Source organism: Streptomyces yunnanensis (assembly GCF_029011865.1).
Lineage (GTDB): Bacteria > Actinomycetota > Actinomycetes > Streptomycetales > Streptomycetaceae > Streptomyces > Streptomyces yunnanensis.
Genome location: NZ_CP095749.1, coordinates 9,478,211 through 9,533,840, shown reverse-complemented (window position 1 = coordinate 9,533,840; position 55,630 = coordinate 9,478,211). Strand labels below are relative to the sequence as shown.

At 70.4% G+C, this 55,630-nt stretch carries 57 protein-coding genes and 3 pseudogenes (2 of these 60 cut by a window edge); 43 read left to right on the top strand and 17 right to left on the bottom strand.

Going from position 1 to position 55,630, the window contains the following annotated elements:
* The 7 genes from MOV08_RS42000 to MOV08_RS41970 all read left to right on the top strand — a co-directional run.
* Positions 1 to 1,930 carry the 3' portion of a class I tRNA ligase family protein gene (locus MOV08_RS42000; protein ID WP_275311435.1) on the top strand. 305 nt of this gene lie to the left of the window's left edge, so only the last 1,930 of its 2,235 coding nucleotides appear in the window; its start codon lies off the left edge, out of view; the stop codon is at positions 1,928 to 1,930.
* A complete protein-coding gene (locus tag MOV08_RS41995) occupies positions 1,927 to 5,229 on the top strand; it encodes a non-ribosomal peptide synthetase (protein WP_275311434.1) in 3,303 nt (1,100 codons plus the stop codon). Before MOV08_RS42000 ends, MOV08_RS41995 begins: the two co-directional genes overlap by 4 nt.
* Positions 5,226 to 6,725 carry an AMP-binding protein gene (locus MOV08_RS41990; RefSeq protein WP_275311433.1) on the top strand — a complete coding sequence of 500 codons (1,500 nt, stop codon included), beginning with the start codon at positions 5,226 to 5,228 and terminating at the stop codon, positions 6,723 to 6,725. Before MOV08_RS41995 ends, MOV08_RS41990 begins: the two co-directional genes overlap by 4 nt.
* A complete protein-coding gene (locus MOV08_RS41985; RefSeq protein ID WP_039639508.1) occupies positions 6,718 to 6,975 on the top strand; it encodes an acyl carrier protein in 258 nt (85 codons plus the stop codon). Before MOV08_RS41990 ends, MOV08_RS41985 begins: the two co-directional genes overlap by 8 nt.
* Positions 6,976 to 7,214: 239 nt before the next feature.
* Positions 7,215 to 7,811 (top strand): GNAT family N-acetyltransferase, encoded by a 597-nt coding sequence (locus MOV08_RS41980; RefSeq protein WP_275311432.1) that lies wholly within the window; start codon positions 7,215 to 7,217, stop codon positions 7,809 to 7,811.
* Positions 7,808 to 8,836, top strand: a complete 1,029-nt coding sequence (locus MOV08_RS41975; protein ID WP_275311431.1) for a C45 family autoproteolytic acyltransferase/hydrolase — start codon at positions 7,808 to 7,810, stop codon at positions 8,834 to 8,836. The genes MOV08_RS41980 and MOV08_RS41975 overlap by 4 nt, the downstream gene beginning before the upstream one ends.
* Before the next feature lie 34 nt (positions 8,837 to 8,870).
* Positions 8,871 to 10,127 (top strand): cytochrome P450, encoded by a 1,257-nt coding sequence (locus MOV08_RS41970; RefSeq protein WP_275311430.1) that lies wholly within the window; start codon positions 8,871 to 8,873, stop codon positions 10,125 to 10,127.
* A 55-nt stretch (positions 10,128 to 10,182) separates the two neighbouring features.
* Here MOV08_RS41970 and MOV08_RS41965 read toward each other — a convergent pair whose 3' ends face one another.
* Both MOV08_RS41965 and MOV08_RS41960 read right to left on the bottom strand, forming a co-directional pair.
* The gene (locus tag MOV08_RS41965) at positions 10,183 to 10,353 is read right to left on the bottom strand and encodes a hypothetical protein (RefSeq protein ID WP_275311429.1); all 171 of its coding nucleotides are present in this window, start codon (positions 10,351 to 10,353) and stop codon (positions 10,183 to 10,185) included.
* Between the two features lie 37 nt (positions 10,354 to 10,390).
* Positions 10,391 to 11,152 (bottom strand): sulfite exporter TauE/SafE family protein, encoded by a 762-nt coding sequence (locus tag MOV08_RS41960; protein ID WP_107080504.1) that lies wholly within the window; start codon positions 11,150 to 11,152, stop codon positions 10,391 to 10,393.
* Between the two features lie 84 nt (positions 11,153 to 11,236).
* Here MOV08_RS41960 and MOV08_RS41955 point away from each other — a divergent pair, with 84 nt between their 5' ends.
* Positions 11,237 to 12,187 (top strand): LysR family transcriptional regulator, encoded by a 951-nt coding sequence (locus MOV08_RS41955; RefSeq protein WP_275311428.1) that lies wholly within the window; start codon positions 11,237 to 11,239, stop codon positions 12,185 to 12,187.
* Between the two features lie 376 nt (positions 12,188 to 12,563).
* Here the strand turns inward: MOV08_RS41955 and MOV08_RS41950 are convergent, their stop codons facing one another.
* Positions 12,564 to 12,977 carry a DUF4345 domain-containing protein gene (locus MOV08_RS41950; protein WP_039639500.1) on the bottom strand — a complete coding sequence of 138 codons (414 nt, stop codon included), beginning with the start codon at positions 12,975 to 12,977 and terminating at the stop codon, positions 12,564 to 12,566.
* 92 nt (positions 12,978 to 13,069) lie between these two features.
* Here MOV08_RS41950 and MOV08_RS41945 point away from each other — a divergent pair, with 92 nt between their 5' ends.
* The 3 genes from MOV08_RS41945 to MOV08_RS41935 all read left to right on the top strand — a co-directional run bounded on the left by MOV08_RS41945 (position 13,070) and on the right by MOV08_RS41935 (position 15,380).
* Complete coding sequence (locus MOV08_RS41945; protein WP_275311427.1) at positions 13,070 to 13,699, top strand: TetR/AcrR family transcriptional regulator; 630 nt, start codon at positions 13,070 to 13,072, stop codon at positions 13,697 to 13,699.
* Between the two features lie 159 nt (positions 13,700 to 13,858).
* Entirely contained in the window at positions 13,859 to 14,815 is a 957-nt protein-coding gene (locus tag MOV08_RS41940) for a serine hydrolase domain-containing protein (RefSeq protein ID WP_275311426.1), read from the top strand.
* Positions 14,816 to 14,966: 151 nt separating this feature from the next.
* Positions 14,967 to 15,380, top strand: a complete 414-nt coding sequence (locus MOV08_RS41935) for a hypothetical protein (protein WP_275311425.1) — start codon at positions 14,967 to 14,969, stop codon at positions 15,378 to 15,380.
* Positions 15,381 to 15,423: 43 nt separating this feature from the next.
* Here the strand turns inward: MOV08_RS41935 and MOV08_RS41930 are convergent, their stop codons facing one another.
* The 5 genes from MOV08_RS41930 to MOV08_RS41910 are packed head-to-tail and all read right to left on the bottom strand — an operon-like array spanning position 15,424 to position 20,350.
* The gene (locus MOV08_RS41930; protein ID WP_052287260.1) at positions 15,424 to 16,866 is read right to left on the bottom strand and encodes an MFS transporter; all 1,443 of its coding nucleotides are present in this window, start codon (positions 16,864 to 16,866) and stop codon (positions 15,424 to 15,426) included.
* Positions 16,863 to 18,158, bottom strand: coding sequence for an ATP-grasp domain-containing protein (locus MOV08_RS41925; RefSeq protein ID WP_275311424.1), 1,296 nt, complete (start codon positions 18,156 to 18,158; stop codon positions 16,863 to 16,865). The genes MOV08_RS41930 and MOV08_RS41925 overlap by 4 nt, the downstream gene beginning before the upstream one ends.
* Positions 18,155 to 18,937: a creatininase family protein gene (locus MOV08_RS41920; protein WP_275311423.1), complete on the bottom strand. Its 783-nt coding sequence runs from the start codon at positions 18,935 to 18,937 to the stop codon at positions 18,155 to 18,157. Before MOV08_RS41920 ends, MOV08_RS41925 begins: the two co-directional genes overlap by 4 nt.
* Positions 18,934 to 19,833, bottom strand: coding sequence for a beta/alpha barrel domain-containing protein (locus MOV08_RS41915; RefSeq protein WP_039639491.1), 900 nt, complete (start codon positions 19,831 to 19,833; stop codon positions 18,934 to 18,936). The genes MOV08_RS41920 and MOV08_RS41915 overlap by 4 nt, the downstream gene beginning before the upstream one ends.
* A 1-nt stretch (position 19,834) precedes the next feature.
* Positions 19,835 to 20,350, bottom strand: a complete 516-nt coding sequence (locus tag MOV08_RS41910; RefSeq protein ID WP_052287259.1) for a TIR domain-containing protein — start codon at positions 20,348 to 20,350, stop codon at positions 19,835 to 19,837.
* A gap of 692 nt (positions 20,351 to 21,042) precedes the next feature.
* Between MOV08_RS41910 and MOV08_RS41905 the strand changes: the two genes are divergently transcribed.
* From MOV08_RS41905 to MOV08_RS41850, 12 genes and pseudogenes are all read left to right on the top strand, one after another.
* On the top strand, positions 21,043 to 21,312 hold the full coding sequence (locus MOV08_RS41905) for an acyl carrier protein (protein ID WP_039639489.1): 270 nt from the start codon (positions 21,043 to 21,045) through the stop codon (positions 21,310 to 21,312).
* Positions 21,309 to 22,694 (top strand): aminotransferase class III-fold pyridoxal phosphate-dependent enzyme, encoded by a 1,386-nt coding sequence (locus MOV08_RS41900; RefSeq protein ID WP_275311422.1) that lies wholly within the window; start codon positions 21,309 to 21,311, stop codon positions 22,692 to 22,694. The genes MOV08_RS41905 and MOV08_RS41900 overlap by 4 nt, the downstream gene beginning before the upstream one ends.
* A complete protein-coding gene (locus MOV08_RS41895) occupies positions 22,691 to 23,239 on the top strand; it encodes an acyl-CoA thioesterase (protein ID WP_275311421.1) in 549 nt (182 codons plus the stop codon). Before MOV08_RS41900 ends, MOV08_RS41895 begins: the two co-directional genes overlap by 4 nt.
* Positions 23,190 to 23,630: a 3-hydroxyacyl-ACP dehydratase FabZ family protein gene (locus MOV08_RS41890; RefSeq protein ID WP_275311420.1), complete on the top strand. Its 441-nt coding sequence runs from the start codon at positions 23,190 to 23,192 to the stop codon at positions 23,628 to 23,630. The genes MOV08_RS41895 and MOV08_RS41890 overlap by 50 nt, the downstream gene beginning before the upstream one ends.
* Entirely contained in the window at positions 23,624 to 24,733 is a 1,110-nt protein-coding gene (locus MOV08_RS41885) for a beta-ketoacyl-[acyl-carrier-protein] synthase family protein (protein ID WP_275311419.1), read from the top strand. Before MOV08_RS41890 ends, MOV08_RS41885 begins: the two co-directional genes overlap by 7 nt.
* Complete coding sequence (locus MOV08_RS41880) at positions 24,730 to 25,248, top strand: beta-ketoacyl synthase N-terminal-like domain-containing protein (protein ID WP_039639483.1); 519 nt, start codon at positions 24,730 to 24,732, stop codon at positions 25,246 to 25,248. Before MOV08_RS41885 ends, MOV08_RS41880 begins: the two co-directional genes overlap by 4 nt.
* Complete coding sequence (locus MOV08_RS41875) at positions 25,245 to 26,603, top strand: class I adenylate-forming enzyme family protein (RefSeq protein ID WP_275311418.1); 1,359 nt, start codon at positions 25,245 to 25,247, stop codon at positions 26,601 to 26,603. Before MOV08_RS41880 ends, MOV08_RS41875 begins: the two co-directional genes overlap by 4 nt.
* Positions 26,600 to 27,412: a TIGR03619 family F420-dependent LLM class oxidoreductase gene (locus MOV08_RS41870; RefSeq protein WP_039639480.1), complete on the top strand. Its 813-nt coding sequence runs from the start codon at positions 26,600 to 26,602 to the stop codon at positions 27,410 to 27,412. The genes MOV08_RS41875 and MOV08_RS41870 overlap by 4 nt, the downstream gene beginning before the upstream one ends.
* Before the next feature lie 110 nt (positions 27,413 to 27,522).
* Positions 27,523 to 28,266 carry an SAM-dependent methyltransferase gene (locus MOV08_RS41865; RefSeq protein ID WP_275311417.1) on the top strand — a complete coding sequence of 248 codons (744 nt, stop codon included), beginning with the start codon at positions 27,523 to 27,525 and terminating at the stop codon, positions 28,264 to 28,266.
* 293 nt (positions 28,267 to 28,559) lie between these two features.
* Positions 28,560 to 30,608: an alkyl/aryl-sulfatase gene (locus MOV08_RS41860; protein WP_275311416.1), complete on the top strand. Its 2,049-nt coding sequence runs from the start codon at positions 28,560 to 28,562 to the stop codon at positions 30,606 to 30,608.
* 318 nt (positions 30,609 to 30,926) lie between these two features.
* Positions 30,927 to 31,091 (top strand): hypothetical protein, encoded by a 165-nt coding sequence (locus MOV08_RS41855; protein WP_205360551.1) that lies wholly within the window; start codon positions 30,927 to 30,929, stop codon positions 31,089 to 31,091.
* 203 nt (positions 31,092 to 31,294) lie between these two features.
* A pseudogene (locus MOV08_RS41850) lies at positions 31,295 to 31,489 on the top strand (beta/gamma crystallin domain-containing protein); the annotation flags it as partial.
* 215 nt (positions 31,490 to 31,704) lie between these two features.
* Here MOV08_RS41850 and MOV08_RS41845 read toward each other — a convergent pair.
* The gene (locus MOV08_RS41845; protein WP_275311415.1) at positions 31,705 to 33,252 is read right to left on the bottom strand and encodes a carboxylesterase/lipase family protein; all 1,548 of its coding nucleotides are present in this window, start codon (positions 33,250 to 33,252) and stop codon (positions 31,705 to 31,707) included.
* Positions 33,253 to 33,461: 209 nt separating this feature from the next.
* Here MOV08_RS41845 and MOV08_RS41840 point away from each other — a divergent pair, with 209 nt between their 5' ends.
* The 5 genes from MOV08_RS41840 to MOV08_RS41820 all read left to right on the top strand — a co-directional run bounded on the left by MOV08_RS41840 (position 33,462) and on the right by MOV08_RS41820 (position 38,552).
* A complete protein-coding gene (locus tag MOV08_RS41840) occupies positions 33,462 to 34,022 on the top strand; it encodes a DinB family protein (RefSeq protein ID WP_275311414.1) in 561 nt (186 codons plus the stop codon).
* Positions 34,023 to 34,684: 662 nt separating this feature from the next.
* A complete protein-coding gene (locus tag MOV08_RS41835) occupies positions 34,685 to 36,049 on the top strand; it encodes an ISNCY-like element ISStsp10 family transposase (protein ID WP_275311413.1) in 1,365 nt (454 codons plus the stop codon).
* Positions 36,050 to 36,365: 316 nt separating this feature from the next.
* A complete protein-coding gene (locus tag MOV08_RS41830) occupies positions 36,366 to 36,743 on the top strand; it encodes a contact-dependent growth inhibition system immunity protein (RefSeq protein ID WP_275311412.1) in 378 nt (125 codons plus the stop codon).
* Between the two features lie 205 nt (positions 36,744 to 36,948).
* Positions 36,949 to 37,302: a YciI family protein gene (locus MOV08_RS41825; protein WP_275311411.1), complete on the top strand. Its 354-nt coding sequence runs from the start codon at positions 36,949 to 36,951 to the stop codon at positions 37,300 to 37,302.
* Positions 37,299 to 38,552, top strand: a complete 1,254-nt coding sequence (locus MOV08_RS41820) for an RNA polymerase sigma factor (protein ID WP_275311410.1) — start codon at positions 37,299 to 37,301, stop codon at positions 38,550 to 38,552. Before MOV08_RS41825 ends, MOV08_RS41820 begins: the two co-directional genes overlap by 4 nt.
* A gap of 53 nt (positions 38,553 to 38,605) precedes the next feature.
* Here MOV08_RS41820 and MOV08_RS41815 read toward each other — a convergent pair whose 3' ends face one another.
* The 3 genes and pseudogenes from MOV08_RS41815 to MOV08_RS41805 form a co-directional block, all read right to left on the bottom strand.
* Positions 38,606 to 39,295 carry an SDR family NAD(P)-dependent oxidoreductase gene (locus MOV08_RS41815; RefSeq protein WP_275311409.1) on the bottom strand — a complete coding sequence of 230 codons (690 nt, stop codon included), beginning with the start codon at positions 39,293 to 39,295 and terminating at the stop codon, positions 38,606 to 38,608.
* A complete protein-coding gene (locus MOV08_RS41810; protein WP_275311408.1) occupies positions 39,292 to 40,188 on the bottom strand; it encodes an NAD(P)H-binding protein in 897 nt (298 codons plus the stop codon). Before MOV08_RS41810 ends, MOV08_RS41815 begins: the two co-directional genes overlap by 4 nt.
* A 72-nt stretch (positions 40,189 to 40,260) precedes the next feature.
* Positions 40,261 to 40,581: pseudogene (locus tag MOV08_RS41805) on the bottom strand (CatB-related O-acetyltransferase); the annotation flags it as partial.
* Between the two features lie 311 nt (positions 40,582 to 40,892).
* Between MOV08_RS41805 and MOV08_RS41800 the strand changes: the two are divergent.
* The 14 genes from MOV08_RS41800 (at position 40,893) to MOV08_RS41735 (ending at position 53,524) form a co-directional block, all read left to right on the top strand.
* Entirely contained in the window at positions 40,893 to 41,252 is a 360-nt protein-coding gene (locus MOV08_RS41800; protein WP_275311407.1) for a zinc ribbon domain-containing protein YjdM, read from the top strand.
* A 225-nt stretch (positions 41,253 to 41,477) separates the two neighbouring features.
* The gene (locus tag MOV08_RS41795; protein WP_039639463.1) at positions 41,478 to 41,819 is read left to right on the top strand and encodes an ArsR/SmtB family transcription factor; all 342 of its coding nucleotides are present in this window, start codon (positions 41,478 to 41,480) and stop codon (positions 41,817 to 41,819) included.
* Positions 41,816 to 43,540, top strand: coding sequence for a SulP family inorganic anion transporter (locus MOV08_RS41790; protein ID WP_275311406.1), 1,725 nt, complete (start codon positions 41,816 to 41,818; stop codon positions 43,538 to 43,540). Before MOV08_RS41795 ends, MOV08_RS41790 begins: the two co-directional genes overlap by 4 nt.
* Positions 43,537 to 43,944, top strand: a complete 408-nt coding sequence (locus tag MOV08_RS41785) for a pyridoxamine 5'-phosphate oxidase family protein (protein ID WP_275311405.1) — start codon at positions 43,537 to 43,539, stop codon at positions 43,942 to 43,944. Before MOV08_RS41790 ends, MOV08_RS41785 begins: the two co-directional genes overlap by 4 nt.
* Positions 43,944 to 44,378 carry an ATP-binding protein gene (locus MOV08_RS41780; RefSeq protein ID WP_275311404.1) on the top strand — a complete coding sequence of 145 codons (435 nt, stop codon included), beginning with the start codon at positions 43,944 to 43,946 and terminating at the stop codon, positions 44,376 to 44,378. The genes MOV08_RS41785 and MOV08_RS41780 overlap by 1 nt, the downstream gene beginning before the upstream one ends.
* Before the next feature lie 30 nt (positions 44,379 to 44,408).
* Positions 44,409 to 44,801 carry an STAS domain-containing protein gene (locus MOV08_RS41775; protein WP_039639459.1) on the top strand — a complete coding sequence of 131 codons (393 nt, stop codon included), beginning with the start codon at positions 44,409 to 44,411 and terminating at the stop codon, positions 44,799 to 44,801.
* An 86-nt stretch (positions 44,802 to 44,887) separates the two neighbouring features.
* On the top strand, positions 44,888 to 45,091 hold the full coding sequence (locus MOV08_RS41770) for a YunG family protein (RefSeq protein WP_052287256.1): 204 nt from the start codon (positions 44,888 to 44,890) through the stop codon (positions 45,089 to 45,091).
* Between the two features lie 599 nt (positions 45,092 to 45,690).
* Positions 45,691 to 46,038 (top strand): ArsR/SmtB family transcription factor, encoded by a 348-nt coding sequence (locus MOV08_RS41765; RefSeq protein ID WP_275311403.1) that lies wholly within the window; start codon positions 45,691 to 45,693, stop codon positions 46,036 to 46,038.
* A gap of 227 nt (positions 46,039 to 46,265) precedes the next feature.
* Complete coding sequence (locus MOV08_RS41760; RefSeq protein WP_039639457.1) at positions 46,266 to 46,748, top strand: NADH-quinone oxidoreductase subunit B family protein; 483 nt, start codon at positions 46,266 to 46,268, stop codon at positions 46,746 to 46,748.
* A 2-nt stretch (positions 46,749 to 46,750) separates the two neighbouring features.
* The gene (locus MOV08_RS41755; RefSeq protein ID WP_275312041.1) at positions 46,751 to 48,781 is read left to right on the top strand and encodes a proton-conducting transporter transmembrane domain-containing protein; all 2,031 of its coding nucleotides are present in this window, start codon (positions 46,751 to 46,753) and stop codon (positions 48,779 to 48,781) included.
* 8 nt (positions 48,782 to 48,789) lie between these two features.
* On the top strand, positions 48,790 to 49,734 hold the full coding sequence (locus MOV08_RS41750) for a respiratory chain complex I subunit 1 family protein (protein ID WP_039639455.1): 945 nt from the start codon (positions 48,790 to 48,792) through the stop codon (positions 49,732 to 49,734).
* Entirely contained in the window at positions 49,734 to 50,414 is a 681-nt protein-coding gene (locus tag MOV08_RS41745) for a hypothetical protein (RefSeq protein WP_275311402.1), read from the top strand. Before MOV08_RS41750 ends, MOV08_RS41745 begins: the two co-directional genes overlap by 1 nt.
* Positions 50,414 to 52,042: a proton-conducting transporter transmembrane domain-containing protein gene (locus MOV08_RS41740; protein WP_275311401.1), complete on the top strand. Its 1,629-nt coding sequence runs from the start codon at positions 50,414 to 50,416 to the stop codon at positions 52,040 to 52,042. Before MOV08_RS41745 ends, MOV08_RS41740 begins: the two co-directional genes overlap by 1 nt.
* A 3-nt stretch (positions 52,043 to 52,045) precedes the next feature.
* Positions 52,046 to 53,524: a hydrogenase large subunit gene (locus tag MOV08_RS41735; protein ID WP_275311400.1), complete on the top strand. Its 1,479-nt coding sequence runs from the start codon at positions 52,046 to 52,048 to the stop codon at positions 53,522 to 53,524.
* Positions 53,525 to 53,528: 4 nt separating this feature from the next.
* Here MOV08_RS41735 and MOV08_RS41730 read toward each other — a convergent pair whose 3' ends face one another.
* The 5 genes from MOV08_RS41730 to MOV08_RS41710 all read right to left on the bottom strand — a co-directional run bounded on the left by MOV08_RS41730 (position 53,529) and on the right by MOV08_RS41710 (position 55,443).
* Positions 53,529 to 53,963: a pyridoxamine 5'-phosphate oxidase family protein gene (locus tag MOV08_RS41730; RefSeq protein ID WP_275311399.1), complete on the bottom strand. Its 435-nt coding sequence runs from the start codon at positions 53,961 to 53,963 to the stop codon at positions 53,529 to 53,531.
* Entirely contained in the window at positions 53,960 to 54,274 is a 315-nt protein-coding gene (locus tag MOV08_RS41725) for a hypothetical protein (RefSeq protein ID WP_275311398.1), read from the bottom strand. The genes MOV08_RS41730 and MOV08_RS41725 overlap by 4 nt, the downstream gene beginning before the upstream one ends.
* Positions 54,275 to 54,368: 94 nt before the next feature.
* Entirely contained in the window at positions 54,369 to 54,845 is a 477-nt protein-coding gene (locus tag MOV08_RS41720; protein WP_275311397.1) for an ATP-binding protein, read from the bottom strand.
* Between the two features lie 47 nt (positions 54,846 to 54,892).
* Positions 54,893 to 55,231 (bottom strand): ArsR/SmtB family transcription factor, encoded by a 339-nt coding sequence (locus tag MOV08_RS41715; protein WP_275312040.1) that lies wholly within the window; start codon positions 55,229 to 55,231, stop codon positions 54,893 to 54,895.
* A gap of 5 nt (positions 55,232 to 55,236) precedes the next feature.
* Positions 55,237 to 55,443, bottom strand: a complete 207-nt coding sequence (locus MOV08_RS41710; protein WP_275311396.1) for a hypothetical protein — start codon at positions 55,441 to 55,443, stop codon at positions 55,237 to 55,239.
* 176 nt (positions 55,444 to 55,619) lie between these two features.
* On the opposite strand from MOV08_RS41710, the pseudogene MOV08_RS43900 reads away from it, so the two are divergent.
* Positions 55,620 to 55,630: pseudogene (locus MOV08_RS43900) on the top strand (transposase); its annotated part runs 91 nt beyond the window's last position; the annotation flags it as partial.

The following is a 55,630-nucleotide window of genomic DNA, read 5'->3' as shown; positions in this document are numbered from 1 at the left end:
CTGGCGCGAGCCCCGGCACGCCGGCGAGGTGGCCGCGCGTCCCGACCGGCGGCGTTTCGGGGAGCGTCCGGTGTTCGTCTTCTCCACCCCGCCGACCCCCAACGGCGACCTGCACCTGGGGCACCTGTCCGGGCCGTACCTCGGCGCGGACGCGTTCGTCCGGTTCCAGCGCATGAACGGGGTGCGGGCCTGGCATCTGACCGGCAGCGACGACCACCAGAGCTATGTGGTTGCCAAGGCGGCGCAGGAGGGGAGCACTCCCGAGCAGGTCGCCGCGCACTACGGCGCCGAGATCGCCAGGACGCTGGAGTCGATGGACATCCGGCCCGACCAGTTCACGGTGACCCGCACGGACGCCGGATACCGTCAGGGCCTGCGCGACTTCTTCGCCGCGTTGGAGACGTCCGGCCAGGTGGCCCGGCGCGAACTGCCGGCGCTGTTCGACGGGAAGACCGGCCGCTACCTCTACGAGGTCGATGTGTCCGGTACCTGCCCGTCCTGCGAGGCCGGCACCAACGGCAACATCTGCGAGGAGTGCGGCGAGCCCAACACCGTCGCCGACCTCGTCGAGGCACGGAGCCGGCACTCGGACACGGTGCGGGCCGAGGGTCTGGCCCGGCACGCGCTGGCGCTGCACGAGTTCCGCGAGGACGTCGCCCGGCACCACCAACTCGGCCGGGTCCCCGCCCGGCTGCGCGAACTGGCCCAACGGGTCTTCGCCCGGGAGACCTTCGATCTGCCGCTGACCCACCCCGCGCAGTGGGGCGTCCCCCCGCGGGACGCCGATGACCAGGTGATCTGGGTGTGGCCGGAGATGTCGTACGGCTTCCTGCACGGCATCGGACAGCTCGGCGCCCGGATCGGCGAGCAGTGGCAGGCGCACAAGCCGGAGCAGGACTGGAAGATCGTCCACTTCTTCGGCTACGACAACAGCTTCTACCACGCGATCCTCTACCCGGTGCTGTACCAGCTGGCGTTCCCGCACTGGCAGCCGGACATCGACTACCACGTCAACGAGTTCTATCTGCTGGACGACCAGAAGTTCTCCACCAGCCGGCGGCACGCGGTGTGGGGCAAGGACCTGCTGTGCCCGGAGACGGTGGACGCGGTGCGGTTCTACCTCTCCCGTACGCGCCCGGAGGGCGAGCGCACCAACTTCGAGCGGGACGCCTACACCGCGACCGTGCGCGAGGTGCTGATCGAGGGCTGGCAGGGCTGGCTCGACGACCTCGACCGGCGGCTGAAGGCGCGCTACGGCGGTGTGGTGCCGGACGCCGGGACCTGGACGCCCGAGCACACCGCGTTCTACGCCCGGCTCGGCAGGCGCCTGGCGGCCGTGACGGCGCACCTGGGCCAGGACGGGTTCTCCCTGCGGGCGGCCACCGCCGAGCTGGAGGGCATCGTCACCGACGCGCGGGCGTTCGCCGGGCGTGAGGCGGGGCTCGCCGACGCGGCCGGCTGGCAGTCGGAGAACCGTACGGCGATGGCGTTGGAAGTCGCCGCGGCCCGGCTGCTGTCCAGGGTCGCCACACCGGTCATGCCGCGCTTCGCCGGGCGCCTCGCCGCGCTGCTCGGCGAGCGCGAGCCGGCCTGGCCCACCACCGTGGACCTGGTTCCGGCCGGGACCGAAGTGGACCTGAGCGGGCAGGTGTTCTTCGCCGCCGAGCCGACCTCCGCGCAGCCGGCGGAGGTGGCACCGGACCCGCTGCCCTGGCTCGCCGACCTGGTCCGCACGACGCTCGGCCTGCCCGCGGAGGCCGTGGTGGCCGACAAGACCCTGCTCGAACTCGGCGCGTCCTCGTTGCAGGCGGTCGCGGTGCAGTACCAGATCCTGGAACGACTGGACCTCGACATACCGATGGCGGAGCTGCTCTCCGAGCGGAACATCGGCACGCTCGGCCGCGACCTGGCCCAGGAGGTGGCCCGATGAGCGACTACCTGGCGGTGTTGGAGGAGGTCGGCGCCCGCGGTCTGAACCTCGTCGCGGCCGGCCAGGACCTGCGGCTGCAGGGGCCGCGCGAGCGCGTGGACGCCGATCTCGTCGGCCGGATCAAGGCCGTCAAGGCCGAGCTGTTGGCCCATCTCACCCCGGACCCCGGGTTCGCGCTGACGCCGTTGCAACGGGGCTATCTCGCCGGCCGTGACGAGGTGTTCGAGCTGGGCAACGTGGCCAGTTACGTCTACCACGAGATCGAGGGGCGCTGGGACGTCGACCGGCTCCAGGACGCGCTCGACGCCGTGGTCACGCGGCACGACTGCCTGCGCTCCCGGTTCACCCCGGCACAGACCCAGGTCCGGCAGCCGCCGGTGCGGGTCCGCATCGACCAGGTCGACCTGCGGGACGACGACGGGACCGGACTGGCCGCGCAACGCGCGCGCTGGACCCACCGGATGCTGCCGACCGTCCAGGCCCCGCTGCTGGCGGCCGAGGTGTCGCTGCTGGCCGGGGACCGCATGCTGCTGCATGTCGGGCACGACGGCCTGGTCATGGACGGGATCAGCATGTTCCTGTTCTTCCGCGAGTGGTGGGCGCACTACCGGCAGGAGCGGCCACCGGTCGACGAGGAAGCCTCCTTCGAGTCCTATGTGACCGCGCTGGAGGCCGCCCGTACCCGCAGGCCCTACGCCCGGGCCAAGGCGTACTGGCTGGAGCGGCTGGAGAGCGGCACCTTGTACGGGCACCCGGAACTCCCGCTGGCCAAGAGCCCCTCCGCGATCACCACACCGCGCTTCACCCAGCGGGTCGTGCGGGTGCCGGCGCCCCGCTGGACGGTCCTCAAGGAACACGCCGCCGCGGCCGGTGTCACCCCGTCCGGGCTGTTGTTCGCCGCCTATGCCGAGACGCTGGCGTGCTGGGGCGCCGGCCCGCGGTTCACGCTGACCACCACGGTGGCCAACCGGCCGCCGATCCACCCCCGCATCCTGGAGTCGATCGGGCAGTACAGCGACCCGGTCCTCGTCTCGGCCGAGCTGGACCGCGGCGTGCCGTTCGCCGAGCGGGCCAAGGCACTCCAGGAGCGGCTGCGCACCGACGTGGACAACCGCCACTTCTCCGGCGTCGAGGTGCTGCGGGAACTGGGCCTGCGCAGCGGCGGGCAGCCACGCATGCCGTTCACCTTCAACAGCGCCATCGGCTATCCGCTCGCGGACGTGGACGGTTCCGCGCTGGAGCTGTTCGGGCCCGAGGTGCACACCGTCAGCCAGACACCGCAGACCTGGCTGAACGTGTTCGCCATGGAGCAGCACGGCGGCGTGGTCGTCCAACTCGACGGCGTCGACGAGCTGTTCCCACCGGGCCTGCTGGACGATCTGGCGCAGGGGTACCAGCGCCTGCTCGACCGGCTCGCCGACGGCGGTGAGTGGCACAACCACTGGTTCGACCTGCTCCCCGCCGACCAGCGGGCGCGCCGAGGCGCCGCCAACGACACCGAGCGGCCACGGCCGCTGGAGCTGCTGCACGCGCCGTTCGCCGCCCAGGTGCGCCGCGCTCCCCGGGCGCCGGCGGTGATCACCTCGACCGGTGAGCTCAGCTACGCCGAGCTGTATCGGCGGGCCTGTGCCGTGGCGACCTGGCTGCGCGACCACGGCGTGGGCCGTGAGGAGCTCGTCGGCCTGGTCATGACGCGGGGCCCCGAGCAGATCGTCGGCATCATGGGCACCCTCCTGGCGGGCGCGGCCTATCTGCCCGTCGACGCCGATCTGCCCGCGCGCCGGCAGCAGGAGCTGCTCGACGGCGGCGAGGTGCGGTGCGTGCTCACCAACGCCGGCTGGAGCGACCCGGCCGACCGCCGCCCGGTGCTGGCGCTGGACCGCGACACCGCACCCGGCGACGGGCCGGCCCCCTCCCCCCTCCCCGGGGCGAACCCCGACGACCTCGCCTACGTACTGCCGACATCGGGCACGGCCGGCACGCCCAAGGGCGTCATGGTCAGCCACCGCAGCGTGGCCAACGTCGTCGCGGACTGCAGCCGCCGTTTCGGCGTCGGTCCGCACGACCGGCTGTTCGCGATCAGCGCGTTCAGCTTCGACCTCTCCGTCTACGACGTGTTCGGGGCGCTCTCCGTCGGTGCCGCGCTGGTCATGCCCGACCACGACCGGGCCGCCGACCCCGCGCACTGGCTGGCGATGTGCGAGCGCGGAAGGGTCACGGTGTGGAACTCGGTGCCGCAGATCGTGACGCTGCTGCACGACCAGGCACGCGCGGACGGCCTCGCGCCCCTCGCCGACCTGCGGTTGGTGATGATGAGCGGCGACCGGATCCCGGCGGAACTCCCGGCGGCGCTGCGCGCGAGCCTGCCGGATCTCGACGTGGTCGCGCTCGGCGGTCCGACCGAGACGACGATCTGGAACGTCGTCCACCCGATCGGTCCGGACGACGACGGCTCGCAGCCGATTCCCTACGGGCGGCCCAACGACAACAACACGGCGTACGTACTCGACGAGGACGGCCTGGACCTGCCGGACTGGGTACCCGGCGAGATCTTCGCCGCGGGCACCGGCCTGGCCCGCGGGTACTGGAAGGACGAGCGGGCGACCGGCGAGAAGTTCCACCACGACCGGCGTCGGGGGGTGCGGCTGTACCGCACCGGCGACCGCGGTCGCTATCTGCCGTCCGGGGAGATCGACATCCTCGGCCGCGCGGACTTCCAGATCAAGCTCAACGGCTACCGCATCGAACCGGGCGAGATCGAGACGCGCCTGGTCGCGCTGCCCGGCGTCCGGCAGGCGGTGGTGGTCCGCCGGCCCGGCAGCCACGGCGACCAGTTGGTCGCGCACCTGGTGCCGGGCGAGGGGGATCATCCGGTGCCCGACGGCGAGCGGCGACGCCTGGAGGACGCGCTGCGCGCGGCGCTGCACGAGCAACTGCCCGCGTACATGGTGCCGTCCGCCGTGGTGTGGCACGAGCACCTGCCACTGACCGCGAACGGCAAGGTCGACCGGTCGCAGCTGGCCACGGCCGAGGCGCTCCCCGCCGAGCCCGCCCCGTCCGGCGACACCGCACTGGCGGAGGGCGTCGAACAGGAACTGGCCGAGCTGTGGGCGGGCGTGCTCAAGCTGCCCGAGGTGGACGCGCTGACCCCGCTGACCGAACTCGGCGCCGACTCGCTCGCCGCGGCACGCATCCTGGCCGGGGTGCGCAAGCGGTACAAGGTCACCATTCCCCTCTCGGAGCTGGTCCGGCTCAACACGGTGCGGGCCATGGCCGCGCGGATCGGACGGGCCGCATGAGCGTCGTCAACCAGGTGATCAGCGGTCCCCCTAAGCCGGGCAACCGCCTTTCCGTGGCCCGGCTCGGTGCCCTGGAGTCATGGGACCTGACCGAGGTCTGGGAGATGTCGGGCCGGGTCGCCGGGCACCTGCTCGACCTGGGCGTCCGGCCGGGCGACCGGATCGGCGTCCTCGCGGCGAACTCGCTGGAGTGGGTGCTGCTCGATCTGGCCGCACTGCGGATCAAGGCGGTGACCGCCGGATTCGACCCGGGCAAGTTCGACTCGACCGGGGCCGAACTCGCCGCCCGCTACGGCCTCGCGGTGCTCTTCACCGACCAGCACGAGACGGCCGAGCGGGTGCGCCCGATCACCGAGCTGCGCGGGCTCGCCCCCGTGAAGGCGGAGCTGCCGACGGTGCCGTGGGAACCCGGCGAGGCCCCGGCGCTGAAGTTCACCTCCGGCAGCAGCGGCCCCGCCAAGTCGCTGCTGGCCAGTGCGGGAAGCATCGACAGCTCGCTCGCCGCGGTGCAGGAGATCTTCGCCCACGGCCCCGGCGACGACCTCTTCGTCTTCCTCCCGCTCTCCCTGCTCCAGCAGCGCTACTGGGTGTACTCGGCGCTCGTGTTCGGCCACGACTTGACGATCAGCACCTACGAAGCGGCGTTCGCCACCCTGCGCACGACGCGGCCGACGGTGGTGATGGGCGTGCCCGGCTTCTACGAGACGGTGCGCACCCACATGCAGGCCGGCACCGCCCGCACCGGGGCCCCGCCCGCCGACCTGGCCACCGAGGTCTTCGGCGACCGGATCCGCTACCTCTGGACCGGCTCGGCGCCCGCGAACCCGGCCACCCTGCGGTACTTCACCGAAGCCGGGTTGCCGATCTTCGAGGGCTACGGGCTCAACGAAACCTGCATCGTGACCAAGAACCATCCCGGCGGGCACCGGCCGGGCAGTGTCGGCCGGGTGCTGCCGGGAAAGGAGGTCCTCATCGACGCGGACGGCGTGATCCACGTCCGCAGCGAACATCCGGTGGCCACCCGCTACGAGCACGCGGAAGCGGGCGACTCGGAGAAGATGTTCCGGCCCGGCGGGGTCGTGCGCACAGGTGACGTCGGCCATCTCGACGAGGACGGCTATCTGTTCGTGCACGGCCGGGCCGACGACGTGATCGTGCTGGAGAACGGCAAGAAGATCGTCGTGCGGCGGATCGAGGAACGCCTCAAGACCCATCCGGCGATCGAGGACTGCGTGGTGACCAACCCGTCCCAGCGGCAGCTCGTCGCCATCGTCTCCCCCAGCACGTACCCGATGGACACCGCGCTGGTCGCGGCGGCGCTGCAGGAGGCCAACGCCGCCCTCGACCACGACGAACAGCTCGCCAAGGCCGTTCTGGCGGAGCGGTTCACCATCGACAACGGGCTGCTCAGCTCCCAGTTCAAGCCCCGTCGCAAGGAGATCGAGGCGCGGTACCGCGGCCTCGTCGTCGACCCCGAGGAGGGAATTCGTGCCTGACGCGATCGAAACGGCGGCCCGCTCCGCGTTGGCCCAGGTCCTGCCGCAGGACCTGCCGCCCGAGGCCATCGACCCCGACGCGGATCTCGAACACCTCGGCCTCACCTCGCTGAACAAGGTGCTGTTCCTGACCTCGGTGTGCGACCGGGTCCAGGTCGGGCTGCACCACTTCACCGAACACGACCTCGCCGCGATGCGCACCCTCGGGCAGGTCGTCACCGCACTGTCCCGGCACGCCGAGGTGCACTGAGCCGCACCGCGGCGATGTCCGCACCCCGGTGAACCACCGAACGCGACGTCACCTGCCCCCTCACCACCATCCACCCGCACGTCAACTTGTATTTTTCTGTGGGCAGTTGGCAGTGGACACCGTTCCGCCTCGACGGCGGAACGGCTGTCCCTGCCCTGCTCCGCGCGAGTCCCTCTCCCCCGCGAGCGGGAGGCACCCCACTCCGCCCCGAGCGGCGGAGCGACCACGGAGGCATCCAGATGAACTGGCACGAACGCGCCGCGACCGTCCTGGACGACGGCGTCGTCCGCCTGCGGCCGATCACCACCACCGACCGGGAGGGCATCCGGTCGGTGGCCATGGACCCGGCCATTTGGCGCTACTTCGTCGCGCTGGTCACCGATGAGGCGTCCTTCGAGACCTTCTTCGACACCATGATCGCCGACCATGCCGCCGGCCGGCGCGTCGTCTTCCACATCACCGACCTGACCACCGGCCGCACCGCCGGGTCGATGAGCTACGGAAACCTGTCGGAAGCCGACCGCCGGCTGGAGATCGGCTGGTCCTGGCTCGGCCGGGACTTCCGCGGCGCGGGAATCAACCGCCACGCCAAACTCCTGCTGCTGCACAACGCCTTCGAACGGCTGGGCGCCGAGCGGGTGGAGTTCAAGACCGACCAGCGCAACGAGCAGGCCCGCCGCGCCCTGCGGAACATCGGCGCCACCGAGGAAGGCATCCTGCGCAGCTTCAACCCGATGCCGGACGGTACCCGCCGCGACGCCGTCTACTACAGCGTCCTGCGCGGCGAATGGCCCTCGGTGCGCGAGCGGCTGACCGCCCGGGTGGCCGCGCGGTGACAACGCCCCTGCCGGTGGCGCACGTCATCGCCCACGGCGAGCCGTACGCCGCCGGCTTCGCGCACGGCGCCGCCCTCAAGGAGCAGCTGCGCGACTTCCTCGACGACGGCGTCGCCCGGCTCAACCACCTGCTGCCCACCGCCGTGTCGGTCGCCGGGCTGTCCGGCACCCTCGCCGCCCACCGGGCGGAGATCGCCCGTGCGACGCCCCACCTGGCCGACGAGATCACCGGACTCGCGGCCGGCGCGGGGCTGACCCTGGACGAGGCCACCCTGCTGCAACTGCGGCGCGAGATCATGGGCTACCAGCGGATCCCCGCCCGAGGCGACTGCACCACCTACGCCCGGCCGGGGGTGCTGGCGCAGACCGTGGACCTCAACGGGAATCTCGACGACCGGATCGCGGTGCTCGAAGTCGGCCACGGCGACCGCCGGGCCCTGGTGCTGAGCTTCGCCGGGCTGCTCGGCTACCTCGGCGTCAACTCCCATGGCCTGGCCGTGGGTTTGAACCTGGTCCTCGGCGGGCGCTGGGGTCCGGGCGTCCCGCCGTACCTGGCCATCCGCCACCTCCTCGACACCGCGACGTCGGTGGAGTCGGCCATCGCGGTACTGCGTGCGCTTCCCCTGGCCAGCTCCCGCACCCTCGTCCTCGCCGACGCCGCCACCACCGCCTGGGTGGAGGTCATCGGCGACGAGTACCGGGTGACGACGGGGCAGGAGTCGGTGCACACCAACCACTTCCTCGCCCCGGACTTCACCACCCGGGACGAGCTGAACGTCTTCGCCCGCAACTCCTCGCTCCGCCGGCTCCGGGCAGCCGAGACCGGCCTGCGGGCCCTGCCCGCGAACGCGCATCCCGAGGAGCACTTCGCGCTGCTCTCCCAACCACCGATCTGCGTCGGCGACGACGGCAACATCCGTCGGGAGCGCACCGTCTGCGCCGTCGTCCTCGACACGAAGAACCGCGCGCTGTTCCTGCGGCCGGGCGACCCCCGGCTGTCACGAACCCGGTCCTTCGCCCTCTGATCCGCCCCACCGGTTCGAACTGGAGGTCAAGCCCGTGGAAGACCTGCCCCGCCGCGCCACACCGGACGACCTGTCCCGGGTGAATCTGGGGGACCCCCAGACGTTCGCGGACCACGACCTGAGCGACTACTGGCGCACCCTGCGGGCGAGCCGGCCCCTCTACCGGCATCCCGCGGTCGGGAACAGCCCCGGCTTCTGGGTGCTCAGCCGCTACGACGACATCGTCGCCCTCTACCGGGACAACACCACCTTCACCTCGGAGCGCGGCAACGTCCTGATCACCCTGCTCGGCGAAGGCGACTCGGCGGCCGGCCTGATGGTGCCGGTGACCGACGGGCACCGGCACAAGGAGCTGCGCAACGTGCTGCTCCAGGCGTTCTCGCCTCGTGTGCTGAGCCGGATCGGCGAGCATGTCCGCCGGACCACCCGGACGCTGCTGGCCGCCGCGGTGGACCGCGGCGGATGCGACTTCGCGCTGGAGGTCGCGAGCAAGATCCCGATGGCCACCATCTGCGATCTGCTCGGCATTCCCCCTCAGGACCGGGACTACCTGCTCACCCTGACCAAGTCCGCCATCAGCTCGGACGACCAGGGCGAGTACTCCGAGGCGGCCGACGCCGCCCGCAACAACATCCTGCAGTACTTCCTCGGCCTGGTGGAAGAGCGCCGCATCGCACCACAGGACGACGTGGTCAGCGTGCTGGCCAACAGCACCATCGACGGCGAACCGCTCAGCGAGGACGAGATCGTCCTGAACTGCTACAGCCTGATCCTCGGCGGGGACGCGACCAGTCGCCTGGCGATGATCGACGCCGTGCACAGCTTCAGCGCCAATCCGGACCAGTGGGCCGCGTTCAAGAGCGGCGAGGTGTCCGCCAAGCAGGCAACCGAAGAGGTGCTGCGCTGGGCCTCACCGACCATGCACTTCGGCCGGACCGTCGTACAGGACACGGAGATCCACGGCACCCCGGTTCCGGCGGGCGACGTGGTGACGGTGTGGAACGTCTCGGGCAACCGTGACGAGCGGGTCTTCGCCGACCCGGACCGGTTCCTCATCGACCGGTCGCCGAACAAGCACATCGCCTTCGGACACGGCCCGCACTACTGCATCGGCGCGTACCTGGCGAGGGTGGAGATCTCCGAAATGCTGCTCGCGCTCCGCGACTTCACCACCGGATTCGAGATCTCCGGGCCGGTCCACCGGATCTACTCCAACCTCCTGACCGGGATCAGCAGCCTGCCGGTGCGCTTCGAACCGGTCTCGGCCGAAGTGGAGGAACTGGTGCTCTGAGACACCCGGGTACGCCGCGGGCGACCGCCTTCCCCTCGGGCCGGCGGTCCCCTGCTCACTCCGTCATGAGCACCAGGAGCCCGATCCCGACGAGCACGACGAGAACGGTCAGCAGCACCTCGCCCGTGAGGCCGAGCAGGAGCGCGAGGACCAGAGCACGCACGGCGAGGTGCCGCTGTACCCGGACGCCGGCGGATGGTGTGCCGGACGACGGTGGGACGACCATCTCTCTCCTCCGAGCGGGTCAGACGCTCCTCGCGTGGTCAGCCGCGCAGGAAGTACATGACCGTCATGATCACGGCGATGGCCAGGATGATGCCCCGCAGCAGCGCGGCGGACAGCCGGCGGGCGAGGTGGGCGCCGGCCCAGCCGCCGAACACCGCGCCGATCAGCATGGCCGCGAGGATGAGCGGAGCGCTCAGTATGTCCGAGGCGAAGAGGAACAGTATGCCCGCGCTGAGGAAGACGGCCGCGAGCTGCACGACCCGCATCGGGTTGCTGGCCGCGGCGTCGAGTCCGAGTCCGATGCTCCACAGCGCCAGCATCGTGATACCTACGGCACCGCCGAAGTATCCGCCGTACATGGCGAGGAAGAACTGACCGATCAGGACGGCTCGGGAGCTCATGCTGACCGGGCGGCCCAACAGGGCGCTCAGCGCCTGCGGGAGGCGGCGTCCGAAGGCGAGGATCAGGGTGGCGGTGGCGAGCAGCCAGGGCGCCGCGGCGTCGAACGACGATGCCGGCAGTGCCATCAACAGGCCGGCGCCGACGCCACCGCCGACCATGCTGACCACCGTCAGCGCCTTCGTGGACGCCCCTCCGACCGGGGTGAGTTCGCGTCGGTAGACCCATGCGCTGGCCACCGCGCCCGGCACGAGGGCGACCCGGGACAACGCGTTCGCGGTCACCGGTGGCAGGCCGAACGCGACCAGAGCGGGCAGCGCGACGAACGTGCCCCCACCGCCGATGGCGTTCAGGGCCCCGGCAGCGACGCCGGTCAGAAGAACGAGCAAAGTATTGATCACAGCCCCGAGCATCGCCCCGTGGCCAGCGCGTCCACAATGCGTAATCGGCGTACCCAGCCTAAGGCTGCGCCGTAGGCTGAGACGATGCGCTACGACCTGGACGACCTGCGGCTCTTCCTCCACATCGTGACCGAGGGGTCGATCACGGCGGGCGCCCACCGGATGCACCTGAGCCTGCCCTCGGCCAGCGCCAGAGTCCGCTCCCTGGAACACCACGCCGGTGTGCCGCTGCTGATCCGCGGCCGGCGGGGTGTGCGGCCCACACCCGCCGGGACGACCCTGGCGCGGCACGCACGGGACGTGCTCGCCCAGACCGCGCGACTGGAAAGCGCCGTCGCGAGCTACACCCGCTCCCCCACCGCTCCCCTGGTCCTGTTGGGCGGCGGCTCCGCGATGCACCGGCTCGTCCCCCGAGCCCTCGTCTCGTTCCTCCGCGCACACCCGGACGTCGACGTCACGGTGTCCGAGAGCCGTACCCCCCAGACCGTGCGGATGCTCGCCGACGGGGAGGCCGACCTGGGGGTGGTCCTGGACGACGAGACCCGCGACTGCGGCCTGCACATGGAGCCGCTCGGCGACGACTCCCTCGTGGTGATCGGCCAGGCCGGCGGCATCCTGGCCGGGCGGACCGCGCTGGCCTACAGCGAGGTCGCCGAGCACCCGCTGATCGGGCTCAACGCCGATTCCTCGCTGCGCCGTTGGATCGAGCGACACCTCGTGCCGCACGCCCCGGTGGTGCGCTACCGCACCACCGTCGCCAACCTCAACGTCCTCGTGGCCCTCGCCGCCGCCGGCGTCGGACTCGCCGTCGTACCGCGGCCCGTCATCGACCCCGACCAGCCACTTGAGGTATGCGCACTCCAGGACCCCTGGGCCCGCCGCCACCACCTGCTGGCCTGGGGCGTGCGGGACCATGCCGCCTCGACGGCCGTCGCCTCACTCGCCGAACACCTGCGTCACGCCGCCCTCTTCGACCCCGAGTCCCGCAGTACACACGCAGACCCCTGCGCCCGACGTCTCCTCCACGACGACTGACCAACCGACCGCGACACCGCGCCAGGGCCAGGGCCAGGGGGGGTGGACGCGCCCGGCCGCCGCCCCCTCACTCCCTCTGTGGTGGGTGCAGGTCCACTCCCCCCGTGCATTTGGGGCAGTGGGACCGGACTTCCACGATCGACTGCCGCTCCCGACCGGTGAACTGAAGGGGAGTGCAGCAGCGATCACATGCCACGGTCTCCTGGTCGTCATGCCACGACTTGGTGGCGGACTTGAGGATCCGGCTGATGTAATCGCCCACTTCGCGACGGCTCATGCACTCACCGTAGCGATGCCCGAGTGGCGGCAGAACCTGAAGAGATGTTCCACCGGAAGGGGCCGCTGGAGAACCCGAGCACCGTGTGGCACACACCGTTCACCGTCCGGCGGGCACGGTCTCCGCGCCGCCGTGCAGCGCTCGTTCCTCCGCGGCTGCCAGCCAGAAGAAGACCGGCGGCAGGACGAGTTCGATCACCGCCAGCGGGATCTGGAACCAGTGCGGCCAGCCGTACAGGGCGAGCGAGAGCAGCCGCCCCGCGCCGCCCAACAGGAGGACGCCGGCCAGCCACCGCACTGCCTGAGCCGGAATGGGCCGCTGCCGCGCGGCCCAGAGCCAGGCCAGCCCGTAGCCGACGAAGCTGGCCCCCATGAACCGGCCCCAGCTGTCGACCGTCGTGCCGGCGGAACCCGCCCCGGGGATCGCCGCGTTGCCGAGCAGTACGTGGTACAGGCCGATCAGCACGCAGGCCCAGCCCGACAGTTGCGTGAGTACCCGCAGAGTTCTTGCCATGACCCCTCCCAACCCGTTTCGGTGGAGCCTTAGTTGACATGTGTCTACTAGATTGGGTGCGCTAGTAGACACATGTCAAGTAGTCTGCGTTCGTGTCTCCCCGCCAACGACTGAGCCCCGCCGACCGCCGCGCCCAGCTCCTCACCGTCGGAGCGCAGCTCTTCGCCGCGCGCCCGTACGACGAGGTGCTGATGGAGGACGTCGCCAAAGAGGCCGGTGTCTCCCGGGCCCTGCTCTACCGCCACTTCCCCAGCAAGCACGCCCTCTTCGCGGTCGTCTACCAACAGGCGGCGGACCAACTGCTCGCCGACACCCGGCTCGACCCCGCCGACTCCCTGGTGGAGCAGCTCATCCAGGGGATGGACGTCCACCTCGACTACTTCATCGCCAACCGTCAGGCCGTCCTCGCCGTCAACCGGGTCCTGGCGGGCGACCCGGTGATCCAGTCGATCATGACGAACGAGTTGGACGCACTCCGTACCCGGCTGCTGGCCGTGGTCCCGCTTGCCCGGGAGAGCGCCCGCGAGGCGGTCTCCGCCGTCCTGAAGAGCTGGCTGGTCTTCGTCCAGGTCCTCTGCGTCGACTGGCTCACCCGCGAGACCTGCACCCGCACCGAGCTCCGCGACAGCTGCATCGGCGCGCTGCTCGGCGCGCTCCGGCCCTTGCTCGCCGAGGACCCCACCCAGGGGTGGCCACCACAACGGCCCGACGTGGACGCCTAGTTCGGAGAGACCGGCTGCATCGTCGAGCGCGCCTTCCCGGCTCCTCCGGTTCACCTGCCTCCGGATCCGCCACCCGGGGCGTTCTCCTGGCCGGTGATACCGCGTCCGTCGGTCCGGAACGCTGTCAATACCATGCGCACTGTGAATCTTGATGAGTTGATGGCAGAGCAGACAGGTCTTCGCGATGTCCCGGCGATGGTGGCAGGCGCCTCCACGGCGGGCGCACGCACCACGGCCACCCACGGGCCGGTCGCGGTCACGGCGGATTCGTGTTTCCGGATCGCGTCGTTGACGAAGGTCTTCACCTCCACGACGCTGGTCCGCGCACTGCGGGAGCAGGGCATCGCGTTGGACACCCCCGTCATCGAACTGCTCCCCGACCTGGCACCGGACTGGCGGGCCGACCCGAGCCTCACCGTCGAGCAGATCCTGGGTCAGGTGTCGGGGCTGCGCGAATCGGTGGACGGAGCGACCGCGGCGGCGCTGGGCGACGGGGACGGCGGGCTGCTGGAAGCCGCCCGGCTCGTGGTCCGCGCCGGGAACGAGCGGGAGCCCGGCGCACGGTGGTCCTACTACAACGGCAACTACTTCCTGGCCGGTTCAATCCTTGCGGCCCTGAGCGGCACGACGTACGAGAGCGCGTTGCAGGCGCGGCTCCTCACCCCGTGGGGCCTGGCACGAACCGGCTTCGGGACCTCGCCGGCGTCCGTCACCGGGTGGGACGGCACGACCGAACTCCCGCCGCTGCGCTACCCGCGCACCCGTCGGCCCAGCGGGGGCCTGTGGTCGTCGGTGTCGGAGCTGCTGGCCGTCGGCGAGGGCCTGCTCGCCGACCGGGACCTCCTGGAGGAGATCCGTCGGCCGCGCACCCGATCCGACGACCCCATGACCTACGGGCTCGGGTGGGCACTGGGGCTGTCGGGCCAGATGTATCTCAACGGACGGCTTCCCGGCTACCGGTCCGCCATGGTCCTCATACCGGACCGGGACCACGTGAGCGTGGTTCTCGCCAACCAGCAGAGCGCCCTGCCTGCCGTGGCGCGACTGCTCAGCGCCGTGCAGCAGCCCCTGACCGGGGACGACCTCGCCGAGGCGATCGACGACTTCGCCGCCTGAGCCCCCGGCGATGGGGCCCGGGCATCGTCCGGGCAGTGCGGCAGGCCCGCGGCAGAACCCGGGACTCCTTCGTCGCCGGCGCGGCCGACCGGTTCCTCCGGTCCGGCCGCCCGGTGTCCTCGGGTACCGGTCGTCGTTCGCGCCCGGAAGCGTGCCTGGTCAGGGCGGTCGAGGTGGGCGGGCCCCGACCTGGCACACTCGTCAGACGAGCGAGAGCACACCACCGGAGGGTTGGGACGGTCCCTGGTACCGCGTCCGCACGGAACAGTTCGAGGCCGCGTTCCTGCCGGATGCCGGTGAGAACCCGGAGACCGTGCACAACGTCGACGTCGAGGTGCGGCTGCGGGACGGCTCGCGGTGGGGTGCGACCCTGTTCACCGTCGCCGAGGTCGAGGTTCTGATGAGGCGCTGGGCCGCGAGCGGCGAGGCGCTGGGAGGCCGCTACTTCTGGTGCTCGGACGGGCTGATCGTCCGCGACGCCGGCATCGGCAACATGACCCGGGTCCTCACCGGCCTGATCGAGAACGGCGAGTTCAGGCAGGTCCTCCGCCGCCTCGACGACTGACCGCCGCCGGCCGGAGCACCGCGCCCCGGACGGGAACGAGCAGTTACTCGGCGGCCTCGGGCGACGTGTGGGCTGCTGGTGATTTCGGGGTGGCCAGGAAGACCGTGGCCAGGGTGAGGGCGGCGGCCAACCACGTGGTGGTGTGGAACGCCTCGGCGAAGGCCCGAGCCGTTTCCGGGGAGTCGCCTGCTTCCAGTGGGGACGTCGACACACCCGGCGGGAGCGACGATCGGTAGGCCACCGCGGTGACCGTGCCGAAGATGGCGATGCCCAGGCCGGCGCCGGCCTCATAGGAGACGGACTCGATGCCCGCCGCGGCACCCGCCTGGGAGGAGGGCGCGGTGGCCATGATCAGGTTCGAGGCGACCATCTGGACCAGTCCATGACCGAACCCGATCAGTGCCAGGCCGAGCGGGACCACCGTGCCGGAGGCGACCAGGACGTAGCCGGCCGCCGCGAGCAGCAGGCCGGCGGGCACGTCCACCCGCGGTCGTCCCAGACGGGAGAGGACCATTCCGCCCACCGGGCCCGCCACCGTCGCGGCCACCGGCATCGGGATCAGATACAGTGCGGCGCCCTCCGCCGACAGTCCCTTGACGAACTGCAGGTACTGCACCAGTTGAAGTTCGAAGCCGACCATCACCAGCACCGGCAGCACCGAGGCCACCACGCCGGCGCGCAGTCCGGGCAGGCGGAACAGGGACAGGTCCAGCATCGGGTGCGGCAGGCGCTGCTGCCGTCGCACGAACAGGACCAGTGCGGTCAGGCCCAAGGCGCCCGGCAGGGCCAACTCCAGTGCGCCGACGCCGTCGTGGGTGAAGGCGATGATGGTGTAGGCGCAGCCCAGGAACCCCACGATCGACAGGAGGGGCGAGGTGGCTTCCCAGGGTTGCCGTGCGGACTCGACCTGGTTGCGCAGCAGCAGCGCCACCGCGGGCAGGGCCAGCGCCACGATCGGCAGGTTGACCAGGAAGATCGAGCCCCACCAGAAGTGCTGGAGCAGGAAGCCGCCCACCACCGGTCCCAGCGCCGAGGCTCCGGCGGCGACCGCGCTCCACGCCCCGATGGCCACCGCGTGGTCGCGTCCGTCGCCGAAGGTCTGCCGGATGAGCGCCAGCGTGGCCGGGATGATCATCGAGGCGCCGACCGCCAGCAGTGCCCGGGCACCGATCAGGGCCAGCGGCCCCGGTGCCATCGCGCACAGTACCGAGGCCGCGCTGAAGACCACCAACCCGGCCAACAGCAGCCGCTGGTGTCCGATACGGTCGCCCAACGGACCGCTGACCAGCACCAGTCCGACCATCAGGAGCGAGTACACGTCCACTGTCCACAGCACTTCGGGCGGGGACGCGTGCAGTTCGTGGGCGAGAGTCGGGACGGTGATGGTGAGGATGGTGACGTCCACGGCCGCGGGCAGGAAGCACAACAGCACGACGGCCAGCACCAGCCAGCGCCGGGCTCCGACCACAGGCGTCGTGCTGGTCACCGGTCGAGGCCCAGGGCCGTCCTCGCTCCGACGATCAGATCGTGCAACTCGGCCAGGCTTGAGGCGTAGAACATGCAGCTCAGTCTGCCAGTTGGCAGATCCGTCAGCTCGGTGGGAACCACTCCCCGGTCGGCGTGTCGGGGCGAGGCCACCAGCCGTCCGAGCAGGCGCAGCACTTCCGGCAGATCCAGCCCGGCCGGAAGTCCGTAGAAGTCGTAGTTGCCGACCGCGTGGGTGTCGAGGTAGTCCGGGCCGATGAGGTGCGCGCCGAATTCGTGCACATGGCTCGACCCGGTGCGGCGGGCGTTGAGGTCGTGCATGTAGACGACGCCGTCGCGGGCGATCGAGTCGATGCCGAAGCGCCCGCGGTAGCCTCGCCGTTGCATCTCCTCGGCCAGCCGGAGTCCGCCCTCGGTCAGCGGGCGGTACCACCATCGGTCACGCAGTTCCCGCGCGGTGACGTTGCCGCGCAGGTGTGTGGCGCCCTCGAACAGCATGTCGGTGGTGTAGCACAGGTGGGGCGGGGCGTCGGCGGGCACCATGTACTCCACGGACGGGAAGCCGATGTCGCCGTCGAGGAACTCCTCGACCACCACCGGATCTTCGTCGTAGAACGTGCTCGCCGCCAGGCGCTCGGTGATGTCGTCGTCGCCCGGCCGGAAGATCAGCAGGCCGAGGCTCGCCTCGCCGCGGTCCGCCTTGACGATGCACGGCATGCCTGTCGTGAGCATGCCCTGCACCGCCTCGGGCACCTCGTGCTTCCCGGAGCAGTGCGTACCGGGCGGGATGCGGCAGGGCCCGTCGATCATGCCGAGGTCGGTGGCCAGGTCGCGCAGGCCGGTCTTGGTGTCCAACAGATCGCGCAGGCCCTGCTGTGGCGAGCTCTCCGGCAACTCGACCACCACGCCGTGCCGGGTGCGCAGGACCTCGACGAACCGCCACAGGTCGGTGGTGGTGGTGTGCGGGATCAGCCGGAGCCTGCGGCCCGGCCCCGCGTGCGCGACGACGGCGGCCATCAGTCCGGGGTCGGCGAGCGTGTCGGCGAACAGCGAGCCGGTGCGGCCCGCCGGGCTGAGGTTCACCACACCGTCGAGCCCCAGGAACTTCCGCTGCCAGTCCAGGTCTCCGATCGGTTCGTAGGTGATCAGCATCTTGTCCAACGGCCCCCAGAACAGGGCCTGGTCCTGTTGGGCGTAGCACTCCGACAGCAACGCGTCGACGTCGTCGGCACGGACGGCGAAGTCGTACAGCGTGTCGACGGCGTTGCACACGCAGAGGGTGGGTGTGGTCATGTCTTCTCCTCGCGCAGCAGTCCCTTGCCCTCGGACATCAGGGCGACCGCGGCCGAGACCACGTGCCGGAAGAGTTCCTCGCCCAGGGCGGCGGTGGCGTCCGAAGTGCTCGACAGGACGCCTTGGTTGGTCGTGCGGTCCACATCGACGGGGTGGAGGTAGATGCCCGGGCGGGGCGGGTCGGCGTGGTCGGGCCGTGCGGGCCGGACCAGGTCCGGACGGAGGTGGAGCATCAGGCTGGTCTCGGTGATGCCCGCGTGCTCGGCGTGCCACCCCGGGAAGAGCGGCACCCGCCCCGCCAGCCAGTCCGCGTCGACCAGGCTCCACCAGCTCAGCGCGACGAACTCCTTGCCCGCGGCGACCGGCCGTCGGCCCACCTCGTCGAGGGCCTCGAACAGGAACGGCTCGTTCTCGAAGTGGCCGTTGACGACCAGCAACCGGCGCCACGGCAGGGCGCACAAGGACTCCAGTGCGTCCTCCAGGAAGGCCAGCAGGGACCGACCGCGCACATGGACGGTGCCGGGAAAGGCCAGTCCTCCCCCGCTCTGCGGCAACGACCGCGCCGCGATGGACTGCGCCGGCAGGGTCAGGGCGTTCAGTTCGCTGGCGATCTGCCGGGCGAAGGCGTCGGCCAGGAGCGTGTCCACGGACAGCGGCAGGTGCGGGCCGTGCTGTTCGATGGACCCCACCGGCCACACCACGGTCCGCCCGGCGGTGGCCGCCAGGATCTCGGCGCTGCTCAGGTCCCATAGTTGCGCCCCGGTCGATCGGGAGGTCATGACCGCACCTGCCCGGACCGGTCCGCTCCGACGACGGGTTCGCAGCTGTGGTCGGTCTTTCCCGGTCCGGTGGCCTCGGCCACGATCCGGGTGAGCGTGAGGTTCATGTCGGTGTGCAGCGCGGTGTAGACCTGGACCGCCACCGCGCCGACCCCGAGATAGTCGTGGACGTCCCGGCCCGACTGCACGCCCCCGGAACCCATCAAGGGCAGGGAGAACCCGGCGCTGCGCAGCTTCCACAGTGAGGCCAGTACGAGCGGCTTGATGCCCGGTCCCGAGTAGCCGAACACACCGCCGAGGCGGAGGTCGCCGGTCTCCGGGTGCACGGCGGCGGCGGGCAGGGTGTCGCTGATGGTCACCGCGTCCGCGCCGGCTCGGGCGGCGGCCAGTGCCCGGGCATGCAGGCCCTCGCCGCTGGCCAGCTTCACCGAGAACGGCACCCGGGTCGCGGCGCGGACCGCCGAGGTATAGGCGTACACCCGCTCGGGAGCGTCGTCGAGACCGTCCTTCTCATTGAGGCAGGAGATGCCGAGCTCCAGTGCGCGGCAGCCGGCTGCCTCCACCCGGGTCGCCAACTCGGCCAGTTCCGCAGGGCTGTCGGCGTGCAGCGACGCGATGACCGGGAGCCGGTCCCGTGCCAGGTCGTGCAGGATGCCCACCCAGTGGTCGACGGACCGTTTGGAGTAGGTGGTGCTGTTGATCATTCCGGTGGGCAGGCGGATGATGCGCTCGTCCAGGCCCGTTGGCGGGTTGGGGTGGATGGTCTTGGTGACCACCGCGCCCGCGCCGGAATGCAGCAGTCTGCGGATGTTGCGTTCCTGGTCGGTGAGCAGACCGGAGCCGACCACGACCGGATTGGCCAGGTCCATCCCCAGCAGATGTGTCGCGGTCGCCATGTCAGACCGCCGTCCTCGTCCGGCCCAGCGCCGCGAGCACGCCGTCGACCAGCAGTGTCGGATCCGCGGCGATCTCTTCGGCGGAGAAGAACGTGGCGACGGCGACCTGGGCGAGCCCCTTGAGCAGGTGACTGGCCGACTCGGCGAAGGGTTGGTCGGTGATCCCCACGATGGGGCGGCCCAGTGCGCTGGCCCACCCCAGCTCGATGTGCGTGCCGTCCGTGCGCAGCAGGGTGCCGTCGAGCACCGGCAGTACCGGCACGAAGACATCGCACTCGCACATCCACGCGTAGTCGCGCACGGACACCTCTTCGGGGGTGAACGAGGCGGTGTCGGCGCCGAACCGCTCCGCCACGTGCGCGGACAGCACGGTGGCGCCGGCCTGCCGCGACTGGTCGATGGTCCGACTCAGGCATTCCCGAATCGGCGTCGCCATTCCGCCGGGTACCAAGGCGTGCTGGATCGGACCGCCGACAAACAGAGTGACGCCGCACAGGGCGCCCGGGGAGATACTCATGACTTTTCATGGCTCCTTCGAAAGAGTCCACCGACGGCCGTGCGATCGGGCGTAATTCGGCCACCGGAAAGAGAGGGGAATGGGCGGCGCAATCACATGATGCGCTTGCCGTGGATCACAGGGGATTCCGGGCGTGAAACCCGGTGGTGTCACCGGGCGCCCGGGTACCCGTTGCCCACCCGTCCCGCACCGCGCGTCCATCAGGTAGGCAAATAGGCAACTTAAGGCTAGTCAGGGGCGATTCATCACCACAAGCGCCATCTGAGCCAGGTGGAGATATGTGACAAATGGTGCAAAAAGTGCATACCAATCGACTCGAAACCCCGCTCAACCACCTCCGGCAGGGGCCCTCCGCGCTGGATCCACAGGCACCGGGGACAGGTCGAGGGATTCTGTTCCACAGATATGTCCACCGCCGAACGCGAGCGGCCGAAACATCGCCGAACTCATGTGCAAAGCCCTTGCCGGCGCCAGCACTCGTACGCAAATTGCGAGTAAACCCGGAGACCGCATTGACAGGCGAAGGGAGGCTCATCTAGCTTCGATAAGCATGAATGGCCGGTACCGCCTTGTCTCCGTTCGGGGCCGGCTCACCTCCGGCCCGAATGCCGCCGCGATCTCATCTTTCTTTCCCACGTTCCGGACGCCGGCCGTGGCCTTTTGGATGAACCCACCCAGAGGGGAAAATCCTGATGAACCCGTTGCAGACCATCAAACGCATTCTGCACTCCGATGTGCTGGTGGAGGTGCCCATCGACCAGATGCGGCTCAACGACAGCCTTCGCGAAAGCTACGGCATGGACTCACTCGGATTCGTGGAACTGCGCGTGCAGTGTGAGGAGGCGTTCGACATCGACATCCCCGACGAGGCCGTTGCCACCGGCCAGTTGTCCACCCTCGGCGATGTACTCGCGCTGGTCGAGCGGCTGTCGGGGGCCGTCCACCCCCCGGCCACCACGTGAGCACGGCCCCGGTCGCCCGGACCGACCGCGCCGGGGACCCCACCGGTGTGCTGTCGCGCGGCAGGGACCTGCATCTGAACCACTACGGGGCGGCACGGCTGCCGTTCGCCTGCGTGGGCGGACGCGGACTGGAGCTCGACATGGTCGACCTGAGCCCGGCGGGGCGGGGCAGACGGCTACGGCTGCTGGACGCCAGCGGCGGCTACGCCAGCGCGACCCTGGGCGGCGACCACCCCGTGGTCCGCGCGGCGCTGACCCGCAGCACCGCGGTCGGTAACGTCACCGACGAACTGGGGTCGTGGGAACGCGCGGAACTCCTCGACCGGCTCTTCGGCCCCGGCGGGCTGTGGACCGACCACTTCCCCACGGGGCGGTACCACGTCAGCGGACGCAACTCCGGCTCGGAGGGCAACGAGTTGGCATTACGGCTCGTGCTGGAGTCGCGGTTCGACGGCCGGCGACTGCGCCACCGACCGGGCAAGGTGCGGCGCGACACCATCCTGGCCTTCCAGGGTGCCTGGCACGGCTGGACCGGTGGGCTGGTGCAACTGCTCAACCGCAGGTACTACCGCGCCGGACTGCCCGCGCCGGACACCGCCGGCCCGTACGGCGTACGGGTCGCGCACATCCCGTTCGGCGACCCCGAAGCCCTGGCGGAGTACTTCGCCGCGTCTGCCGACCGGCTGCTCGCCGTAGTGGTCGAACCGATCCAGGGCGACGCGGGCATTCTGCTGCCTCCGCCCGGCTACCTGCGCGAACTCGCGCGGCGGTGCGCGCAAGAGGACGTGCTGCTCGTGGCCGACGAGGTATTGACGTTCGCCAAGACCGGTGACTGGTTCGCGATGCGCGACGCGGACGGGCCGGTGCCCACCGACATCACCGTCATCGGCAAGTTCCTCGGCATGGGCGCGGTGTCCACGTCGATGGTGATCGCCCGCAAGGATCTGGCCGTCCGCTCCTCCGGCGCCGTGACCACCTCCGATCTTCGGCCACTGAACTGTGCGGTGATCCGTGACGGCATCGAACACATCGGGTCCGAAGGGCTGCTGCGACGGTCGGCCGAGGTCGGCGTGCACCTGGCCGAGTATCTCGACGCCACCCTGGTGGGCCGCCACCCTGACGTGTTCACCGAGGTCCGCGGCACCGGGGCGATGCTCGGAGTGGAGCTGACCGCCGCGGCGGCGGACCGGATCGGCGAGCTGCGCAGGGCGCTCATCGAAGCGGGTGTGTACGCGGAGTTCATGGCGGGCGCGGGGAAACGCTCGGGCGGCCGGCGCTACGTCCACCCCACGCTGCGGATCGTGCTGCCGCTGATCGCCACCACGACACAGGCCGACGAGATCGCGGACCGGGTGGCGACGGGCGCCCGGGCGCTGCGATGAGCGCGGAGTTCCGCACCCGGATCGAGCACGTCGACACCGACGCGACCGGGATCGTGCACTTCTCCCGCTACACCTCACTGATGGAAACCGCAGGCACCGAACACCTCGAAGCGCACCACGCGGGTCTGACCGCCTTCAGCGCGGCGGGCGTCGACCTGGTGGCCGCCGACCTGCGGGTGACCTACCTCAACAGCGCCGTGTACCGCGATGTGATCGTCGCGGACACCCGAGTCGACCACGTCGGCGCGGCCTGGTTCGCGCTGGCGGTGAGGCTGCTGCGCGAGGAGGAGGACGGCGTCCGCACCCCGCTGGTGACCGGCGACCTCGTCTTCGCCGCCGTCGACCCCGACACCCGGCGCGCGGTACCCCTGCCGGCGCCGCTGCGACAGACTCTGAGAGGAATCGTCCCGGATGCCGCACACCGACCAATCGGCACCCCCTCCCGCGGCGGTCCGCGCGGCTCGGCCGCTGGGTACCTCGGCGATCGCCGCCCTGGTGCGCGGACGCCATCCGCGACTGTTCATCGACCGGGTCCTGGACCATGAGCCCGGCGTGTTCCTGCGCAGCATGTTCGCCGTCTCGGCCGAGATGAGCGCACTGTCCGGGCACCTGCCCGAGCGCGGCCTGACCCCGGGGGTGATCCTGCCCGGCAGCCACACCATGCAGGCTTTCGCCCAATCCGGCGTGCTGCTCTACCAGTTGAGCAACGCCCCGCTCGCCGACGACGAGGTGACCCTGGTCGGCACGGTCAAGTCCCGTTTCCTCGCCCCGGTCGTGCCCGGCGACCAGGTCGTGCTCGACGTACGCGCGGACCGGCTCTCCGGCCACACCTTCACCTTCTCCGCCGCGGTGACCGTCGAGGGTCGATCCGTCGCCGGGTTCCGCGGCGCGATGAGCCGGGTGACGGTCGATCCCGCGAGGGCCCGGCCGTGGTGACCCCGGTGATCACCGGGCTGGCCTGGGACACTCCCCTGGGCCGGGGCCTGGAGGCGGTGTGGGAGCGGCTGTGCGCAGGGGACTCCGGTCTGGCGCCCGTGGACTCGCCGCACCCGCTGCGCAACACCGCCGCGGCCGTCATCGAGTCGCTGCCCTATGGGACGCCTGCGGGCAAGCGGCAACGGCTGCTCGCCGGGCGGGCGCTGCGCGCCGCGTTCGCGGACGCCGGTCTGTCCACGACCGACGCCGAGGTCGGCCTGGTACTGGGCACCAGCTTCGGTGCCTCGTTGGACGAGGCGGAACCGACGCTGCACGCCTGGGCCGACGACGCGGCGGCGGGCATCGGGCACCCGGGCACGCCGGTGTGTGTCATGACCGCGTGTTCCGCGGGATCGGACGCGATCGCCATCGCGCACGCCCTGGTGCGCTCGGGCGAGCGGCGGGTGTGCGTGGCGGGCGGGGTGGACGTGGTCACCGAGGCCAAGCGGCTCGGGCATTCCGCGCTGGGCACGATGAGCCCGACCGGCATGCGGGCGTTCGACCGGGCACGCGACGGCATGCTGCTGGGCGAGGGCGCGGCGTTCGTGGTGGTCGAGCACCCCGACTCCGCCCGGGAGCGCGGCGCCCGGGTGTACGCCCGACTGCACGGGGCCGGCGCGGCCAACGACGCCGCCGGGCTCACCGCACCGGACCCGTCCGGACGCTCCGTGGTACGCGCGGTGGAACGCTGCCTGGCATCCGCGGGCCTGGCACCCGCGGACGTCGCGGTGGTCAACGCACACGGGACCGGCACCCCGCTCAACGACGAGGTCGAGGCGCGCAGCCTGCTGCAACTGTTCGGCGAGTACGGCCCGTTGACGTTCGCCACCAAGGGGGCGTTCGGGCACAGCCTGGGCGCCACCGGGGCCATCGAGGCCGTGGCGACGGTACTGGCGCTGCGGCACCGACGGGTTCCGCCGGTGGTCGGGCTCCGCGATCCGGTGGCACCGGTGCGGCTGGCCACGGAATCGGCACAACCTGTGGGCGCCGGCGCCGGATTGAGCCTGACGTTGGGGTTCGGCGGGTTCAACACGTGTCTGCTGTTCGAAGGGGTGGGGGTGTGACACACGTGCCGCCGGGCACACGGGTCCTGGGTTCGGCGACGGTGGTCGCCGAGGACCCGGCCGCGTACACGAGGAACAAACCGTCCTTCTATGCCGACCCCGCTGCCTGGCTGGTCGCCGAGACCGTGGAACAGGCGCTGTCGGGCTGTGCCGAGCTGGTGGCCGACGCCACCGACGACACCGCGGTCCTGGTCATGAGCGCGACCGGGAGCGAGCGGACGATACGCCGCATCGCCGACTCGGTACCGCGCTCCCGGGTCTCGCCGCTACGCTTCGCCGGAGCGAATCCGGGGGTACTGGCCGGGCTGCCCGCCCTGCGCCACGGGCTGCGCGGTCCGTCGCTGCTGCTGGCGGCGCACCCCGACACAGCCGCCCCCGTGGCGTTCACCGTGATCGCCAGATGGCTCGCCGACGGCCACGCCCGGCACGTCCTCCTAGTCGGCCTGCAATCCATCGCGGGAGACCGGGAGTTGTGCCACTGTCTGGTCCTGACCAGTGCCGGGGAGGGCCGGTGAACGGCTTCACCCGGTCCGCGGTGGCCGACTTCCTGACCCGGGTCCGCGCCACCGCGGCCGGCACGGACGCCGGCGCGCCGGCCGGGGTGGACGACGTGTTGGCGGACCTGGCCGGGCTGGGCCTCGCACCGGGCGACGCGGTCGTGCTCTGCCTGGCCAACGGAGTCGAACTGCTGCGTGTGCAGCTCGCGTCGTTGCTGCTGGGCCTGGTGCCGCTGGCCGTGCCTCCGAGCACGCCATGGCAGCGGGTCCGGGCACTGGCAGGGCACGTCGGGGCCGGCGTGGTGGTGACCACCCGACTGACGGGCGCGGAACCGCAGGCGCCGGTGGGCGGCGCGTGCGCCGTACCGACCGGGCACCGCGCCACTCCGTACCGTCCGGGCGAGATCCTGCTGTCCACCTCCGGCACCTCGGGGATGTTCAGCGCGTGCGTGCACCACGTGCCTTCGCTGCTGCACAACGCGCGTCTGCACGCCGAGGCCACGGGCATCACCGCGGCCGACACACTGCTGGTGAACCTGCCGCTGTACTACTCCTACGCCCTGGTGGCGCAGGCGTTCGCCGCGTACGTGACCACGGCGCGACTGGTGCTCGACGGGCCGCCGTTCTCGCCGGGCGCCTACCGCGACGCGATCACCGCGCACGGGGTCACCCACTCGTCGGTGACACCGACGATCGCCCGCCAACTGTTGGCCGACCCCGGGCCCTTGCCATCCGGCCTGCGGGCGCTGACGGTCGGCGGGGACCGGCTCGCGCCCGCGGAGGTGGCGGACCTGCTGGCCGCACGACCGTCCTCGGAGCTGTATCTGACCTACGGGCTCACCGAGGCCGGGCCGCGCGTGTCGACCCTGGCCGCGCACGCCGAGCCCGCGCACCGGTACGGCTCGGTCGGCCGGCCGCTGCCCGGGGTGCGCGCGTCGCTGCGCGAGGTGCAGGGCGACGTGGGCGAACTGGTGGTGGAATCCGACACCGTACTGCTGCGACGGGTCGGGGACCACAGCGGCAGAGTCCTGCTGGGACCGCGGACCATCGCCACCGGGGACGCCTTCTCGATCGACGAGGGCTATCTGACCTTCCACGGGCGCCTGTCGGACTTCGTGGTGCTGCGTGGCGAGAAGGTCTCGCTGAACACCGTCCGGCAGGCCGCCCACGCCATCCCGGGGGTGGTGCACTGCCTGCCCAAGGTGGTGAACGAGGGCGGCACACAGGTGCTCGACGTCCATCTGTCGGTCACCGACTCCTTGGCCGGCGGGGAGAAGGCCGTCCGCCGCCTCCTCAACTCCCAGTTGCTGCCCGCCGAACGCCCTCGTGCCGTCTTTCTCTCCGCCGCCGACCCGGAGACCTTCCGCAAATGACGCTGCGCCTCGGCTGGACCGTTCCCACCGCCCTCTCGCCCGTCGAGCTCCGCGAGTTCGCCGTGACCGCGGAACACCTCGGATACGACCACCTCTCCGTCCCGGAACACCTGGTGTCCAGCACTCCCGCCTACGAGAGCCTGACACTGGTGGCGTTCCTGGCGGCGGTCACCACCCGGATCGAACTGGCCACCGCGATGACGATCCTGCCGCACCGCCCGGTGGTGCTCGCCGCCAAGCAGGCCGCGCAGTTGGCCCACCTCAGCGGCGACCGACTGCGGCTGGGCGTCGCCATGGGGTTCGATCCCGCCGAGTCCGCCGCCCTCGGCACCGTTCCGGGAACCCGCGCGGCGCTGTTCGAGGAACAGGTCCGTGCGCTGCGCCTGCTGTGGACCCGGCCGGCAGCGGATTTCGCCGGCGAGCACGTCGCGTTCACCGGCGTCACCGTCACCCCCCGGCCGCGCCGGATACCGCTCTGGATGGGCGGCGGCACCCTGCGCACCGGAGGCAGACCGGGCGCGCTGCGCCGGATCGCCACCCTCGCCGACGGCTTCACCATGTCCGGGCTGCTCGCCAACCGCGTCAACCGCGGCGCCGCGCTCATCGCCGAGCTGCGCACCGCGGTGACCGAAGCCGGCCGTGACTGGGCCGCCTTCGGCACGGAGGCCCGTCTTCGGCCCGTCCCAGGCCGGCCGGACACCTGGCGGTCGCTCGCCCAGGCATGGCGGTCCGCCGGCGCCACCCACCTCACCGTCACCACCGACGACCTCTCCCTGCTGGCACCACTGCACGCGGCGTTGACCGGGTAGCACGGCCCGGGTACGACCGCCCGGCGCCGGTCCTCGGCCGGGCGGCGCAGGCAGCGGCGCATCGACGAAATCGAGGTGCGCGCCATCTCTGTCGCTGTCAGGCTGCGCTGATGAACCGTGAACAGATCTCGAAGATCGCGCACGCCGAGCATCCGATCAAGTCTCCGCTCGACGACGACTCGGTACACCGGCTGCTGCAACGCGGGCTCCCGAGGGGCGACGAGCGGGTGCTCGACCTCGGGTGCGGTGGAGGGGAATGGCTCCTGCGTGCCCTGGCCACACGACCGGACCTCCATGCCGAGGGCGTGGACGTGTCCGCGGACGCCCTGGCCCAGGCGGCCGCCGCGGCGCTCGACCGCGGCGTCCAGGACCGCCTGGTCCTGCACCACCAGAAGGCCGAGGACTTCGTTTCCGCCGAACCGTTCGACGTGGTCCTCAGCTTCGGGGCCACGCATGCCTTCGGGGGCCTGCTCCCCACCCTCGCGGCAGCCCGCAAGCACCTGGCTCCCGGTGGCCGTGTCCTCGTCGGTGAGGGGTTCTGGGACCGCCCGCCGTCGCCGGAGGCCGTCGAGATGCTGGGGAACTTCACCGACCTGGCGACAACTGTGGACCGTGTCGTCGCCGACGGCTGGACGCCTGTCGACGGTCACGTCAGCACCCGTCGTGAGTTGGACGACTACGAGTGGGCCTGCTGGGGTTCGCTTGCCACCTGGGCCCTGGACCACCCTGCCGATGTGGACAGCGCGCACGCGCTCGCAACGGCCACGACCCGTCGCTCCGAATGGCTGCGCGGCTACCGGGACACCTGGGGCTTCGTCTCCCTGGTCCTGCGCCCGACACCCGGCCGGGCCTGAGCCGGCCCGCTGCCTGTCCGGAACCCGCCCCACGGGCTCGCGGGCCGCAACTTGTTCAAGGTTTGAGCGGTCCGTGCTGCTGAAACGGTGTCCACCCTGGACAGGAACGTGCCTGGGCACACGTCGGCCGGAGATCCGCCGCCCCGAACGCCACGGCGGATCGGCCACATTGTCGTTTTCTGGCCGGTTCGCTCGCCTTGTAGGCGATTTGCGGCCCTGCCTAGCCTCGGCCGCGTTCTGACCCCTTACGCCTACGGCGCGCGGCGGTCCCGTGTGCCCGAGGAGGCTGTCGCATGCCCGAGTTCTCCGAGCCGATCGACGTCGACCCCACTGTTGCCGAGGCCAACCGGAGGATCGTCGAGACGATCCCACCGAACTCCGAGGACTTCGAGGATGCCCAGCGGGGTCTGCTCGCGCTGCCCTCGGTCCCCGCGATCCCGGCCCGCCGCCAGGGAGACCGGACGGTGTGGAACTTCGCGGCCTACGACTTCCTGAGCGACTCCGAGGCTCCGCCGACCGTCAACGCGAGCCTGTGGCGCCAGGGGCTGCTCACCGCCCAGGCCGGGCTCTTCCAGGTCACGTCGTACGAGCACGGCGCGATCTACCAGGTCCGCGGGTACGACCTGTCCAACATGACCATCATCGAGGGCGATTCGGGCATCGTCGTCATCGACCCGCTCGCCAGCTACGAGACCGCTCAGTGGGCGCTCAAGCTCTACCGGGACACCACCGGAAGCCAGCGGCCGATCGTCGGCATCATCTACACCCACAGTCATGTCGACCACTTCGGTGGTGCCCGCGGCCTGTTCCACGAGCGCGACGACGTGATCGACTCCGACATCCCCATCATCGCGCCCGACGGCTTCCTGGAGCACGCCGTCAGCGAGAACGTCTACGCCGGTCCGGCCATGGCCCGCCGCTCGGAGTACATGTACGCGGCCAAGCTCGACAAGGGCCCGCACGGGCAGGTCGGCGCCGGCCTCGGGCTGACCATCTCCACCGGCGAGGTCACCCTCGTCCCGCCGAACGTCAGCATCGGCGGCAGCGGCACCGCCTCCGTGCCCCGCGACCAGTGGTCCGCCAAGGACCTCATCCCCTGGCGGCCCGGCCTCCACCGACAGCTCATCGACGGCATCCGGCTGGTCTTCCAGCTCACGCCCGGTACCGAGGCCCCGGCCGAGATGAACGTCTACCTCCCGCAGGCCCGCGCCCTGTGTGCCGCGGAGAACGCCACCCACACCCTGCACAACCTCCTCACCCTGCGCGGCGCCCAGGTCCGCGACGCCCATGCCTGGTCGAAGTACCTCACCGAGACGATCCAGACCTTCGGCGAGCACACCGACGTCGAGTTCGCCTCCCACCACTGGCCCCGCTGGCGCACGGCGGACAACCCCACAAACATCGTCGATTACCTGAGCATCCAGCGGGACGTCTACGCCTACCTCAACGACCAGTCGCTGCGGCTGATCAACGCGGGCAGGACGGGGATCGAGATCGCCGAAGACCTCGAACTGCCCGAGGCCCTCACCGCCCACTGGTACGCGCGCGGCTACTACGGCTCCCTCAGCCATGACCTCAAGGCCGTCTACCAGCGGTACATGGGCTGGTTCGACGGCAACCCCGCCCATCTGTGGAACCTCCCCCCGGCCAAGGCGGGCGTGCACTACGTGGAGGCCATGGGCGGCGTCGACGCCGTCGTCGCCAAGGCACAACAGGCGTACGACCGCCACGAGTACCGCTGGGCCGTCGAGCTGCTCAACCACGTGATCTTCGGCCACCCCGCGGACAACACATCGGCCAAGGAACTCCAACAGAAGGCCCTGACCCAGCTCGGCTACGGCTCCGAGAACGGCACCTGGCGCAACTTCTTCCTCACCGGCGCCGACGAACTCGCCAACGGCATCGAACGGCCCGCCAACCAGGAGGTCGGCGACCTCGTCCTCAGCATGAGCCTGGAGCAGTACTTCTCGACCCTGGCCCGGACCGTCGACGGCCCCACGGCCGCCCGCGAACAACACGACCCGATCGTGCTCCAGTGGCTGGTCGGCGGCGCCGAGGAGGAGACCTGCACCACGACGCTGCGCAACGGCGTCCTGGTCTACGTACCCGGCAAGGACCGGTTCGCCGGAACGCCACAGACCGTGATCAAACTGTCCCGCGAGGCCCTCAACGGCCTGATGTACGGCCCCACGGGCTTCACCAACGCCTTCGACGCCGCCGTGCGCGACGGCGTCGTCCAGATCCCCGAGGGCAAGCAGGAATACGCGGACACGGTGTTCGGCTACCTGACCGCCCCCGACCCCTCCTTCCCGATCGTCGCCCCGGCCGAGTCGGATCAGTAGCCGCACCACTCCCGGCAGAGCAGAACGCCCGGGTGATTCCCCGGGCATGACGGTGCAGAGGACGACAGGACAGGCCCCGGTGCGGTCATGACCGCCGCAGTCATGACCGCTCCACCGGGACCTGTCCGCTTGCGTCACACGGGACGTCGGACCGACCGCTCAGCGCCGGCCCGGCGGGTGACCCGAACCTCTCCGCGCGCTGACACAGATCATGCCGCGTGTCGCCGATGCGGATCGTGCGCCTTCGAGCCGACGAGCCCGATCACATGAGTACTTCTACCGATGGCCTGCGGGCGCCGCGATGTGCAGGATGGCTCAGTGACTGAACACGCAGACAACCGCCCTGCCCCCGTGCAGCCCGCCCGCGACCACCGGGCCGCAGAGACCGCGATGAAGGCCGTCCTCCTCGTGGCGGCCATAGTGGGAGGGCTCCTGCTGCTCTTCGCGGCAGTCATGATCGGCCCCTACGTCCTGTCGAGTTGACCGCAACGCCTCAAGCCTCCACTCCTGCCCGGCCGTTGCCGCCGTGGCCGCTCTTCCCCCTCACCCTTGCGCCCCCGTTTCCGCCCTGCCCCGCTGATCGCGTCACCCCACGCCATAAAAGGACGACAGCCGCGTCACCCGACACTCACGTTGAACGCACCAAACACCCTAACGAGCGCCCGATTTGGAAATTCGGCAGCGGCGGCCGCGACAGCGTGGACTGCTACGCGAACCGCGGGAGGACCGACTTCGACGAGTGGTGGGTCGACAGGATCTCCACGGGCGACAACGACTTGATCTACTACGACGAGAACGGCGATTCGGTGAAAATCGAACGGTGGCACGACATCACGTTCCCGAACCGTCCGCCGAAGGTCACCGCCATCGAAATCCTGTAACGAGCTGACGAGCCGGCTGTCCGAGACGGCCATTTTCACTGATGTCCCATTCCCGGACACCGCCGATTTCCGGGCGCGCATCGGAATTTGCGCAACGTGAACGCGCCTTCCTTTCCCCGGCTCACTGATGCCGGCCACGCTCTTCGGGCATGGCCAGCATCGATGAGGGCGACCGACGCGCTCGCCTTCAGGTTCCGGACGGGAACGCAGTGGCCTCAGGCGCCGGAATCCCCACCCGCACGACGCCCGGCGGTCTGCCCAGACCGCAGCAGGTCGAACCGGACGTCGCGCCACAAGTCCCGGCGCGCGGACGCATCGTCGGCGGTCAAGTGGTCACCGGGGACGGCCCATGACTTGACCGGCGTCGCGCCGACGGTGACCGCCGGCCAGCCCGGGTCACCGGTGGCCGCGAAGTCGGCCCAGGAGCGGAGCATGCGGCGGGACAGGGCACGGTCGTGGTCGTCGGGGACACCACCGATGAGGAAGTCTGCGCCGACGGCGTCCAGGTTGCCGAAGGCGAAGGGAATGTCCGCGGTGTGCCAGGGCCTGGCCGCTCCGCGCCTGCGGGCGAAGCGGGCCAGATACGCCCGGCCGCCGGCGCTCGCGTGCTGCTCGGCGAGGCGGGTGGTGTACTCGCCGAACCGCGCGTCGCCGAAGATCGCGAGGTAGCGGTCGAGTACCGGGGCGTCCGGCATCACTGCGCGGTAACCGTCGACCAGGTGGGCCGAGAGGCGCAGGGACGCGGCGAAGTCCGCCAGTTCCGCCTCGGTGGTGACCTCCCGCACGGCTCCCACCGTGTGGAGGAACCAGTATTCCTCCAACGTGTGGCACACCAGCAGGTCCACCTCCCGCGCCGCCCCTGAGGCGAGCGCGCGCAGCGGATCCACGGGCAACACTTCGCCGTCGACGACGGGTTGGAAGATCACCGGGTCAAAGGCGTGGATCGCCGTGACGGGGTCGCTCCCGCAGTTCACAGTGGTCTTGTCGCACGCGGCCACCAGAGCCTCGGGCGGCACCGACAGCAGTCCGTCCGCCGTCGGGGCAACCCCGGCCTCCGCCGCGATCCGCCCAGTGACCGCCGCTGCGAGCTCGACTGTGAAGAAGGCACTGGGCACGCTGTGGGCGATGGCCCGCCGGAACAGGCCCCGTGTCTGGTCCATGGCCATCAGACAGGCCACCGAGCCGCCCCCGGAGGAGTGCCCGGCGACGGTGACGTTCCCGGGGTCGCCGCCGAAGGCCGCGATGTTCTCCCGGACCCAGCGCAGCGCGGCAGCCTGGTCCAGCAGCCCGCGGTTGTCGGGAAGCCCGGGTACCTGACCGAAACCCTCGAAGCCCACCCTGTAGTTGCAGCTGACGACGGCCAGTCCGGCGCGGGCCAGGGCCGCCCCGTCGAAGTCGGGCTGGGCGGAGGAACCGAAGGTGTAGGCGCCGCCGTGGATCCAGAAGAACACCGGCAGCGCGCCACCGTCCGCACGCTCAGGCACCCACACATTGACGGTGAGGATGTCCTCGTCGCCCGGGCGCCATACCGGCGCTCCGGGCAGCTCCGCCGACTGCGGGGCGATGGGGCCGAAGGCCGTGCAGTCCCGGACCCCGTCCCAGGCAGGCGCCGGTTGCGGCGCGCGGAACCGGCGGTCGCCGAACGGCGGGGCCGCGTACGGGACACCGAGCACGGCGGTGATGCCGTCGCTGTCCCTTCTGCCCCGCACACGACCGCTCGTCGTCCGAAAGATTGCTTCAACACCACATGGTCGTTCAGTCATCGCGCGCCAGTCTCGCCCATCAACAGGCTCTCGTGCGAACAGGTTTGGGCTCCATCGCCGGATGAACCGGCCCGGCCGCAACGGTCGTGCGCCTTGCCGCGCGTCGCGCTCGACCCCGGCCGGATCGACGACATCGTCCCCCGCCCCCTCGCGCACAACGTGAAGATACTCGCTGGCGAGCTCGGACCCCCACGGACGAACATGGAGCCATGAGTGACCTACCTGCACGATGGAGCCGGGCAACCGTTTACCCCGACATGTGGGTTGACCCGGACGACGACCCCCGCAACAGTGAAGGGGTCAGTCCGGACGGCGAGCTTGCCACGCTGAAGGACTTCCTGACGAACTACCGCATCACCTTGCGGATGAAGTGCGAAGGTCTGGATGCGGAGCAGCTGTCCCGCCGATCGGTTCCGCCGTCGTCGATGTCGCTGCTCGGCCTGCTCCGGCACCTCGCCGAGACGGAACGGGACTGGCGTAACTGGATCAGCGATGCTGAACCACTACCGAAGCTGTATGACGAGCACGACGGGGACTTCGACGGGGCTGTCGCCGAGCAGACGGAGGTCGACGCCGCGTACGCCGCACTGGCCCGCGAGCAGGCTGCGACCGATGCCGCACTGGCCGAGCATCCGGATCTGAGTGAGCGCCTGGGGAAGGACGGCATCGCGGTTCGGGAACTGTTGGTGCACCGGATCGAGGAGTACGCCCGTCACTGCGGGCACGCCGACCTGTTGCGCGAGCGCATCGACGGACGGGTTGGGCAGTGACACTGCAGGGAGTTTCCGGGTTTCCCTCCGAGGAACACGCGCGTGGACGACGGTTTGGACATCGATGCCGATAGCCGGCTAGCGCGTCATGAGCGCAAGCGCCGACTGGGCCGCCTCGATGACCCCGTTCCACGTAGGAGATCCGAGGAAGGCACTGTCGGGGCTCTCGGCGGCCGCAACCGTGGCTCGTCGTGACCACGCTGCCGCCACGGCCATTGCCGCGGAGTGGCTCATGAAACGGAGCAGCCGCGGATAATCAATTGCGCGGGAAGCAACCGCTACACTCGACCCACCGAAGAGCCAGGGAACACTAAATCGTCTCTGCAAGCATGGGAATTCCCCATGACGCGCAATCCCTTGCTGGGCATTCGCATACTCCCCGGAGGTCCCGTGCGTAGTCGTCGCATCCTTCAACTCGTCGCAGTTCCGCTGTTGACCGTCCTGTTCTCGTTGGGGGCAGCTTCTGCCGCATCTGCCGACGCCGGCACCAACCAGGACACGGGAGACGAAACAAACCTCGGGGCCCTCGTCGGTCTCCGCATCTAACTACTTGCCCCTGAAGAAGTCTGGATCGGCGTTGGGTTGACCTCTGGGGAGAGCTGGTGAGAGCGGCTCCTTGGCCGCGACAGTGGAGGCGGGGCGTTGTGGCTGGGGGTGGGGCGATGTTGCGTGTCGCGGGAGTGCAGGATCCCTGGTGGGAGGTGCTGCCGGAGCAAGCTCGTCAGATGCCCTCCGAGTTGGCCGGGATCGATGCGTATCTGGACGACGAGCGATTCATCGCCCCGTGGCGCGCGGTGTTCGCCGAGCGGCTGGGGCGGCCGTCGATCCCGGTCGAGACACTGCTGCGGCTGCTGTACCTCAAGCACCGCTACCAGCTCGGGTACGAGACGCTGTGCCGTGAGGTCGCGGACTCGTTGAGCTGGCGGCGGTTCTGTCGGATCCCGCTGACGTCCCCGGTGCCACACCCGACCACGTTGATCAAGCTGGTGCGCCGCAGCGGAGTCCAGACCGCGGAGCAGCTCAACGCCGCGTTGCTGGGCAAGCTGGCGGAGGACAAGCTGCTGCGATGCCGCAAGCTGCGCATCGACACCACGGTGATCGAAGCCGATATCGACCATCCCACGGACGCCGATCTGCTGGAGCACGGGGTACGTAAGCTGGGTCGGCTGGTGCGTCGGATCGCGGCTGCGGGTGCGGCCAGGCGCACGTCCTTCCGGGATCGCAGCCGGTCTGCGGGGCGCCGGCTGAAGGAGATCTCGCGCACGCTACGGCGGCGCACCGGTCAGGCGCTGGGCGAGATCGACCGACTCACCGGTGAGATCGCCGCTGTCGCTCGCGCAACCCTGCGGGACGTGGTTGTGGTGGAGCGGAACGCTCTGCGTGCGCTGGGCAAACGGCCTTCGGGACGGCTGGCGCATCTGGTGGGTGAGCTGGCCGAGGCTGCGGCGGGCACCCGTCGGCTCTTGGAGCAGACCGCTTTGCGGCTGGTGGGCATCCGCACGATTCCCGACCGGTTGGTCTCGTTGGCCGACCCTGATGCCCGGCCGATCCGCAAGGGCAAGCCCCAGCACCCCACCCAGTTCGGCTACACGGCACTGGTGGCCGAGGACGAACGTGGCTTCGTCGTCGACCACAAGGTCCAGCGCGGGAACCCACCCGACGCACCGCAGTTGGTGCCGTCGGTGGAGCGCGTCACCACGCTGACCGGCCGCCCACCGGGCACGGTCGTCGCCGACCGAGGCTTTGGCTTCGCGGCCAACGACCAGGCCCTGGCCGAACTCGGCGTCCAGCGGATCGGCCTCCAACGCGCTGGAAGACCCGGCAAGGCACGGCGTGAGTACGAACGAAGTCGCCCGTTCCGGCGTATGCGCAACTGGAGAGTCGGTATCGAGGCCCGCATCAGCCATCTCAAACGCGGCTTCGGCTTCCGCCGCACCCGCCTCCGCCGCCTGACCGGCGCCCAGACCTGGGCCGGACTGGGAGTCTTCGCCTACAACCTCCAGCGGATGACCACCCTCAGCCGGTGAGGCAGGGGCCAATGGGTAGCCGTCGGACTGGTGCCCTCCAACAGCTCCGACCCCCTCACCAGCCCAAACCCTTTTTCAGGGGCAAGTAACTAGCCGTTTCACCATGACGTGTGAAGATGGCGATACTCGTCAAAGTCGAATCCACAGTCGACGAACGGCCAGCCCGGAGCATCTGTACCGGTGAATGCGCACCCTGCCGCGCCACTCAACTTCCCTCATCACAGCCCGACTTGGCAGTGAATGGGAATTCGATTCTGTTGTCATCTTGGTGGGGGATAATCGGTAGATGACTGGATCGAAACACGGGTCTCTTTCGTTGGAGGAGATCGAGGGCGACCGCTGGCCGGACCCGCCCGCCGGCGCCACTCGGCTCACTGCCGCGGTGCATGCTGTGCGGCGCAGACCGGTCAGCGCGCTCGGCCCCGAGGACCTCCGGTTGCTGATCCGGCAGAACATCGGCCTGCCCCACCTGCTGCCCCGCGCCGTCGACGTGCTCCGTGCCGATCCGCTGGTCGAAGGCGACCTGTACGAAGGCGACCTGCTCTCGACCGTCCTGACCAGAGACCGGGCAGCGTGGGCCGGGGCACCGCAGGCCGCTCGTGCGCTTCGTCTGATCGTCGCCGCCATGGACGACGTCCCGCCATGCCTCCAGGGCGAAGTCGATGACTTTCTCGCGCTGTCCGCCAGGCTCTGAGCGAGGAGCGAGGGGTGCGGAGCGAGGGGTGCGGAGTGCGGAGCAGCGCCAGCAGTACTCGACGGTATTCGGCGGCATGCGGTGGTACTCCCGGTGGTCGAAGATCCACGACAGGATCCCCACGAGATTTTCCGGTCGGCCTGTCGATTCTCCGTCCGGCCGTTCGTCATCCCTGCGCAACCATCCGATGCACGAGGAGCACACCGTGAAGTACCTGTTGCTGATCAACACCCTGTCACCCGACTCCACCGAGGAGCGGCCGGCCGAGGGACCGACCGTGGAGGATTTCATGGCGTTCGACAAGGCGGTCTCCGACGCCGGCGTCAAGCTGGACGGCAACGCCCTGGACATCTCGACCGCGACCACCGTGCACGTCCGCGTGAACGGTGAGCGCGTGGTGACGGACGGGCCGTTCGCCGAGACCCGGGAGATCGTCGGCGGCTACTACCTGATCGATGTTCCCGATCTCGACGCGGCGCTCGACTGGGCGGCCCGGTGCCCGGGGGCCCGGTTCGGCACCGTCGAGGTCCGCACGGTCTGGGAGCCGGTCCAGCCGTGAACGAGCAGCGAGCGGCCCGCTCCGTGGAGGCGGTGTTCCGCGAAGACCGGGGCCGGCTGCTCGCTCTCCTCGCCGCCCGGTTCGGAGATCTCGACCTGGCCGAGGAGACCGCCTCCGAGGCGATCGAGGCCGCGCTGCAGCGGTGGCCGGTCGACGGGGTACCGGACAAGCCACTGGCCTGGCTGCTCACCACGGCACGCCGCAAGGCCATCGACCGGATCCGGCGCGACCGCGCATACGCGGAGCGGCTGGCGATACTGCAGGTGGAGAGCGACCGGGCGGCCCCCGTGGTCCCCGCTGAGGCCGGCTTCGACGACATCCCCGACGAGCGGCTGCAGCTCTTCTTCACCTGCTGTCACCCGGCGCTCTCCGCGGAGGCGCAGACCGCGCTGACGTTGCGGTTCCTGGCGGGCCTGACCACGCCCGAGGTCGCCCGGGCGTTTCTGGTGCCCACCGCGACGATGGCCCAGCGCATCGTGCGCGCGAAACGCAAGATCCGCAGTGCGCGCATCCCGTTCCGCGTCCCGGGGCCGGACGAGCTGCCCGCGCGGCTGCCCGGCGTGCTCCGGGTCGTCTACCTCGTCTTCACCGAGGGGTACGCGGCCAGCTCCGGCACCGACCTGCTGCGCCCCGACCTGGCCGACGAGGCCATCCGGCTCGCCCGGATCCTGCACCGGCTGCTCCCCCGGGAACGCGAGGTGACCGGTCTGCTCGCGCTGCTCCTGCTTACCGACGCCCGGCGCGCGGCCAGGATCGACGCGGCCGGGGGCCAGGTGCTGCTCGAAGACCAGGACCGCGCCCTGTGGGACGTCGACCGTATCGCCGAGGGGCAGCGGCTCGTCGTGCCGGCCCTGACCGGCCCCGGCGTCGGACCGTACGCGGTGCAGGCGGCGATCGCGGCGCTGCACGACGAGGCGACGGCCTTCGAGACGACCGACTGGCCGCAGATCGTCGCGCTCTACGACGTGCTGCTGCAGATCGAGCCGTCGCCGCTCGTCGCCCTGAACCGGGCCGTGGCCCTGGCCATGCGCGACGGCCCCGAGGCGGGCCTCGTCGTCCTGGACGAGCTCACCGGGGCCGACGAGCTGCGCGGCTACCACCTGCTTCCCGCAACACGGGCCGACCTGTTGCGGAGACTGGGCCGCAGGACGGAGGCAGCCGCCGCCTACCGGGCCGCCCTCGACCTCGTCGGCAACGAACCGGAGCGCGCCACGCTCGCCCGCAGACTCCGGGAGCTCACCGATCCGTGACCGGCCCGTGCGGTGGTGGTCGCCGCCCGACCGGCGGGCGGCTGCAGCGGCTGCTACCAGGGCACGGGCTGGCCCTGGTGGTTGAGGAACTTCAGGCCCGGTTCGCCACGGTGGCGGTCGATCGTGTCCGCGACGCCCGGGATGGACTGGTCGATGGTCAACGGCGCCTGGGGGCCGCCGAGTTCGGTGCGGACATGGCCGGGGCACATGAGCAGCAGTGTGTGTGCGGCGTCGGCGTACCGGACGGCGTAGCTGCGCATCAGTTGGTTCAGGGCGGACTTGCTGGCGCGGTAGACGTCCTGACCGCCCCTGGTGTTCAGGTTGAGGCTGCCTTGGCGCGAGGACATCACGCCGATGGTCCCGGTCGGCGCGACCAGCGAGCGGAAGGACTCGACCACGCGCATCGGGCTGAGCGCATTGGTGACCATGACCTCGACGAACATCTCCGTCGGGACCTCGCCGACGGGGATGTCGCCCCGCGCGATGCCGGCGTTGACGAACAGCAGGTCGAGGGTGCGGTCCGCGAGGCGTTCGCGCAGCGCGGCGATCTGCTCCGGCTCCGTCATGTCCAGCGTCTCGACGGTGACGCGACCGTCGGACGCGTCGGCCAGGTCGTGGAGGCCGGTGCGCTGATCGCCCCGGACGGTCCCGATGACGTCCCAACCGCGGCGTGCGTACTCGGTGGCCAGGCCGAGCCCGAGGGTCCGGGAGGCCCCGACGACGAGGGCGGTCCCGGCGCTCATGCCTGCACCGCCGGCTTGAGGACCTGCTCGCACCACTCGCGGAAGGTCGTCGGGCTCGCGGTCTGCGGGGTGCGCGGCACCCCGTCGTCGAGGCCGTCGTCCTTGGCCCGCATCATGTCGAGGTAGCCCTGTGCGATTGCGTCCTCCATGCCGCGTCCGGCGAGTGCGGTGCGGAACGCGTCGAGCGTCTGCCGTTCGTAGCGGATGGGGCGGCCGAGCACGTCGGACATGGTGCGCGCCAGGTCGTTGGGCGAGAGGTCCTCGGGGCCCAGCACCGGGACCTCGCCCGTCCCGGTCCACGAGCGGTCGAGCAGCAGGCCGGCCGCGGCCGCGGCGATGTCGCGGGTGGCGGCCCTCGGTGCCTTGCGGTCGGCGGCGACGGTCTCGGTGAACACGCCGTGGTCGCGGATCGAGGCCACCTGCCACAGCAGGTTGTCGAAGAACGTCGGGTTGGCGAGCGCCCGGTAGGCCACGCCGGTGCCGGCGATGAGGTCGTCCATGGCCAGCGACGCGGTCACGTGCCCGGCGCGGCCGGCGAAGGGGGTGCCGCGGCCGAGCGCCGAGACGCCTACGACGTGGCCGACTCCGTGGGTGGTGAACGCCTTCGCGGCGGCGCGGGTGAACCCGGAGTACATGGCTTCCAGGCTCGGTGCCTGTGTGCCCGAAGGAACCAGCCAGAAGACGGCGTCCGCGCCGGCGAAGGCCCGGTCGACGACCTCGGGGTCGTCGTGCGAGCCGGTGACGACGTCGACGTGGGCGCGGACCGCGTCGAGGAGCTTCCCGGGGTCGCGCACGATGACGCGCAGTTCTTCGCCGCGCGTACGGGTCTCGGTGAGGAGGAGCTCCAGGAGCCGGCCGCCGATCTGGCCGGTCGGAGTGGTGATGACGATCATGCATCGAGTCTCGGGGCGGTCGTCCGTCGCGTCCAATACCCTTCCTGACGATTGATACCTGGTTCACATGACTCAAAGGGGCTTCCCCAATCCGTCCTCGATGGCGATGCGTTCGATGTCGGCCGGGGTTCCGGCCATGATGGTGCGGACGTGTTCGGCGACCAGGTCGGCGGGCCAGTCCCACCACGCGGCGCGCAGCAGCCGCTCGATGTCGGCGTCGGCGAAGCGCTGCCGGATCGGTCGAGCCGGGTTGCCGCCGACGATCGCGTAGGGCGGAACGTCGGTGGTGACCATGGCGCCGGCGGCGATGATGGCGCCGTCGCCGATCCGCACGCCGGGCATGTCGGTCGCCCGGTAGCCGAACCAGACGTCGTTGCCGACGACCGTGTCGCCGCGGCTGGGCATGGCGGTGACGATGTCCAGGGTCTGCTTGGCCCACCGGCCGCCGAACACGGTGAGGGGTCCTTTGCCGGGTTGCGGGTTGTCGCACACGGTCCGGGCCACGTGTTGCCGGGGCAGGGTCCGACTCGGCCTGACGCGGTGGGCTGTCAGGCGTTCTCGGCGGCGGGCGGGGTGACCCATTCGACGATCGGCATCGGGATGCGCCGTCTACCTATCGGGCGCGGGGCCCTCTCGATTTCTCGGCGCCAGCGCTGTGGTCTCGCCCGTCGGGAGGGGCCCTCGGGCCCGGATACGCTGGCGGGATGACCGAGAACATTCCTCCCTGTCCGAAGTGCTCGTGTGAGTACACCTATGAAATGAACGCCCTTGTCGTGTGCCCGGAGTGCGGCCATGAATGGGTTCCCGCGGAGAGCGGCGCGGAGGGCGGGGGCGCTCCCGGCGGGCAGGTCGTCAAGGACGCCGTCGGCAACGTGCTGCAGGACGGCGACACCGTGGTGGTCGTCAAGGCCCTCAAGGTCAAGGGGAGCCCCTCGGGGATCAAGGCCGGTACCAAGGTGCGCAACATTCGGCTGGTCGAGGGCGTCGCCGGCCACGACATCGACTGCAGGATCGAGGGCTTCGGAGCGATGCAGCTCAAGTCCAGCGTGGTGAAGAAAGCATGATCCGCGGCTAGTGGCGGGCGACCGCAGTGCGGTCACTGGTCGACACGTCCCCCATCGCCCGGCTCGCGGTCCTGTCCGTGGAGCAATCGCCGGGGCGGCAATCGGATGCAGAATTGCAAAATTTCGCAATTCATTAGATGGTGTCCTGGCTGTGCCCGTAGGTAGCCGCGGGCACAGCCTTCTGTGTCTGTCCCGGGTGGGGCGCTGTCGGGGAAGCTGAGGGTCGTGTCCGTTCCGCTGTATCAGGCCAAGGCCGAGTTCTTTCGGATGCTGGGGCATCCGGTGCGTATACGCGTGTTGGAGCTGCTGCAGGACGGGCCGATGCCGGTGCGTGCTCTGCTGGCCGCCATCGAGGTCGAGCCCTCCAGTCTGTCGCAGCAGCTAGCGGTGTTGCGCCGTTCGGGCATCGTCACGTCCCAGCGCGAGGGGTCGACCGTCGTGTATGCGCTTGCGAGCGGGGATGTCGCCGAGCTGATGCGGGTGGCGCGCCGGATCCTGACCGAACTGTTGGTCGGGAAGAACGAGCTGCTGGCGGAGCTGCGGGAATCCGGGGTCTCCCCGCGATGAAGTGGTCACTGGGCAGGGTTCGAGGTCGGCTCATCGCGCTGTTGCCCGCTCGCGCTGATCTGGCGGAGATGTGCCGGGACCCGCGCCGGGATCTGCTGGCCGGCTTGACGGTGGCGATCGTCGCGTTGCCACTCGCGCTCGGTTTCGGTGTCTCCTCCGGGCTCGGTGCGCAGGCGGGGCTTGCGACTGCCGTGGTCGCGGGGGCGCTGGCGGCGGTGTTCGGTGGATCGAATCTGCAGGTGTCCGGGCCGACAGGTGCGATGACGGTGGTGCTGGTGCCGATCGTCGGCCAGCACGGGCCGACCGGTGTGCTGACCGTCGGGCTGATGGCGGGCGTGATGCTCGTTGCGCTGGCGGTGCTGAAGGCGGGCAAGTACATGCAGTACGTGCCCGCGCCGGTCGTGGAGGGGTTCACGCTCGGCATCGCGTGCGTGATCGGGCTGCAGCAGATCCCGAATGCCCTGGGCGTGTCCAAGCCGGAAGGCGACCGCGTGCTGGTGGTCACCTGGCGCGCTGTGGAGGAGTTCGTCAAGGCCCCGAACTGGACTGCGGTGGCGTTCGCCGGCGCGGTGGCCGCCGTCATGTTGATCGGGGGCCGGTGGCGGCCGACCGTCCCCTTTTCGATCCTCGCGGTGATCGCGGCCACCATCGTGGCGCAGCTCGTCGGCCTGGACGCGGCGAAGCCGATCGGCGACCTGCCGGCCGGGCTGCCTGCGCCTTCGCTCGCCTTCCTCGACCCCGGTGGGCTCGGCTCGCTGCTCGCGCCGGCGGTGGCGGTGGCGGCGCTGGCTGCCCTGGAGTCCCTGCTGTCGGCCTCGGTCGCCGACGGTATGACGGCGGGCCAGAAGCACGATGCGGACCGTGAACTCTTCGGCCAGGGCCTGGCCAACATCGCCGCACCGCTGTTCGGCGGTGTGCCGGCGACCGGTGCGATCGCGCGGACCGCGGTCAACGTCCGTTCCGGCGCAGGATCCCGGCTCGCCGCGTTCACCCACGCCGCGATTCTCGCTGCGATCGTCTTCGCGGCCGCGCCGCTTGTCTCCAAGATCCCGCTCGCCGCGCTCGCGGGTGTGCTGCTGGCCACCGCGATCCGCATGGTCGAGGTCGGCTCGCTCAAGGCGATGGCCAAGGCCACCCGCTCCGACGCGCTGATCCTCGTGCTGACCGCCCTGGCCACGCTCGCCTTCGATCTCGTCTACGCCGTGATCATCGGCCTGGTGGTCGCGGGCGCTCTCGCCCTGCGCGCGGTCGCCAAGCAAGCCCGCCTAGACCGGGTACCGCTCGATCGGCGTGACGACGATGCCGAGGAGCACGCGCTGCTCGCCGAGCACGTCGTCGCTTACCGCATCGACGGGCCGCTGTTCTTCGCCGCCGCCCACCGCTTCCTGCTGGAGCTGGCCGAGACCGCCGACGCCCGCGTCGTCATCCTGGGTATGTCCCGCGTGACCACCATCGATGCCACGGGCGCTCTCGTCCTCAAGGACGCGGTCGAGAAGCTGGGCCGGCGCGGCATCGTGGTGATGGCCTCCGGGATACGCCCCGGACAGCGCGCGGTCCTGGACTCGGTCGGCGCGCTGGAGCTGCTGTGCCTGGAAGGACGCGAGTACGCGACCACGCCGGAGGCGATCCAGGGCACCCGCACCTACCTGGAGTCCGTCGGCGTCCTGCTTCCCCTCCCCGCCCAGAAGTCCCGGATCAGCAGCGAGGAAACCGTCCGATGAGCACGCCCCCTGCAGCCCTGCGCATGGTCGAGGTATCCGGTGCCGAGGCACTGTGGCTGGTCGAAGGCAGCGCGCTGGGGCGGCTGGTGTACGCGCAGCGGGACCAGACCGTTGTACGCCCAGGGCGGCACACGTGGGAGTACGGCCGTCTGGTGGTGCGCACTCCCGCGCCGGCCGCCGCGGTCCCCGCGACGGCGACGTACCAGGTGGACGAGGTCCGTGCGGCGACCGGCACCGGCTGGAGCGTCACACTCGCCGGACCGGCGGAGGTGATCACCGACCCCGACGTGGCCGCCCACTACCGGCGCACGCTCACCGGCTGGAGTCACGGCCCGCACGACACCCTGCTGCGCATCCATCCCAAGACGGTGAACGGATTCCGTCTGGCCCGCGCGGAGGCGTGATGTACGGCCAGCTCGAAGCGCTGCCGCACCCGCACGCGCTGTCCGTGCTGAGCGCGCCGGCGCTGCCTTCCGCGGTCCGGCTGGCGCGCGAGACCGCCGAACAGGTCCTGTTCGAATGGCGCATCAGCGGCCACCATCCCAGTGTCGGGCCGGCTTTGCTGATACTGAGTGAACTGGTCACCAACAGCATCCGGCACGCTGCCGAGGTCTCTCCGCAGGTGACGGTGATCTACGCGGCCGCCGCGGACTGGCTGGCCTTCGCCGTCCATGACCGTCATCCGTACCAGCCGCGGCTGTACGACGCAGGGATCCGCACCGGGCGCGGCGGACTGGCCACCGTCATGGAACTCACCCACGACCTGTGCGGCACCGCCTTCGTACGTGCCGATACGGACGGCCAAGGCAAGGCCATCTGGATCTCCCTGCCCCTGTGAATCGGCGTTACCTGCAAGGAAGTTCACGACATGACCATCGAGTGGCACTACACCGCCAAGCAGAGCCTTGGCATCCTTTCCGTCGCGGGCTACCTGGGCAGGGAGGCCGCGCCTCGGCTCACCGGAGCGGTTGGTTGGGCGTTGGCCCGCGGCACCGGTCCGGTCGTCGTCGACCTCACCCAGCTGCGCGGCTGGTCCGCCGAGGGGCAGCTGGCCGTCACGGACGCCGCCCGCAGGCTCGCCGACAACGGCCGGAGCCTGGAACTGGCCGCGATCCCGGCCGACGGCTCCCTCGTGCCCGGGGGCGACTGCCCGTCCGTTCGCGTGCACAGTGACTTGGCCGCTGCACTGGCCGCCCACGGGATGCGGCGCGAGGATGCCGAGGGGCTGCAGAAGTGGCGCACTGACGGGTGGCAGGGCTGAACCCCTGACGGCAACCGTCATGAGACCGGCCTGACTTCCGGGATCTGCGAGGTCAGTGGTGGTCGCCATGGTGTGAGCATGATTCCTTGGATCCTGCCCGAACTCGACAAGGCGCTGCGCGGCAGCTGGCCGCCGACATCTGCTCGCCCGACGACCAGGCCGACTGGCATCCGGACAACCCCGCTGGGGACCGTTACGACATCACCGTCTTGATCGTCAACGACGTCTTCGGCGGCGATCTCCTGGCCGGTGAGGTGCACCTCAACGGGAACCATCGCGGCTTCCGCTGACGGAACGGGCTGCCCAGTGGAGTGGAGAGCGACCCCACTGGCGAGCAGTTCCAGCGTGGCCAGGCCATCAGCGCCATGGGAGGTCAGGGTTCGACCGTCGCCGAGAGATGTCCTCTCCCCAGCGAGCCGAGCGCAACATGCCACCTTCACGTCCCGAGCCGGGTGCGGTCACAGGGACGGGGGTGCGGGTGTTAGCTGCGATCGGTACCCGTGGCGGGGGCGGTGCGTCGTCCACCGAAGGAGAGCTTCAGCATGCGGGTGTGCCCGCACCGGGGGCATTGGTCGTTCGGACCGACAGCGGTGGGACGGCATTTGAGGCGGCATGCGGGGCACTTCAGCCAGGCAACACCCAGTCCGCGCAGCGGGGTGATTCTCACGCAAGCCTCCCTCATGCAACATGTGGAATTGCTAATCTTAGCAATTGCTGAGTTCGTCACTGCTGGATTCGGGTGGCTCTCCGTTCTCGTGCGTGGATTCGGCGTGGCCGTTGCTGCGCGCGAGGATGGGGTCATGTTGTTGACGAGTGGATGGATGCGATGCGCCGAGGACCGGGACTGGCCGGTGCGACTGTGCTGCTGTGGCGGGGAGGTGGCGATGCGATGAGTACGCCGCTGTACCAACTGAAGGCGGAGTTCTTCAAAACGCTGGGGCATCCGGCGCGCATTCGGGTCCTGGAGCTGCTGAGCGAGCGTGAGCACGCAGTGGCGGAGATGCTGCCCGAGGTGGGGATCGAGCCGTCGCACCTGTCACAGCAGCTTGCGGTGTTGCGCCGGGCGAATCTGGTGACGACCCGCAAGGAGGGGGCGACCGTGTACTACTCCCTGACCACCCCGCAGGTGGCGGAACTGCTCAAGGTCGCACGGACCATCTTGTCCGGAGTGCTTGCCGGGCAGGCCGAGTTGCTTGCCGATCTGCGGGCGGCGCAGGCCGAGAGCCCGCCGCCGTAGCAGCGGCCCTGGACCGGCGGCCGTCTCCTCGCAGGATGGACAGCGCACTGACAGCGGGAGGCGGCCGCCTTCGCCCCGCGGGCCCGTGGCCCCTGGGGCACATGCTCGCCCGGCAAGACGACGCAAAGTCCGGCAAAGCATGGGGAAAGTGGCGTAACTGCTGCTTCAGGAAGATGCGTTAGTCACCCGCAGAAGCAAGTCCTCACCAGTGATCGGGAGGGACGTTCATGAGTCTGCTGCGCAAGATCCGTGACACCGGGCGGGTGGCCGAGCCCGCTCCGCCCAGACCGGAGGGCGAGCGTCCGCCCGCGGCACAGGAGTTGGGTGGTTCGGTGCAGGTGCGCTGTGTGGACGCGGGTTCCTGCAACGGCTGCGAGATCGAGATCGCGGCGGCCTTTAATCCGGTGTATGACGCCGAGCGGTACGGGGCCCGGCTGGTGGCTTCGCCCCGGCACGCGGATGTGGCGCTGGTGACCGGGCCGGTGACGCGGAATATGGCCGAGCCGTTGCGTCGGACGGTCGCGGCGATGCCCGAGCCTCGACTGGTGGTCGCCGTCGGGGACTGCGCGATCAACTGCGGCGAGTTCACAGGTGGTTACGGCGTCGAGGGTGCCGTCGCGGATGTCGTACCGGTGGATCTGGCGGTGCCCGGGTGCCCGCCGGAGCCGCAGGAGATCGTGGCGGCACTGCGGAGGGTGACCGGGCGGTGAGCATGGTGCCGGCCGCCCTGACGACGGCCTCCGTGTCCGGCGTGGCGGGCATGCTGGCCGGGCTGGCCCTGCCACCGCGGATGCGCGGCTGGGCGGTGGGGGCGTTGACGGCGGGTGTGGGGGTGGCCGGTGGTGCATCGGGTGTGGCTGCACTGGGCGGAAGCCGCTGGTCGGCCCGGCTACCGGGGCTGCTGCCGCTGGCTGGTGTGCATCTGGCGGCGGACGCACTGTCCGGGCTGTTCATGGCCGTGGCCGGTGCGGTGGTGGTGGCGGTAGCGGTCTACGGCGCCGGCTACGTGGCCGGGCACGGCTCACACGGATTCGGCTCGCGAGGGGCCCAAGCGGTGCTGCCGCTGTTCGCGCTGAGCCTGGTGCTGGTGCCCGCAGCGGCCTCGGTGTCGACGTTCGTGCTGTTGTGGGAGCTGATGGCGCTGGCTTCTTTGTTGCTTGTCCTGGCGGAGCACCGTGGCCGGGCCGCGGTGCGAGGGGCGGCGGTCTGGTACGCAGTGATGACGCAGCTGGGCCTCGTTCTGCTACTGGCCGGCCTCATGGTGTACGCGGCTGGGGCTGGGGGCGAGACGTTTACGGCTCTGCGGTCGGGCACGGCGGCGATGTCGCCCACCGTGCGCGGGCTGGTCTTCGTGCTGACGGCGGTGGCGTTCACCTCCAAGGCGGGTCTGGTGCCGCTGCACGCCTGGCTGCCCCGGGCGCACCCTGAGGCGCCCAGCGCGGTTTCGGCGCTGATGAGTGCGGCGATGGTCAACCTCGGCGTCTACGGGTTGGTGCGGGTCGGGTTCGATCTGTTGGGCGGCGGGCCGGTGTGGTGGTGGCTGCTGGTGATGGCCATGGGCGGGGTGTCGGCGGTCTACGGGATTTTGCAAGCCGCGATGGCGTCGGATCTGAAGCGACTGCTGGCGTACTCGACCAGCGAGAACATGGGGCTCGTTGTCCTGGGGGTGGGGGCGGCCGGACTGTTCGCCCATGCGGGGAACGAGGCGCTGGCGGGGCTGGCGTTGGCGGCCGCGTTGCTGCACGTGGTCAACCACTCCGCGTTCAAGGCCCTGTTGTTCGGTGCGGCGGGGTCGGTGCTGCGGGCGACCGGGGTGCGGGACTTGGACGCGCTGGGCGGGCTGCGGGCCCGGATGCCCGTCACCGCGGGGCTGTTCGCGGTCGGTGCCTTGGGGGCGGTGGTGCTGCCGCCGGGCAACGGCTTCATCAGCGAATGGCTGCTGCTGCAGTCGATGATCCACGGGCTGGCCGTGCCCGGGGTGACGATGGCCATCGTCCTGCCGCTCGCGGTGGCGGTGATCGCGTTGTCGGCGGGGCTGGCGGCTGCGGTGTTCGTCAAGGCCCTCGGAGTGGGGTTCTTCGCCCGACCGCGCGGTGAACAGGCCGCCGCGGCCAAGGAGTCGCCACCGCCGATGCTGATCGGGATGGGGCTGCTCGCGGCCCTGTGCGCCGCGTTGGCCCTGGTGCCAGGGCTTTTGGGCGAGGGCCTGGACCGGGCGGTGGAAGCGGCCGGATATGCCGGGACCCAACCGGTCTCCGGCGGTGGGCTGCGGGTGCGTCTGGACGAGGTGTCTGCTGTGTTCTCCCCGCTATGGGTGGTCGGGGCCCTCGTGGTCGCGCTCGGCGCGGTCGTGGCGACGGTCCGGTGGGCGGGGCGGCACAGGCAGCGGCGTGTGCGGGCGAGGCTGTGGGATTGCGGGGGCGGCGCGCCTACTGCGCGGATGGCCTATACGGCCACCTCGTTCGCCGAGCCGTTGCAGCGGGTCTTCGACGACGTGCTCGCTCCGGAGCAGGACGTGGACGTCACGCATGCGCGCGAGTCGGTGTATCTGGTGGAGTGGGTGAAGTTCCGCAACCGGGTGCCGGACCGGATCGAGCACCGCCTGTACCGGCCGGTCCTTGAACTTCTGGCCGCTGCTGGGCGGTCGGCGCGGCGGCTGGCGGGCGGCAGTGTGCACGTCTACCTCGGCTACGGCTTCTTTGGTCTGGTGGCCCTGCTACTCGTACTGGTGGTGGGCTGGTGAAAGTATCCATGGGGTACGTGGCAGTCGCGGTGCAACTGGTTGCGGTGGTAGCCGGGGCGCCGTTGCTGACGGGACTGATGCGGCAGACCCGGGCCCGCCTGGAGGGGCGGGCCGGAGCCGGGGTACTCCAACCGTGGCGGGACGTGCGCAAGCTGTGCCGCAAGGAGGCGATCACCCCGGTCGGGACGGGTCCCGCTTTCCGTTGGGCGCCGTTGCTGCTGGTCGCCACCTCGCTCGTGCTCGCCGTGTTGGTTCCGCTGGTGTCCACGGACACTCCGGTCAGCATCCGGGCGGATCTGATCGTGGTGGTGGCGCTGCTGGCTCTGGGCACACTCGCGCTGGCGTTGGCCGGATTGGACACCGGCACCGCGTTCGGCGGTATGGGTGCCTCCCGTGAGATGACCATTGCCGCGCTGGTGGAACCAACCATCCTGATGGCGGTGTTCGCCCTGTCGATACCGGCCGGGTCGACGAACTTGCCGATCATCGTCGCAGGAGCGGTCGACCAGCCCGCTCGGCTGGGCTCCCCGGCCGGGCTCCTGGCCATCGCCGCGCTCGCGGTCGCGGTGCTGGCCGAGACAGGGCGGCTACCGGTGGACAACCCCTCGACCCACCTGGAGCTGACCATGGTCCACGAGGCGATGGTCCTCGAATACGCTGGCCCCGACCTGGCCCTGGTCGAGTTCGGCGCGCAGCTGCGACTGACCGTGCTGCTAGGGCTGCTGACCTCGCTGTTCGCCCCGTGGGGCATTGCCACCACCCCCTCCCTGGCGGCAGTACTGCTCGCTGCGCTGGTGATGGTGCTCAAGGTCACCGTGCTGGGAACGGTACTGGCGGCGGCCGAGGTGTTCTGGGCCAAGCTCCGGCTCTTCCGTGTCCCCGAACTCCTGGCCGGATCCTTCCTGCTGGCTGTACTCGCGGTGACCTCTTCGTACTTCCTGGGCGGAGAATGATGAGCCAGAGCCCGTTCACCCAACTGCTCGATCTCGCCTGCGGGGCGTTCCTGCTGGCGGCCGTGGTCGTGCTGTGGCGGCGCGAACTCACCGCGATCGTACGGCTCTTCGCCCTGCAAGGCATCGCCCTCGCGGCGATCGCTCTGCTGCTCGGGCTGCGCGAGGATCGCTGGAACCTGATCGTGGTAGCCGCCGGGATCGGGGCGCTGAGGGCCGCTTTGCTGCCGTATCTGATCCGGCGGGCGCTCAATGCGTTGGTCGCCGGCCGCGGAGAGAGCGAGGAGGTGCGCGAGACGCAGCCGCTGGTGAACGTGGCGGCCTCGCTGCTGACCGCGGCCGCGCTCACGCTGCTCGCCTACGCCGTGGCCCGGCCGCTGGTCGAGCTCGACCCCACCCCCGCCACCCGTGCGCTGCCGGTCGGCCTGGCCGTGGTGCTGATCGGCTTCTTCGTGCTGGTGACCCGGCGCCGGGCACTCGCCCAGGTGGTCGGATTCCTGCTCCTGGACAACGGCATCACCGCAACTGCCTTCCTGGCCGCCTCCGGTGTACCGCTGATCGTCGAACTCGGCGTCTCCTTCGACGTGTTGCTTGCCGTACTCGTCCTCCAACTTCTCACCGTCCGGGTGCGGGAGGCGTTCGGCACCACCGACATCGACGACCTGCGGGAGCTGCACGACTGATGTTGCGCCTTCTACAAGAGCCCGCCACCACCGTGCTGCTGCTCACCGCGCCCATCGCCGTGCCCGCGGTGGTAGCCGCTGGGTACGCGCTCACCGGCCTCGTCACGGAGGGAACGCCTCATACAGGGCAGGGGGGAGACGCCCCCGCGCCCGGAGAGCAGTCGGCTGCATTCCCCGCGCGCCGGAGCCAGGTGGGAGACTGGGCCGGCCTGGCCTCTCCGGTGGTGATCGTCACCTGCGCTGCACTGCTGGCCGCACAGGTCAGGCACGGCCCAGCCGTGATCGCATACTCCGGCCTGCTCCGCGCGGACGCGTTGACCGCGTGGATGCTGTTGGTGGTTGGCGCCGTCGCGCTCGTCGCCTGCGCTTCGGGGCCCGCCTTTCTGATGGGCGAGCGCGCCGCCCGGCAGGCCACCGACCGAACCGCGATGGGGGGCTCCTCTGCTCAAGCACGATCGAGCGCTTGGAGGAGCTACCACGCACTCATCCATGCCTTCCTCGCCGCGATGTGCCTGGCCGTGGTCACCGCGAACCTCGGGGTGCTGTGGGTGGCGATCGAGGCGACCACCATCGTCACTGCCTTCCTCGTCGGCCACCGCCGTACGCGTACCTCCGTGGAGGCCGCGTGGAAGTACGTGGTGATCTGCTCAGCCGGCATCGCGCTGGCCTTTCTGGGGACCGTGCTCGTCTACTACGCCGCCCGGCAGGCAGGTGTCGCGGAGGCGTGGGCGCTGGACTGGCCGACCCTGGTGGCCCGCGCCGACCGCCTCGATCCGGCCGTCACCCGGCTCGGCATCACCCTGGTCGTCCTCGGCTACGGCGCCAAAGCGGGCCTGGTACCACTCCATGCCTGGCTGCCCGACGCGCACAGCCAGGCCCCCGCCCCGGTCTCGGCGCTGATGTCGGGAGTCCTGCTGTCCGTCGCATTCGCCGCGATCCTGCGCTACCGGGTCATCGCGAACGCCGCCCTCGGCCCGGACTTCACCCGCGTGCTGCTGGCCGGAATCGCCCTGCTCACCCTCGCACTCGCCGCTGCCTTGCTGCTGGCCCAACGCGACTACAAGCGGATGCTGGCCTATTCGAGCATGGAGCACATGAGCCTGATCGCCCTGGCCACGGCCGTGGGCAGCCCGCTCGCCCTGACAGCCGCGCTGCTGCACATCGCCGGACACGGGCTCGCCAAGGCCACCGCCTTCTGCGCCTCCGGCCGGATCCTGCAGCTGCGCGAGACATCGAAGATCGGGCGAGTACACGGGCTGTTCGCCCAATCGCCCTGGCTCGGGGCAGTGTTCGGACTCGCGGTGGTGGCGCTGCTGGGCTTCCCACCCTTTAGTCTCTTCGCCTCCGAACTGGGCATCGCCCACGCCGGATTCGCCGCCGGCGCAGGCATCGGCTGGACCGTGGCCGCCGCCCTGCTGCTGGCCCTGACCGCCTTCGCCGCACTGGCCACCCGCACCGCTCACCTGCTGCTCGGCCCCTCCCCCGCCCGGGACACGGTCGTCGAAGAGAGCCCGTCCTCGCTGTGGCCCCTGGCTCTCGGCCTTACCGCCTGCGCCGCACTCGGCATCGCCACCGGCCCGCTCGGTCACCTGCTCTCCCAGGCCGCCGCCGTCCTTGAAAGGCAGTGATCGATGCGCACCGCCCATGACATCCACGCCGCCGAACTACCCAAACGAGCCGAGGAGATGCTGCGCGAGGGTCATCGACTGGCCCTGGTCGCCGCCCACCACGACGAGGACACCGTGCGCCTCGTCTACCTCTTCGTCTCCGGTCCGCCCGACACCCGCATCGAGCTGCACGTGCGCCTCGATCCCGCCCAGCCAGAGGTGCCCAGCCTGGCCCATCTTTCCTTCCCTGCCGGCCGGTTCGAACGTGAGATGCGCGACCTGCACGGCGTCGTGCCTGTCCACCACCCACTGCCCCGCCGCCTGGTCCGCCACTTCCACTGGCCCAAGGGCTGGTACCCCATGCACCCCGAGGCCGGGGCCCCGCCCGCCTTCGCCGAACAGGAAGGGCCCTACCCCTTCCTGGAAGTCACCGGCGACGGCGTCTACGAGATCCCCGTCGGCCCGGTGCACGCCGGCCTCATCGAACCCGGCCACTTCCGCTTCTCCGTCGTCGGCGAGACCATCCTCAAACTCAAGGCCCGCCTCTGGTTCGTTCACAAAGGCATCGAAAGACTCTTCCAGGGCCGCAGCATCGCCGCCGGGCTGCCGCTGGCCGAACGCATCAGCGGCGATACCGCCGTCGGCCACGCCCTCGCCTACTGCCTCGCCGTCGAGGAGGCCACCGGCACAACCGTCCCCGAGCAGGCCCAGTGCGCCCGCGCCCTCCTGCTCGAACTCGAACGCCTCCACAACCACGTCGCCGACCTCGGCATGCTCTGCAACGACGTCGGATACGGCATCCTCAACGCCCACGCCCAACGCGTACGCGAACAACTCCTTCGCCTCAACAGGGAGATCACCGGACACCGTCTGCTGCGCGGCGGCGTAGTACTCGGCGGCAGCACACTGCGCACCTTGCCCAGCCCCGACCGGATGGACGCCATCGGTGACGACATCCGCGAAATCGTCAGGCTGGCGCTCAGTCACTCCACCGTCCACGACCGCTTCGCCGGCACCGCCGTCCTGCACACCGGCGCCGCACGCGACATCGGCTGCCTCGGCTACGTCGCCCGAGCCAGCGGCCTACCCCTGGACGCCCGGATCGCCCACCCCTTCACCCCGCACGGCCGCCCCACCAACGTCCCCGTCCACACCAGCGGCGACGTCCTGGCCCGCTTCCTGGTCCGCGCCGAAGAGATCGACGCCTCCCTCACGCTGATCCGGCAACTCACAGACAACGTCGCCACCGGCGCGGTTCTCACACCGCCCGCGGTGCCCAGCGAAAACGCCTTCACCGGTGTCGGCCTCGTCGAAGGCTGGCGCGGCACCATCACCACCCGTGTCGAACTCGCCGACGACGGCACCCTCAAGCGGGTCAAGCCCGTCGACCCGTCGTTCTTCAACTGGCCCGCCCTGCCGGTCGCCCTCAACGACACGATCGTCCCGGACTTCCCTCTGACCAACAAGAGCTTCAATCTCTCCTACGCCGGCAACGACCTGTGACCGCTCACGAACCCGCCTCCCCGCGCACCAGCCGGAACCCGGTCACGATGTCGGTCCGGATCCGCACCACATGCTCCATCTCGGTATCCGCCCAAGGCGTCAGCACGGCCCGATAGTGGGCGAGCTCGACCGGATCCACAACGCGGCTCGCGGTGCCGGTGACCACCACACTCCAGCCGGTCCCGGTCACCGGATCGAGGTCGTCGGCCTCATAGGCCACCACCTCGCCCATCGCCGCGCGGCCGAGCAACGCAGCACCGGTATGCGTACGGATGACGACATCGCCGCCGTCCTCCACGAGATGGTTGACCGGGCGGATCGCGGGCAAAGCCTGGTAGGAGAACACCACCCGCCCCAGCGGCGCCTGCGCCAGCAGCTGCAGTGCCTCACCCCGACTCAGCTCGACCGGGCGAGAACGAGACGATGTCCGGGCCGTCATGACGACTCCTCTCCGGTCATCGACACACGCTCGGCTCCGTCGGGCCACAGCACCTCGACGTCAATCCCGCAGCTGCGGGCATAGGCCACCAAGTGGGCAGTGGTGTCACGGCCGTTGGACACCGTGCCATCCCACACCGCCAGCACCCGGGCGCACCCCCGCAGCAGCCGTTTGTCAGCGCGTACACACGCATCCCAGTCGGCCGGGTCGTACTCCAACAGCCGCACCTGCTGGGACAGCAGCAGCAATTCCCCGGCCGCGAGGCGGTCCCGCTCCCGCAGCAGCGCGGGAACCCGGTTCAGCGTGGGCACCACTGTCACCAACGCCAGGCCAGCCTTCTGCGCCGCTCGCCCGAGGATTTCGCTTCGCTCCGCTTGCCCGCCGGCGGGTCGGTCGCCTGATCATTCACCGAGTTTCCTCCCTGCTTCCTGTGATCTCCGCGTTCCTGTGCGGGTAGGGCCATGACGAAGGCATACGGAACCGGACGAGGATCACCTTGCCGTCTTGGCCCGCGGCCGGTTCCGCGCTGAGATCGCCGTCGTATTCCGCGGCCAGCTCGGCCACCAGCTGCAGTCCCGCCCCCAGCGCGTCCGGTTCGAGGTCGGGCAGGCGTGGCTCTGCGTCCGCGACGCTGACGATCAGACGCCCTGACCCGACACCTATCCCCACGTCGGCCACCGGTGAGCGCGATGCGTGGCGCAGCACGTTCACGACCAGCTCGCTGACCACCAACAGCACCGCGTCGGCGAACGCGGAGCCCGTCACGACGCCGACCTCGGGCAAGAGCTTGGCCACTGCCTTACGGGCTCGCGTCACCGTCTCCGGACCGACCGGCACCGAGACAACGTGACGCTGCACCGGGCGCGGCACATGCTCCACCACCGCTGCAGGCTCGCCCCTGCGCCAGGGCCACAACCAGCGGCCGCGCCTCACTGTGCCGGTTCCGTGGCGCGCGGCCCGTCCAGCACGTCCTGCCGAACCACCAGCAGATCGGACAAGATCCGACGCGCCGCCGCTAGCAACTCAGCCACGTCACCACCCGCCAGCTCGTACACCACCGTAGACCCGGTGCGGGACGCGGTGACAATGCCGGAGCGGCGCAGCACCGCCAACTGCTGCGCCAGGTTCGACGGCTCGATCTCCACCGCGGCCAGCAGGTCGCGCACCGGCTTCGGGCCATCCTGCAGCAGCTCCAACACCCGGATCCGCACCGGGTGCCCGAGCATGCGGAAGAACTCCGCCTTCGCCTCATACAGCGGGACCGGCATCCCGATCATCCCTCGTCCGCTCCTGCCGCCTCGGTGTCGAACCCGTGCTCGCGGGCCAGCCGCTCCGCATCGTCCAGCTCACCCAGCGCCACCGTGACGGCATACACATCGTCGGCCTTCCGGGCAGCCACCAGGTCCGCTCGGGCCTTCCGGACACGCTCCAGCAGCGCCTCGACGAACTCACTCACCCCGACCTCCGAACTCTGCACCATCTATAAATCAACGAAATTAACCAATTGAAGAACTCTTCAATTGTAGGCCGTCGAAGGTGCTCCTCCTCACCCTGGGGCATCCCCCTCACCGGAGGTCGTCAGGCCGCTCCAGTGGCCGCGGGCATGTCCGGTTCTGAGGAGGGGAACGCTGCCGCAATGCGGCGGTCCCACCCGACGAGGCCCAGTT

Excerpts from the sequence above, each read along its gene's own strand:
- MOV08_RS41995 (WP_275311434.1), top strand. The coding sequence starts at position 1,927 with ATGAGCGACTACCTGGCGGTGTTGGAGGAGGTCGGCGCCCGCGGTCTG.
- MOV08_RS41990 (WP_275311433.1), top strand. The coding sequence starts at position 5,226 with ATGAGCGTCGTCAACCAGGTGATCAGCGGTCCCCCTAAGCCGGGCAAC.
- MOV08_RS41980 (WP_275311432.1), top strand. The coding sequence starts at position 7,215 with ATGAACTGGCACGAACGCGCCGCGACCGTCCTGGACGACGGCGTCGTC.
- MOV08_RS41965 (WP_275311429.1), bottom strand. The coding sequence starts at position 10,353 with ATGGTCGTCCCACCGTCGTCCGGCACACCATCCGCCGGCGTCCGGGTA.
- MOV08_RS41955 (WP_275311428.1), top strand. The coding sequence starts at position 11,237 with ATGCGCTACGACCTGGACGACCTGCGGCTCTTCCTCCACATCGTGACC.
- MOV08_RS41950 (WP_039639500.1), bottom strand. The coding sequence starts at position 12,977 with ATGGCAAGAACTCTGCGGGTACTCACGCAACTGTCGGGCTGGGCCTGC.
- MOV08_RS41940 (WP_275311426.1), top strand. The coding sequence starts at position 13,859 with ATGGCAGAGCAGACAGGTCTTCGCGATGTCCCGGCGATGGTGGCAGGC.
- MOV08_RS41925 (WP_275311424.1), bottom strand. The coding sequence starts at position 18,158 with ATGACCACACCCACCCTCTGCGTGTGCAACGCCGTCGACACGCTGTAC.
- MOV08_RS41920 (WP_275311423.1), bottom strand. The coding sequence starts at position 18,937 with ATGACCTCCCGATCGACCGGGGCGCAACTATGGGACCTGAGCAGCGCC.
- MOV08_RS41915 (WP_039639491.1), bottom strand. The coding sequence starts at position 19,833 with ATGGCGACCGCGACACATCTGCTGGGGATGGACCTGGCCAATCCGGTC.
- MOV08_RS41910 (WP_052287259.1), bottom strand. The coding sequence starts at position 20,350 with ATGAGTATCTCCCCGGGCGCCCTGTGCGGCGTCACTCTGTTTGTCGGC.
- MOV08_RS41905 (WP_039639489.1), top strand. The coding sequence starts at position 21,043 with ATGAACCCGTTGCAGACCATCAAACGCATTCTGCACTCCGATGTGCTG.
- MOV08_RS41895 (WP_275311421.1), top strand. The coding sequence starts at position 22,691 with ATGAGCGCGGAGTTCCGCACCCGGATCGAGCACGTCGACACCGACGCG.
- MOV08_RS41870 (WP_039639480.1), top strand. The coding sequence starts at position 26,600 with ATGACGCTGCGCCTCGGCTGGACCGTTCCCACCGCCCTCTCGCCCGTC.
- MOV08_RS41865 (WP_275311417.1), top strand. The coding sequence starts at position 27,523 with ATGAACCGTGAACAGATCTCGAAGATCGCGCACGCCGAGCATCCGATC.
- MOV08_RS41860 (WP_275311416.1), top strand. The coding sequence starts at position 28,560 with ATGCCCGAGTTCTCCGAGCCGATCGACGTCGACCCCACTGTTGCCGAG.
- MOV08_RS41845 (WP_275311415.1), bottom strand. The coding sequence starts at position 33,252 with ATGACTGAACGACCATGTGGTGTTGAAGCAATCTTTCGGACGACGAGC.
- MOV08_RS41840 (WP_275311414.1), top strand. The coding sequence starts at position 33,462 with ATGAGTGACCTACCTGCACGATGGAGCCGGGCAACCGTTTACCCCGAC.
- MOV08_RS41835 (WP_275311413.1), top strand. The coding sequence starts at position 34,685 with ATGTTGCGTGTCGCGGGAGTGCAGGATCCCTGGTGGGAGGTGCTGCCG.
- MOV08_RS41815 (WP_275311409.1), bottom strand. The coding sequence starts at position 39,295 with ATGAGCGCCGGGACCGCCCTCGTCGTCGGGGCCTCCCGGACCCTCGGG.
- MOV08_RS41810 (WP_275311408.1), bottom strand. The coding sequence starts at position 40,188 with ATGATCGTCATCACCACTCCGACCGGCCAGATCGGCGGCCGGCTCCTG.
- MOV08_RS41800 (WP_275311407.1), top strand. The coding sequence starts at position 40,893 with ATGACCGAGAACATTCCTCCCTGTCCGAAGTGCTCGTGTGAGTACACC.
- MOV08_RS41790 (WP_275311406.1), top strand. The coding sequence starts at position 41,816 with ATGAAGTGGTCACTGGGCAGGGTTCGAGGTCGGCTCATCGCGCTGTTG.
- MOV08_RS41785 (WP_275311405.1), top strand. The coding sequence starts at position 43,537 with ATGAGCACGCCCCCTGCAGCCCTGCGCATGGTCGAGGTATCCGGTGCC.
- MOV08_RS41780 (WP_275311404.1), top strand. The coding sequence starts at position 43,944 with ATGTACGGCCAGCTCGAAGCGCTGCCGCACCCGCACGCGCTGTCCGTG.
- MOV08_RS41775 (WP_039639459.1), top strand. The coding sequence starts at position 44,409 with ATGACCATCGAGTGGCACTACACCGCCAAGCAGAGCCTTGGCATCCTT.
- MOV08_RS41765 (WP_275311403.1), top strand. The coding sequence starts at position 45,691 with ATGAGTACGCCGCTGTACCAACTGAAGGCGGAGTTCTTCAAAACGCTG.
- MOV08_RS41760 (WP_039639457.1), top strand. The coding sequence starts at position 46,266 with ATGAGTCTGCTGCGCAAGATCCGTGACACCGGGCGGGTGGCCGAGCCC.
- MOV08_RS41755 (WP_275312041.1), top strand. The coding sequence starts at position 46,751 with ATGGTGCCGGCCGCCCTGACGACGGCCTCCGTGTCCGGCGTGGCGGGC.
- MOV08_RS41750 (WP_039639455.1), top strand. The coding sequence starts at position 48,790 with ATGGGGTACGTGGCAGTCGCGGTGCAACTGGTTGCGGTGGTAGCCGGG.
- MOV08_RS41745 (WP_275311402.1), top strand. The coding sequence starts at position 49,734 with ATGAGCCAGAGCCCGTTCACCCAACTGCTCGATCTCGCCTGCGGGGCG.
- MOV08_RS41740 (WP_275311401.1), top strand. The coding sequence starts at position 50,414 with ATGTTGCGCCTTCTACAAGAGCCCGCCACCACCGTGCTGCTGCTCACC.
- MOV08_RS41735 (WP_275311400.1), top strand. The coding sequence starts at position 52,046 with ATGCGCACCGCCCATGACATCCACGCCGCCGAACTACCCAAACGAGCC.
- MOV08_RS41730 (WP_275311399.1), bottom strand. The coding sequence starts at position 53,963 with ATGACGGCCCGGACATCGTCTCGTTCTCGCCCGGTCGAGCTGAGTCGG.
- MOV08_RS41715 (WP_275312040.1), bottom strand. The coding sequence starts at position 55,231 with ATGCCGGTCCCGCTGTATGAGGCGAAGGCGGAGTTCTTCCGCATGCTC.
- MOV08_RS41710 (WP_275311396.1), bottom strand. The coding sequence starts at position 55,443 with ATGGTGCAGAGTTCGGAGGTCGGGGTGAGTGAGTTCGTCGAGGCGCTG.